The sequence below is a fragment of the Candidatus Margulisiibacteriota bacterium genome (genome assembly GCA_041658645.1).
GTDB lineage: Bacteria > Margulisbacteria > WOR-1 > O2-12-FULL-45-9 > XYB2-FULL-48-7 > JBAZZV01.
The window spans coordinates 1-53,191 of record JBAZZV010000010.1; the positions used below are offsets into that span (position 1 = coordinate 1).

76 protein-coding genes and 1 pseudogene (1 of these 77 cut by a window edge) are annotated in these 53,191 nt (G+C 51.7%); 18 read left to right on the plus strand and 59 right to left on the minus strand.

Annotated elements, in window-relative coordinates; all coding sequences use genetic code 11:
- The coding region (locus WC903_07735) for a hypothetical protein (protein ID MFA5893831.1) at window positions 1-668 on the minus strand (668 nt) is incomplete at its 3' end.
- A 14-nt stretch (window positions 669-682) separates the two neighbouring features.
- Window positions 683-1,396 carry a hypothetical protein gene (locus WC903_07740; protein MFA5893832.1) on the minus strand — a complete coding sequence of 238 codons (714 nt, stop codon included), beginning with the start codon at window positions 1,394-1,396 and terminating at the stop codon, window positions 683-685.
- 76 nt (window positions 1,397-1,472) lie between these two features.
- On the opposite strand from WC903_07740, the gene WC903_07745 reads away from it, so the two are divergent.
- Entirely contained in the window at window positions 1,473-2,810 is a 1,338-nt protein-coding gene (locus tag WC903_07745) for a DUF1015 domain-containing protein (protein ID MFA5893833.1), read from the plus strand.
- Window positions 2,807-3,367, plus strand: a complete 561-nt coding sequence (locus WC903_07750; protein ID MFA5893834.1) for a Maf family protein — start codon at window positions 2,807-2,809, stop codon at window positions 3,365-3,367. The genes WC903_07745 and WC903_07750 overlap by 4 nt, the downstream gene beginning before the upstream one ends.
- A 306-nt stretch (window positions 3,368-3,673) precedes the next feature.
- Here the strand turns inward: WC903_07750 and WC903_07755 are convergent, their stop codons facing one another.
- The 17 genes and pseudogenes from WC903_07755 to WC903_07835 all read right to left on the minus strand — a co-directional run bounded on the left by WC903_07755 (window position 3,674) and on the right by WC903_07835 (window position 12,695).
- A complete protein-coding gene (locus WC903_07755) occupies window positions 3,674-4,180 on the minus strand; it encodes an ORF6N domain-containing protein (protein ID MFA5893835.1) in 507 nt (168 codons plus the stop codon).
- Between the two features lie 74 nt (window positions 4,181-4,254).
- A pseudogene (locus WC903_07760) lies at window positions 4,255-4,434 on the minus strand (ORF6N domain-containing protein).
- Between the two features lie 232 nt (window positions 4,435-4,666).
- On the minus strand, window positions 4,667-4,792 hold the full coding sequence (locus WC903_07765; protein MFA5893836.1) for a hypothetical protein: 126 nt from the start codon (window positions 4,790-4,792) through the stop codon (window positions 4,667-4,669).
- 72 nt (window positions 4,793-4,864) lie between these two features.
- Window positions 4,865-5,110 (minus strand): DUF3276 family protein, encoded by a 246-nt coding sequence (locus WC903_07770; protein ID MFA5893837.1) that lies wholly within the window; start codon window positions 5,108-5,110, stop codon window positions 4,865-4,867.
- Window positions 5,111-5,145: 35 nt separating this feature from the next.
- Window positions 5,146-5,277, minus strand: coding sequence for a hypothetical protein (locus WC903_07775; protein MFA5893838.1), 132 nt, complete (start codon window positions 5,275-5,277; stop codon window positions 5,146-5,148).
- On the minus strand, window positions 5,270-6,811 hold the full coding sequence (locus tag WC903_07780) for a YifB family Mg chelatase-like AAA ATPase (protein MFA5893839.1): 1,542 nt from the start codon (window positions 6,809-6,811) through the stop codon (window positions 5,270-5,272). Before WC903_07780 ends, WC903_07775 begins: the two co-directional genes overlap by 8 nt.
- Window positions 6,812-6,837: 26 nt before the next feature.
- The gene (locus tag WC903_07785; GenBank protein ID MFA5893840.1) at window positions 6,838-7,200 is read right to left on the minus strand and encodes a YraN family protein; all 363 of its coding nucleotides are present in this window, start codon (window positions 7,198-7,200) and stop codon (window positions 6,838-6,840) included.
- Between the two features lie 217 nt (window positions 7,201-7,417).
- Window positions 7,418-7,690, minus strand: a complete 273-nt coding sequence (locus WC903_07790; GenBank protein ID MFA5893841.1) for an HU family DNA-binding protein — start codon at window positions 7,688-7,690, stop codon at window positions 7,418-7,420.
- Window positions 7,691-7,759: 69 nt separating this feature from the next.
- Window positions 7,760-8,365 carry a ribonuclease HII gene (locus WC903_07795; GenBank protein MFA5893842.1) on the minus strand — a complete coding sequence of 202 codons (606 nt, stop codon included), beginning with the start codon at window positions 8,363-8,365 and terminating at the stop codon, window positions 7,760-7,762.
- A 14-nt stretch (window positions 8,366-8,379) separates the two neighbouring features.
- Window positions 8,380-8,901, minus strand: a complete 522-nt coding sequence (gene lepB / locus WC903_07800; GenBank protein MFA5893843.1) for a signal peptidase I — start codon at window positions 8,899-8,901, stop codon at window positions 8,380-8,382.
- On the minus strand, window positions 8,888-9,259 hold the full coding sequence (gene rplS / locus WC903_07805) for a 50S ribosomal protein L19 (GenBank protein MFA5893844.1): 372 nt from the start codon (window positions 9,257-9,259) through the stop codon (window positions 8,888-8,890). Before rplS ends, lepB begins: the two co-directional genes overlap by 14 nt.
- A 42-nt stretch (window positions 9,260-9,301) precedes the next feature.
- Complete coding sequence (locus WC903_07810) at window positions 9,302-9,856, minus strand: RNA methyltransferase (protein MFA5893845.1); 555 nt, start codon at window positions 9,854-9,856, stop codon at window positions 9,302-9,304.
- A gap of 1 nt (window position 9,857) precedes the next feature.
- Window positions 9,858-10,580 carry a tRNA (guanosine(37)-N1)-methyltransferase TrmD gene (gene trmD / locus WC903_07815; protein ID MFA5893846.1) on the minus strand — a complete coding sequence of 241 codons (723 nt, stop codon included), beginning with the start codon at window positions 10,578-10,580 and terminating at the stop codon, window positions 9,858-9,860.
- A gap of 31 nt (window positions 10,581-10,611) precedes the next feature.
- Window positions 10,612-11,034 carry a YlqD family protein gene (locus tag WC903_07820; GenBank protein ID MFA5893847.1) on the minus strand — a complete coding sequence of 141 codons (423 nt, stop codon included), beginning with the start codon at window positions 11,032-11,034 and terminating at the stop codon, window positions 10,612-10,614.
- Between the two features lie 17 nt (window positions 11,035-11,051).
- Window positions 11,052-11,291, minus strand: coding sequence for a KH domain-containing protein (locus WC903_07825; protein ID MFA5893848.1), 240 nt, complete (start codon window positions 11,289-11,291; stop codon window positions 11,052-11,054).
- 12 nt (window positions 11,292-11,303) lie between these two features.
- On the minus strand, window positions 11,304-11,639 hold the full coding sequence (gene rpsP / locus WC903_07830) for a 30S ribosomal protein S16 (protein MFA5893849.1): 336 nt from the start codon (window positions 11,637-11,639) through the stop codon (window positions 11,304-11,306).
- Between the two features lie 12 nt (window positions 11,640-11,651).
- Window positions 11,652-12,695, minus strand: a complete 1,044-nt coding sequence (locus WC903_07835) for a chorismate synthase (protein MFA5893850.1) — start codon at window positions 12,693-12,695, stop codon at window positions 11,652-11,654.
- Between the two features lie 81 nt (window positions 12,696-12,776).
- On the opposite strand from WC903_07835, the gene WC903_07840 reads away from it, so the two are divergent.
- From WC903_07840 to ilvN, 5 genes are read left to right on the plus strand one after another with little or no spacing between them, the layout of a single operon-like run.
- Complete coding sequence (locus WC903_07840; protein MFA5893851.1) at window positions 12,777-13,106, plus strand: hypothetical protein; 330 nt, start codon at window positions 12,777-12,779, stop codon at window positions 13,104-13,106.
- A 4-nt stretch (window positions 13,107-13,110) separates the two neighbouring features.
- Window positions 13,111-13,347, plus strand: a complete 237-nt coding sequence (locus WC903_07845; protein MFA5893852.1) for a hypothetical protein — start codon at window positions 13,111-13,113, stop codon at window positions 13,345-13,347.
- Entirely contained in the window at window positions 13,337-14,989 is a 1,653-nt protein-coding gene (gene ilvD, locus WC903_07850) for a dihydroxy-acid dehydratase (GenBank protein ID MFA5893853.1), read from the plus strand. The genes WC903_07845 and ilvD overlap by 11 nt, the downstream gene beginning before the upstream one ends.
- Before the next feature lie 20 nt (window positions 14,990-15,009).
- On the plus strand, window positions 15,010-16,686 hold the full coding sequence (gene ilvB, locus WC903_07855; GenBank protein ID MFA5893854.1) for a biosynthetic-type acetolactate synthase large subunit: 1,677 nt from the start codon (window positions 15,010-15,012) through the stop codon (window positions 16,684-16,686).
- Window position 16,687: 1 nt separating this feature from the next.
- Entirely contained in the window at window positions 16,688-17,170 is a 483-nt protein-coding gene (ilvN, locus tag WC903_07860; protein MFA5893855.1) for an acetolactate synthase small subunit, read from the plus strand.
- Window positions 17,171-17,175: 5 nt separating this feature from the next.
- On the opposite strand, the gene WC903_07865 is transcribed toward ilvN, so the two are convergent.
- Both WC903_07865 and WC903_07870 read right to left on the minus strand, forming a co-directional pair.
- A complete protein-coding gene (locus tag WC903_07865) occupies window positions 17,176-18,246 on the minus strand; it encodes a hypothetical protein (GenBank protein MFA5893856.1) in 1,071 nt (356 codons plus the stop codon).
- Between the two features lie 26 nt (window positions 18,247-18,272).
- Window positions 18,273-18,611, minus strand: a complete 339-nt coding sequence (locus WC903_07870; GenBank protein MFA5893857.1) for a hypothetical protein — start codon at window positions 18,609-18,611, stop codon at window positions 18,273-18,275.
- A 194-nt stretch (window positions 18,612-18,805) separates the two neighbouring features.
- On the opposite strand from WC903_07870, the gene ilvC reads away from it, so the two are divergent.
- Genes ilvC through WC903_07915 form a run of 9 tightly spaced genes read left to right on the plus strand, consistent with a single transcriptional unit; the run spans window position 18,806 to window position 25,489 of the window.
- Window positions 18,806-19,798, plus strand: a complete 993-nt coding sequence (gene ilvC / locus WC903_07875) for a ketol-acid reductoisomerase (protein ID MFA5893858.1) — start codon at window positions 18,806-18,808, stop codon at window positions 19,796-19,798.
- 28 nt (window positions 19,799-19,826) lie between these two features.
- Window positions 19,827-20,429 (plus strand): peptidylprolyl isomerase, encoded by a 603-nt coding sequence (locus WC903_07880; protein MFA5893859.1) that lies wholly within the window; start codon window positions 19,827-19,829, stop codon window positions 20,427-20,429.
- Complete coding sequence (locus WC903_07885; GenBank protein MFA5893860.1) at window positions 20,426-21,046, plus strand: DedA family protein; 621 nt, start codon at window positions 20,426-20,428, stop codon at window positions 21,044-21,046. The genes WC903_07880 and WC903_07885 overlap by 4 nt, the downstream gene beginning before the upstream one ends.
- Window positions 21,043-22,182: a 1-deoxy-D-xylulose-5-phosphate reductoisomerase gene (locus tag WC903_07890; GenBank protein ID MFA5893861.1), complete on the plus strand. Its 1,140-nt coding sequence runs from the start codon at window positions 21,043-21,045 to the stop codon at window positions 22,180-22,182. Before WC903_07885 ends, WC903_07890 begins: the two co-directional genes overlap by 4 nt.
- Before the next feature lie 13 nt (window positions 22,183-22,195).
- Entirely contained in the window at window positions 22,196-23,935 is a 1,740-nt protein-coding gene (gene thrS, locus WC903_07895; GenBank protein MFA5893862.1) for a threonine--tRNA ligase, read from the plus strand.
- A gap of 20 nt (window positions 23,936-23,955) precedes the next feature.
- Entirely contained in the window at window positions 23,956-24,447 is a 492-nt protein-coding gene (infC, locus tag WC903_07900; GenBank protein ID MFA5893863.1) for a translation initiation factor IF-3, read from the plus strand.
- A 4-nt stretch (window positions 24,448-24,451) separates the two neighbouring features.
- Complete coding sequence (rpmI, locus tag WC903_07905) at window positions 24,452-24,649, plus strand: 50S ribosomal protein L35 (GenBank protein MFA5893864.1); 198 nt, start codon at window positions 24,452-24,454, stop codon at window positions 24,647-24,649.
- A gap of 1 nt (window position 24,650) precedes the next feature.
- On the plus strand, window positions 24,651-25,001 hold the full coding sequence (gene rplT / locus WC903_07910; protein MFA5893865.1) for a 50S ribosomal protein L20: 351 nt from the start codon (window positions 24,651-24,653) through the stop codon (window positions 24,999-25,001).
- Window positions 24,998-25,489 carry a bifunctional nuclease family protein gene (locus tag WC903_07915; protein ID MFA5893866.1) on the plus strand — a complete coding sequence of 164 codons (492 nt, stop codon included), beginning with the start codon at window positions 24,998-25,000 and terminating at the stop codon, window positions 25,487-25,489. Before rplT ends, WC903_07915 begins: the two co-directional genes overlap by 4 nt.
- Here WC903_07915 and WC903_07920 read toward each other — a convergent pair.
- From WC903_07920 to gvpA, 36 genes are all read right to left on the minus strand, one after another.
- Window positions 25,486-25,845, minus strand: coding sequence for an EamA family transporter (locus WC903_07920; GenBank protein MFA5893867.1), 360 nt, complete (start codon window positions 25,843-25,845; stop codon window positions 25,486-25,488). The two genes, WC903_07915 and WC903_07920, sit on opposite strands and share 4 nt — an antisense overlap.
- On the minus strand, window positions 25,845-26,228 hold the full coding sequence (locus tag WC903_07925; protein MFA5893868.1) for a hypothetical protein: 384 nt from the start codon (window positions 26,226-26,228) through the stop codon (window positions 25,845-25,847). The genes WC903_07920 and WC903_07925 overlap by 1 nt, the downstream gene beginning before the upstream one ends.
- On the minus strand, window positions 26,225-26,635 hold the full coding sequence (locus WC903_07930; protein MFA5893869.1) for a prepilin-type N-terminal cleavage/methylation domain-containing protein: 411 nt from the start codon (window positions 26,633-26,635) through the stop codon (window positions 26,225-26,227). The genes WC903_07925 and WC903_07930 overlap by 4 nt, the downstream gene beginning before the upstream one ends.
- Window positions 26,632-26,910: a type II secretion system protein gene (locus WC903_07935; protein MFA5893870.1), complete on the minus strand. Its 279-nt coding sequence runs from the start codon at window positions 26,908-26,910 to the stop codon at window positions 26,632-26,634. Before WC903_07935 ends, WC903_07930 begins: the two co-directional genes overlap by 4 nt.
- Window positions 26,903-27,214: a prepilin-type N-terminal cleavage/methylation domain-containing protein gene (locus WC903_07940; GenBank protein MFA5893871.1), complete on the minus strand. Its 312-nt coding sequence runs from the start codon at window positions 27,212-27,214 to the stop codon at window positions 26,903-26,905. Before WC903_07940 ends, WC903_07935 begins: the two co-directional genes overlap by 8 nt.
- Before the next feature lie 33 nt (window positions 27,215-27,247).
- Complete coding sequence (gene panC / locus WC903_07945; protein MFA5893872.1) at window positions 27,248-28,093, minus strand: pantoate--beta-alanine ligase; 846 nt, start codon at window positions 28,091-28,093, stop codon at window positions 27,248-27,250.
- 95 nt (window positions 28,094-28,188) lie between these two features.
- Window positions 28,189-30,387: a type I DNA topoisomerase gene (gene topA / locus WC903_07950; GenBank protein MFA5893873.1), complete on the minus strand. Its 2,199-nt coding sequence runs from the start codon at window positions 30,385-30,387 to the stop codon at window positions 28,189-28,191.
- 120 nt (window positions 30,388-30,507) lie between these two features.
- Window positions 30,508-32,133 carry a DNA mismatch repair endonuclease MutL gene (gene mutL, locus WC903_07955; GenBank protein MFA5893874.1) on the minus strand — a complete coding sequence of 542 codons (1,626 nt, stop codon included), beginning with the start codon at window positions 32,131-32,133 and terminating at the stop codon, window positions 30,508-30,510.
- Between the two features lie 81 nt (window positions 32,134-32,214).
- Window positions 32,215-32,988, minus strand: a complete 774-nt coding sequence (locus WC903_07960) for a hypothetical protein (GenBank protein ID MFA5893875.1) — start codon at window positions 32,986-32,988, stop codon at window positions 32,215-32,217.
- Window positions 32,989-32,991: 3 nt separating this feature from the next.
- Window positions 32,992-33,477, minus strand: a complete 486-nt coding sequence (locus tag WC903_07965; GenBank protein MFA5893876.1) for a hypothetical protein — start codon at window positions 33,475-33,477, stop codon at window positions 32,992-32,994.
- 86 nt (window positions 33,478-33,563) lie between these two features.
- A complete protein-coding gene (locus WC903_07970) occupies window positions 33,564-34,229 on the minus strand; it encodes a hypothetical protein (GenBank protein ID MFA5893877.1) in 666 nt (221 codons plus the stop codon).
- Window positions 34,230-34,274: 45 nt separating this feature from the next.
- Window positions 34,275-34,454, minus strand: coding sequence for a hypothetical protein (locus WC903_07975; GenBank protein MFA5893878.1), 180 nt, complete (start codon window positions 34,452-34,454; stop codon window positions 34,275-34,277).
- A gap of 14 nt (window positions 34,455-34,468) precedes the next feature.
- Complete coding sequence (locus WC903_07980) at window positions 34,469-35,161, minus strand: hypothetical protein (GenBank protein ID MFA5893879.1); 693 nt, start codon at window positions 35,159-35,161, stop codon at window positions 34,469-34,471.
- Window positions 35,124-35,297, minus strand: coding sequence for a hypothetical protein (locus WC903_07985; GenBank protein MFA5893880.1), 174 nt, complete (start codon window positions 35,295-35,297; stop codon window positions 35,124-35,126). Before WC903_07985 ends, WC903_07980 begins: the two co-directional genes overlap by 38 nt.
- Complete coding sequence (locus WC903_07990; protein MFA5893881.1) at window positions 35,294-35,617, minus strand: hypothetical protein; 324 nt, start codon at window positions 35,615-35,617, stop codon at window positions 35,294-35,296. Before WC903_07990 ends, WC903_07985 begins: the two co-directional genes overlap by 4 nt.
- Before the next feature lie 17 nt (window positions 35,618-35,634).
- Window positions 35,635-35,925, minus strand: coding sequence for a gas vesicle protein (locus WC903_07995; protein ID MFA5893882.1), 291 nt, complete (start codon window positions 35,923-35,925; stop codon window positions 35,635-35,637).
- Between the two features lie 25 nt (window positions 35,926-35,950).
- Window positions 35,951-36,211, minus strand: coding sequence for a hypothetical protein (locus tag WC903_08000; GenBank protein ID MFA5893883.1), 261 nt, complete (start codon window positions 36,209-36,211; stop codon window positions 35,951-35,953).
- Window positions 36,212-36,221: 10 nt separating this feature from the next.
- On the minus strand, window positions 36,222-36,533 hold the full coding sequence (locus WC903_08005) for a gas vesicle protein K (GenBank protein MFA5893884.1): 312 nt from the start codon (window positions 36,531-36,533) through the stop codon (window positions 36,222-36,224).
- A gap of 46 nt (window positions 36,534-36,579) precedes the next feature.
- Window positions 36,580-36,783, minus strand: coding sequence for a gas vesicle protein (locus WC903_08010; GenBank protein ID MFA5893885.1), 204 nt, complete (start codon window positions 36,781-36,783; stop codon window positions 36,580-36,582).
- Window positions 36,780-37,562: a GvpL/GvpF family gas vesicle protein gene (locus WC903_08015; protein MFA5893886.1), complete on the minus strand. Its 783-nt coding sequence runs from the start codon at window positions 37,560-37,562 to the stop codon at window positions 36,780-36,782. Before WC903_08015 ends, WC903_08010 begins: the two co-directional genes overlap by 4 nt.
- A 21-nt stretch (window positions 37,563-37,583) precedes the next feature.
- Window positions 37,584-37,838, minus strand: coding sequence for a hypothetical protein (locus tag WC903_08020; protein ID MFA5893887.1), 255 nt, complete (start codon window positions 37,836-37,838; stop codon window positions 37,584-37,586).
- Between the two features lie 16 nt (window positions 37,839-37,854).
- Window positions 37,855-38,049 (minus strand): zinc ribbon domain-containing protein, encoded by a 195-nt coding sequence (locus WC903_08025; GenBank protein MFA5893888.1) that lies wholly within the window; start codon window positions 38,047-38,049, stop codon window positions 37,855-37,857.
- A gap of 171 nt (window positions 38,050-38,220) precedes the next feature.
- Window positions 38,221-38,466, minus strand: coding sequence for a gas vesicle protein GvpG (locus WC903_08030; protein MFA5893889.1), 246 nt, complete (start codon window positions 38,464-38,466; stop codon window positions 38,221-38,223).
- A 100-nt stretch (window positions 38,467-38,566) separates the two neighbouring features.
- Window positions 38,567-39,301 (minus strand): GvpL/GvpF family gas vesicle protein, encoded by a 735-nt coding sequence (locus WC903_08035; protein MFA5893890.1) that lies wholly within the window; start codon window positions 39,299-39,301, stop codon window positions 38,567-38,569.
- A complete protein-coding gene (locus WC903_08040; protein MFA5893891.1) occupies window positions 39,298-40,407 on the minus strand; it encodes a hypothetical protein in 1,110 nt (369 codons plus the stop codon). The genes WC903_08035 and WC903_08040 overlap by 4 nt, the downstream gene beginning before the upstream one ends.
- A 3-nt stretch (window positions 40,408-40,410) precedes the next feature.
- Entirely contained in the window at window positions 40,411-40,932 is a 522-nt protein-coding gene (locus WC903_08045) for a hypothetical protein (protein ID MFA5893892.1), read from the minus strand.
- Between the two features lie 41 nt (window positions 40,933-40,973).
- A complete protein-coding gene (locus WC903_08050) occupies window positions 40,974-41,966 on the minus strand; it encodes a GvpL/GvpF family gas vesicle protein (GenBank protein ID MFA5893893.1) in 993 nt (330 codons plus the stop codon).
- Window positions 41,966-44,143, minus strand: coding sequence for a CDC48 family AAA ATPase (locus WC903_08055; protein ID MFA5893894.1), 2,178 nt, complete (start codon window positions 44,141-44,143; stop codon window positions 41,966-41,968). The genes WC903_08050 and WC903_08055 overlap by 1 nt, the downstream gene beginning before the upstream one ends.
- A 73-nt stretch (window positions 44,144-44,216) precedes the next feature.
- Complete coding sequence (hsp20, locus tag WC903_08060) at window positions 44,217-44,744, minus strand: archaeal heat shock protein Hsp20 (protein MFA5893895.1); 528 nt, start codon at window positions 44,742-44,744, stop codon at window positions 44,217-44,219.
- Window positions 44,745-44,746: 2 nt separating this feature from the next.
- Window positions 44,747-45,496 (minus strand): GvpL/GvpF family gas vesicle protein, encoded by a 750-nt coding sequence (locus tag WC903_08065; protein MFA5893896.1) that lies wholly within the window; start codon window positions 45,494-45,496, stop codon window positions 44,747-44,749.
- Complete coding sequence (locus tag WC903_08070) at window positions 45,489-45,866, minus strand: hypothetical protein (protein ID MFA5893897.1); 378 nt, start codon at window positions 45,864-45,866, stop codon at window positions 45,489-45,491. The genes WC903_08065 and WC903_08070 overlap by 8 nt, the downstream gene beginning before the upstream one ends.
- 1 nt (window position 45,867) lies before the next feature.
- The gene (locus WC903_08075) at window positions 45,868-46,221 is read right to left on the minus strand and encodes a hypothetical protein (GenBank protein MFA5893898.1); all 354 of its coding nucleotides are present in this window, start codon (window positions 46,219-46,221) and stop codon (window positions 45,868-45,870) included.
- Window positions 46,218-47,150, minus strand: a complete 933-nt coding sequence (gene gvpN / locus WC903_08080; protein MFA5893899.1) for a gas vesicle protein GvpN — start codon at window positions 47,148-47,150, stop codon at window positions 46,218-46,220. Before gvpN ends, WC903_08075 begins: the two co-directional genes overlap by 4 nt.
- Window positions 47,151-47,572: 422 nt before the next feature.
- On the minus strand, window positions 47,573-48,229 hold the full coding sequence (locus tag WC903_08085; GenBank protein ID MFA5893900.1) for a hypothetical protein: 657 nt from the start codon (window positions 48,227-48,229) through the stop codon (window positions 47,573-47,575).
- A 55-nt stretch (window positions 48,230-48,284) separates the two neighbouring features.
- On the minus strand, window positions 48,285-49,040 hold the full coding sequence (locus WC903_08090; protein MFA5893901.1) for a hypothetical protein: 756 nt from the start codon (window positions 49,038-49,040) through the stop codon (window positions 48,285-48,287).
- Window positions 49,041-49,134: 94 nt separating this feature from the next.
- Window positions 49,135-49,344 carry a gas vesicle structural protein GvpA gene (gene gvpA, locus WC903_08095; protein ID MFA5893902.1) on the minus strand — a complete coding sequence of 70 codons (210 nt, stop codon included), beginning with the start codon at window positions 49,342-49,344 and terminating at the stop codon, window positions 49,135-49,137.
- A gap of 607 nt (window positions 49,345-49,951) precedes the next feature.
- On the opposite strand from gvpA, the gene WC903_08100 reads away from it, so the two are divergent.
- On the plus strand, window positions 49,952-50,368 hold the full coding sequence (locus tag WC903_08100) for a helix-turn-helix transcriptional regulator (protein MFA5893903.1): 417 nt from the start codon (window positions 49,952-49,954) through the stop codon (window positions 50,366-50,368).
- Window positions 50,365-51,618 carry a 23S rRNA (uracil(1939)-C(5))-methyltransferase RlmD gene (rlmD, locus tag WC903_08105; GenBank protein MFA5893904.1) on the plus strand — a complete coding sequence of 418 codons (1,254 nt, stop codon included), beginning with the start codon at window positions 50,365-50,367 and terminating at the stop codon, window positions 51,616-51,618. Before WC903_08100 ends, rlmD begins: the two co-directional genes overlap by 4 nt.
- Here the strand turns inward: rlmD and aroA are convergent.
- Entirely contained in the window at window positions 51,598-52,860 is a 1,263-nt protein-coding gene (gene aroA / locus WC903_08110) for a 3-phosphoshikimate 1-carboxyvinyltransferase (GenBank protein MFA5893905.1), read from the minus strand. The two genes, rlmD and aroA, sit on opposite strands and share 21 nt — an antisense overlap.
- A protein-coding gene (locus WC903_08115; GenBank protein MFA5893906.1) for a prephenate dehydrogenase/arogenate dehydrogenase family protein crosses the window boundary here: on the minus strand, window positions 52,847-53,191 show its 3' end. 513 nt of this gene lie beyond the right edge of the window; 345 of the gene's 858 nt are visible here — the last part of the coding sequence; the start codon falls outside the window, past its right edge; it ends in the stop codon at window positions 52,847-52,849. Before WC903_08115 ends, aroA begins: the two co-directional genes overlap by 14 nt.

Below are 53,191 nucleotides of genomic sequence, written 5' to 3' on the forward strand. Positions count from 1 at the left end.
GCCGCCGCGTAACTTGCGCAATTGTCGTGGATCAGTTTGTTAACCTGGGTCGCGGCTTGGGCGATGTTCGCCGCGGAAAGCGCGTCCCAATTGATCTGGGAGAGAGCGATCTGGCCGCGGAGATTCTCCGGCAGGGCGCTGTTGATCCGCTCCAGTATCCCCTTGATATTGATCTTAAACGACTTATCCTGGGCATAGGCCACCCCGGCCGCGATCGGTCTTTGGCTTTTTTCCAAGGCTTGCTGAAAAGGGACCAGCAAATTGCCGTTCAACAGTCCCAGCACATGGTTCAATTTTACCAAGTCACCGTCATTTTTCTTTGACTTTTCATCGGTCAGACTTTTGATCACTTTTTGCAGGATCCGCTCGATCGGCAGAGCTTCTGCCGCTACTCCGGTTTCCTTAACCAATTCCTTGGTCACTTGGCCCCATACTTCCCAGGCATGGTTATTTAAGCTGCCGGGCTGTCCCGGTTGGCCTAAAATGCTCCTGACCTGCGCGCTAAGATCAACAAAGGTCGATAAAGTAGCAAGCGCCCAGGACATTTCCCCCAGCGTCGCGATCTGGTTGCTGGTCGTGGTGGCTGATTCCGGTAAAGTGGCGCCGGCCGGTACGGCCCGCAGCTTGACCCCACTGGCGCTACATATTGTATTTACATCCATAGTCATGATCTTTTGCCTCCTTAAGGTATTGGAATAACCACAGTAGGTGCCGCGGTGGCTGGCGGCTTGCTGGTCCCGCTAGCTTTAGTCCACGGCTGCTGCTTGCCCGTCCCTGTTGGGCTGGTTGGCGTAGGTTTGGTTGAGCTAGCTTCCGGTTTAGCGGATGTTTCCGGCGCGGCGGAAGTTTCCGGCTTGGCGCTGGCGTCTGCCTGGGGAACCGGAGCCTGGGTCGACGCTGGAACCGGGATGGGGGTCATGGTGATCGGGCAAATAGTGATCGGGGTCGGGGTCGGAATAAATATTTCCGTACCAGAGGCGGCCCAAGCGAATAACCGATGGTCAACCCCCTTGGGGGTCGTGCTGTTGACCGAGAGGATCCAGCCAATATCTCCCTTGAGATGCTTTTCATTCGCCGCCCGCAAGGCCTGGGCGGTCGTCGTAATAGCCTCCGCACTCGGCGCCGCTTCTCCGCAATACTCGATCGAGACCTGACGGGCAGCCAGCTCCCAGCTCTCCTCCGCCGCGTCATTGAGGTAAAAATGGACCCCTGGCTGCTGGGTCGGCCGTTGGGCCGAGGCTGAAGTACAATCGAGCGGGGACGGCACCGGGGTGAAAATAAAGCCGGCGATCTCGTCCCAGACGGAATCAGCGCTCTTCGCCGGCCGGCCGCTAGCCGCCGCACTGACTATAGACTTAACCGTATTATAGAGCGAACTTATCCCTGTTATTGACATAACGATCAAATGGTTATCGGCCCCTCAGCCGGGAAATTTCACTTTTTTTATCATTTGTGCTACAATCACTATAATCATGGTCAGGATCTTCCCTTTTCGGGGCATTTTCTACAATACAAAAAAGATCAAGCACCTCTCCAAAGTCACCTCCCCCCCCTATGACATCATCAGCCCGGAACAGCAGGGCGAGCTGTATAAGCTAAGCGATTTCAATTTTGTCCGGATGATCCTGGGGAAGGAATTCAGCGGCGACGGGCCGTATAACAACCGCTATGTCCGGGCGGCCGCCTTCCTCGACGGCTGGCTCCGCCACAAGATCATGCTCCAGGATGACGAGCCGGCCTTTTACCTTTATGAGCAGATCTTCAGTTGCCAGGGGAAAAAATACGTCCGGATCGGCTTTTTCGGTATCCTCCGCCTGGAGGACAGCGGCCGCGCCAAGGTCCATCCCCACGAGGAAACCTACCCCAAAGCCAAGCTCGACCGCCTCAATCTAATGAGAGCGACCCATGCCAATCTCGACTCGGTCTTCTCGTTCTACTCCGATCCGAAAGAGAAGATCATCAAGACCCTCAAACCCTTTATGAAGCGCAAGCCGCTACTCGAGGTCCGGGACCGCGACAATGTCGTCCACCGGGTCTGGCGGGTGGATAAAAAGGCCGCGATCAGCCGGATCATGCTGGAGATGAAAGACAAGCCGGCTTTCATCGCCGACGGCCATCATCGTTTCGAGGCGGCGATCCGCTACAAGAACGAGCTGAAGCTCCGCAACACCAAGTTCTCCGAAGACGAGTCTTATAACCATGTTTTAATGTATTTCACCCCGATCGAAGGGAAAGGTTTGGCGGTCCTGCCGATCCACCGGGTGATCAGCAATGTCGCCTATTTCGACTCGCTCCACTTTGAGCAAGATTTGGCTAGTTATTACGATGTTGTCCCCTACCCGGCCGGCAAAAAGAGCTCCGAAGCTGTGCGGAAAAAGCTGATGAAAGACCTGGCCAAGGCGGGTGAGACCAAACACGCGTTCGGCCTCTATCTGGGGAACTACCGCTACTTCCTGCTGACCTTGCGGGACGAGGCAAGCATTGACGAGATGGTCGCCGAGGAAAAGCCAAAGGCCTGGAAGCATCTGGACGTGACCATCCTCCACTACACCATCTTTGAGCGGCTGCTCAATATCGCTAACGAGACCGAGGACAAGGTCACCTACTTCAAGAACGACCTCGACGCGATCAAGGCGGCCGATGAGCCCGGGGCCAACTTCGCTATTCTCCTCAACGGGACGAAGGTCGAGGAGATCATTGCCGTGGCCGGCGAGCTGGAGAAAATGCCGCACAAGTCGACCTATTTTTACCCCAAGCTCCTCTCCGGCCTGATCGTTAACCGCTTAGAGCACGGCGAAAAAGTGAAGTGATCATTCTCGCCTCCGCCTCACCCCGCCGCCGCCAATTACTTCGCCGGCTGGTCAAACATTTCCGGGTCATCCCCAGCCGGGTCGATGAAGGGAAAATAACCGCGGCCAATCCTCCCCGCCTGGCCGAAAAGACCGCCCGCGCCAAGTGCGCCGAAGTGGCCGACCGTTACCCCACCGCAGTCGTCATCGGAGCAGATACGATCGTCGTCCTTGGCCAGACTATTCTGGGCAAACCAGGGAGCCAGAAAGAGGCCAGCTCCATGCTCACCCGGCTCTCCGGCCGGACCCACCTTGTCATTACCGGTCTGGCGGTCTACGACCCCTCAAGCGGCAAGATCAATTCAACGCGAGAGATCACTTATGTGAAGATGAAAAAGGTTGGTAAAACCGAAATAATGGCCTATGTCAAAAGCGGCCGGCCGCTGGATAAAGCGGGTGGTTATGGTATCCAGGAGATCGAGAAAATCTTCATCGAAAGAATAAAAGGCGATTATGACAATGTGGTCGGGCTACCCCTGCTGACCCTCCAGAAACTCCTCAAGCCAATATTGAAATAACTGTCCCGACGACATTAGTATATCAAATATGTCCCGACGGTCATAATGGTCGAATAATAATGGAATCGTCGGGATCCCGGTTCGGCGAAGCCGACATCGGGATAATGTCGGGATCCCGATTTCCGCCGCAGGCGGAACATCGGGAAATTTTCCGCTGAAACCTGCCGATATATATATGTAGGGAGCCATACCTATCACCGACTGTCGAGACAAGTAAACCGGAGAGCCTGTTCTCCGGTTTTTTGTTGGGCTTTTCGACGCCCACCCCATCTTGCGTCAATTGGAACACGGCGATAAAGTTAAGACTTAATCAACCATAAATCCAATCCGTTTTTTTGATCTTTCAGTAGGAATTATTAGCGCTCTGATTGCATCAAAAACAATCTTGAATTGTTTGTCATATTTTCCTTCCAGCTCCTCGATCTTTCTTAAAACATCTTTATGAGAAGACACCAATTCGCGCAACTTCACAAATGTATTAATTATTAAGATGTTAACTTGTATTGCCCTCTTACTATTTAGAACGGAAGAAAGCATCGCCACGCCCTGCTCCGTAAAGACATAAGGCAGTCTATAAGAATATTTCAACTCTTTGAGGTGGTCACAAATTGTGACCACCTCCGCTTTTTCCTTTTTGCTTAATTGGAACATAAATCCCTCCGGGAAACGATCTTGATTCCGTTTAACGGCTTGATTTAAGACCTTAGTTTCAACCTGGTAAAGTTCAGCCAAATCTCTGTCAATCATCACTTTTCGCCCTCTTATTAAGTAGATCGCCTTTTCAATCCTTTCCGCTGGAATAATATTTGCCATGAATTCTCCCTCCACAATGTAAATTAGCGCCCTCATCCTTTATTCGCGAAGGAGCTAAAGCAATTGAAAACACGCGGTAAGTAGCGACGACCTCTCCAACTTGAGGTCACAAATTGTGATCTCAAGATTTCTGCTTCTTGAGCGCTCAATTTGAACATAAAATCGATTGGGAACCGCTCCAGATTTCTTTTTACTGTTTGAGTTAATACTCTAGTTTTTACTCCATATAACTCGGCAAGGTCATTATCTAACATTACTTTTTACTTTCTAATTAAATATATTGCTTTTTCAATCCTCTCCGTTGGGATAATACTTACCATCAATTCACTCTCCTCATATTAAAGTAGCGCCCGCCTCAACTTGAGGTTCCAAATTGGGCCCTCAAGTTATCACTTACTGGAACCTGCGACTGAACGTCGCGGCTCCAATTATATTCTTTTTATGCGAGGAAACCGCGAAGTTTATTCGCAGGTTTCCGAGCAATAGTTAGTAGCAATAACACAGTCTCGCCAGGCTGACCAAAGCCAGATATTTCCGCCCCCAGCAGGAACGCTTGTCCGACACCATCCGTTTCAATCTTCTGATGCTTTTATCTTTTTCTCTATCCGTCATCTCGTTCACCACCTTTCATTGTAAACACCGGGGGACTCCCTGATTTGACCCAGGGAGCCCCCGGCGCAGCCATTACGCCACTACCAGCGCGGCTTCCTGCAGGACATTAAGCAGTTCGCCCAGTTTGTTCTGAAAAACCATGATGCTGGACTTCTCAAACTTGTTATCCGCGACCAGCCGGCTCTCGGTCAGCATTATATAGCGGGTATCGTTCTTGGCCGCCCGGACCGACACAAAATAGGTCCGGCGCCCGGCTTTTACCATCCGTTTGAACAACTCTTTGCTTCCGATCGACTCCGTCTTCGTTTCTGTTTCCATCTCTCTCACCTCCTTCTTTCTTAATCCGTCTTCCGTCAGTTAACCTTTTCGTAACTGATGATCCGCTCCTTCAACCAATTCCAGCGCAACCAAGCTTGCAGCTCGTCCGACTTCATAAAGATCTCGCGCACACAGTTAAACGGCAGATGATACACCACTCTATACATTCCCCTCACCTCCCCAACGGTCCAATGTCCTGTATTGTGTCGCCTCGGCAATATGCCGCGCCTGGATAGTGTCCGTCCCTTCCAGGTCGGCGATCGTGCGGGAAACTTTAAGTATCCGGTCGTAAGCCCGGCCGCTCAAGCGAAGATGGAGAATAGCTGATTTAAGGAGATTTTCGGCTTCGGGATCGAGTTGGCAAAACGCTTTCATCTGCTTCGGGGTCATCCGGGCATTGCAATGAACTTCCGTCCCTTTGAAGCGCGCTTGCTGGGTCAGCCTTGCCTGACTGACCCGCTCCCGGACCAGCTTAGAACTCTCCCCTTCCGGCTGGGCCGCCAGTTCCTCTTGCTTCAAGCGGGGAACTTCAATGTGCAGATCGATCCTGTCCAGAAGAGGCCCGGAGAGTTTCCCCCAATAATTTTTGACCCGGTACGGCGGACAGACGCACTTTTTCACCGGGTCGAGATAATTGCCGCAGGGACAAGGGTTCATCGCCGCCACCAGCATGAACTGGGCAGGGTAAGTTATGGTCGAATGGGCCCGGGAGATGGTCACCTGGCCATCCTCGAGCGGTTGGCGCAAAACCTCCAGCACCTCGCGCTCAAACTCCGGGAATTCATCCAGGAAAAGGACGCCTAAATGAGCCAGCGAGACCTCACCCGGCCGGGGGATCCGCCCGCCCCCGATCACCCCAATATCGGAGGTGGTGTGGTGGGGAGAACGAAAGGGCCGGGTAGTTATCAAAGCGTGCTTGCCGTCAAGCAGGCCGGTCACGGAATAGAGCTTGGTCACCTCGAGGGCTTCGGAGATCGAGAGTGGCGGCAGGATGGTCGGCAGGCGGCGCGCCAGCATCGTTTTACCGGAACCGGGGGAGCCGACCAGGAGCACGTTGTGTCCACCGGCCGCCGCCACTTCCAACGCCCGCTTCACGTGCCCCTGGCCTTTGACATCGGCAAAATCGAGGTCATATTCCGGCTCCGGCGGAAAGAGGGCGGCAATATCCACCTGGTGCGGAACGATCGTCTTCAGACCACTAATATGGTCGACTGCTTCCCGTAAGTTCGCGACCGGCAAGACGGCCAAGCCTTCGACCAGCGCCGCTTCGTCCGCGTTCTCCCGGGCGACCATGACCTGTTTCTTCCCCTCTTGCTTTAACGACAGGCAGATCGGCAGGAGGCCGTTGATCCCACGGACCGAGCCATCAAGCGATAATTCGCCGAGGACGACCGTTCCGTTCAGTTGCGTCGTCTTGACCTGTTCGGAAACAGCCAGCATGCCGAGGGCGATCGGCAGGTCGTAGAGCGGCCCCTCTTTTTTGGTATCGGCCGGAGCGAGGTTGATCGTAAAGTAACCGCCGGGGAATTCAAAACCGGAGTTCTCGATCGCCGCCCGGACCCGGTCGCGTGATTCACGGACCGAGGCGTCCGGCAAGCCGACGATCGATTGTCCCGGCAAACCTTTTTGCGCGTCGACCTCGACTTCAATTAAATAAGCTTCTAACCCAAGGAGCGCCGCGGAATCAATTTTAACTAACACCCATTCCCTCCCCACAACCCGACCATTTAATTAATGGCAAAGGCATTTTTGTACAACTCGATCGCCCTAGAGCCGTCCGGCTGGCGGTAGATCGTGATCACGTCAAAGCGGCAATTCGTGCCGACAATGCGCTTTCTATATATGAAGGTGCGAGCGGCGTGGATGATGCTGCGGCGCTTGTTCCGGTTGACCGCGCTAAGCGGGGCCCCATAACTGCGGGCGGAATAGTTTTTGACTTCAACAAAAACGAGGTCGTCACCTTCGCGGGCAATGAGGTCGATCTCACCTTGCTGGGAACGGAAGTTCCTTTCAACGATCTCATAACCTTGCTGGCTTAAATAGCGTTCCGCTATCTCTTCTCCCGCTAACCCCTGCCGATAACTTTCCATCCCCATGACGGTAGGGATTAAGCAAACTTATTACCAGCTACAGCCCGAATTCTCTAATTTAGGCCCTAATGCTCTAATATTTATTGATCTATTAGGATATTCGTACCCACATATTCGAGCATTCGAGTGGTATAGTCCGACGAAAAATCGCCGGTGGCGAAAAAAAACAGCCCCCTGTCTTCCGCCGGACTTTCAGGAAAACAGGAGGCTGCGGGGACTAATTGATCTGGTCAAAAAGGCGCTGGCCGGTCGAGAACTTGATGACATTGCGGGCCGGGATGGTCAGCTCCTTACCGGTCTGGGGATTGCGCCCCGGGCGGGCTTTCCGTTTCAGTTTCCGCCAGGAGCCGAAACCGACCAGGCGGACCTCCTGCCCCTTTTTCAGGGACGATTCGATCGAATTGAAAGTGGAATCAAGGATCGCCATGATCTTGGTCTTCGACATCTTGGTCTGCTTGGCGACCTGGTTGCAGAGTTCTTGTTTGTTCACGTCGTTCACCTCCCCCGGATAATTATTTATGGCGATTATAGCAACGCGTCGAGTTGAATGTCAAGCCAGTCAAGGGAGAGCGGAGAGCGGGTAAAATGAGCGCCGGTGGATCGGACAGGGGCCGCAGCGCGCCAGGGCGAGCAAATGCCTCCGGGTGCCGTAACCCTTGTGCCGGTCAAAACCATATTCCGGATAACGTAAATGATATTCTGCCATCAGCCGGTCGCGCGTCACTTTAGCCATGACCGAAGCGGCGGCGATCGAGGTGCTCCGGCCGTCCCCCCCGTTGATCCCCATCTGCGGCAGGGAGAGCGCGACCCGGTAGCGGCCGCCATCGAGCAACAGATACTCCGGCTTGATCTTGAGCTTAAGGACTGCCAGCTCCATCACCAACAGGTTGGCGCGGCCGATATTAATTTTATCGATCTGGCGATGGCCGACTGCGGCCAGACCGATCGCGATCGCTTGGCGTTTGATCTCCACGAATAATCTTTCGCGCTGTAGAGGGGTCAGTTTTTTAGAATCATCCAGGCCGGGGAGGCGGCAACTAAGCGGCAGAATGACTGCGGCCGCGACGATCGGTCCGGCCAGTGGCCCGCGGCCGGCTTCGTCCACGCCGGCGATCAATTTAAACCCCTGGCGCTGGAGCCTTTTTTCGAAAACTAACGAGGGCATCGGCCCTTATTATACTAGATGAGGCCAGACTTGGACAGCGGCCAAATGCGGAGAAAAGCGGGGCCGATCAGGTTCTTTTTCGGGAGGAAACCCCAGTAACGGCTGTCAGCCGAGGCGGGGCGGTTGTCACCCATGACGAAATACGAGTCGGACGGGATGGTGACCGGACCGAAATTAGCGTAATCCTGGTTCATGGTGTGCGTTTCGACCAACGGTTGGCCGTTGATATTGATCACGCCATCCTTGATCACCAGCGTCTCCCCCGGCAAACCGATCAGCCGCTTGATCAGGTCCTTTTTCTGCAGGCTGGTATCGGACACGCCGCGGAAAACAACGGTCTCCAGGCGCTGGGGGGCGCGGAAATGATAAATGACCTTGTTGACCACGATCCGGTCATTGATGTCGAGGGTCGGCTCCATTGAACCGGAGGGAATCCAGAAAACTTGGAGAAAAAACGCCCGGATGACCAAAGCGAGGGCTAGGGCGACAACGATCGTCTCAGTCCAGTCTAATAACCAGTGCTTAAACCGCAACATCAGTTGGAGCCTGTTGTCCGGCTTCTTCAATGCGAGTAGCGCGGCTGCCGATCCTCTTCCTCATATAATAAAGCTTGGCGCGGCGAACCTTGCCGCTTTTCAAAATTTCGACACGTTCAATTTTCGGCGAATAGAGTGGGAAAGTTCTCTCTACCCCTACCCCCTGGACCAGCTTGCGGACGGTAAAATTGACGCGGACACCGGCCCCGCCTCGTTTGATGACGATCCCCTCAAAGCCCTGGACCCGCTCTTTGCTCCCCTCAATGATCTTGGAGAAGACCTTAACTGTGTCTCCAGGCTTAAAAGCCGGTAACTTGCGTTTCATCTGTGACTGTTCGATATCTTCAATAACGCCCATAACAAAAGCTCCTTAAATAAAACTGGTGGTAAATCGACAGGTCTAACTGCCCAATAACCTATCGAGTATTATAGCACAAGCCGAGCGGACTGACAAATGGTTATACTCGCCCGGACCACAAATGGGGGGCAATACGTGGTCAACTTTGGTAAATACTTCTTCCGCCAAGCCCCAGCCAGTGCCAAAAAGCAAAAGGTATGGATTATTTGATGTTTTGATCTCCGAACTCAGTCCTCCGAACTCAATACTCCCTCTTGGTTTGGCCGAGGTGGCGATGATCTTCGGCCGCCGCCCTTCGGCGGCCGCGATCTCCTCGATCACTTCTTCCAGGTCAGCTTTGATCGAGATCAGCCGGAACGCCTCCACCCGGGTCCAGTTAAATTCCAGGCTCGTTTCGTCCATCCAAAATTCAAAGATCCGCTGGGCGAACGCCCTTTGGGCCGGCATAGGATTGACCACATAATACTTTTTTACCCCAAAAGTTACCGACGAACGGGCGATGTCGTGCAGGTCAAAGCCGGTCACACAGGTCGTGACTATGTCGCCATTTTTGTTATAGACCGGGTGATGTAATAAGGCCAGATAGACGGCCGCCATGTTAGTTTCTCTGGACGATCTCGGCCAGCATGAGCCGGTCTTGATCGCTCAACTCTCCCCTGGCCAGCAGGTCCGGCCGGCGTTCCAACGTCCGTTTCAACGATTCCTTACGGCGCCACTTTTCGATCTCCGCATGATGGCCGGAGAGCAGGACTTCGGGGACTTTTTTCCCCTCGAACTCTTCGGGTTTGGTATAGCTCGGATAGTCGAGCAAACCATCGTGGAATGAATCACGCTGGACCGATTCTTCTTCTTTGACCACCCCGGGGAGATAGCGGGCGACCGCGTCGGTCAAAACCAGGGCGGGCAGTTCCCCGCCGGTCAAGACATAATCACCGATCGAAAGCTCTTCGTCCACCAACCCCCGGACCCGCTCGTCAACCCCTTCATAATGCCCGCAGAGGAGGACCAGGTGTTCCGCTTTGGCCAGCTCTTTGATCTTAGCCTGGGTTAGGGTCTGGCCAGTTGGGCAAAGCAAGATGACCCTGGTCCCTGGTCCCTGGACCCTGGCCACTGCTTTCGCGATCGGCTCAACTTTCATGACCATCCCCGGCCCGCCCCCATAGGGCGAATCATCGGCGGTCTTGTGTTTGTCTGAAGTAAAATCGCGCAGGTCGACCAGGTTAACGGTCAAGAGCCCTTTATCCCGGGCTTTTTTCAGCAGGCTGGCATCAAGCGCCCCCCGGAGCATCTCCGGGAAGAGGGTGAGGATATCGATTAGCACAACTTCAAACGTCCAACTTCAAAGAACGCGGTTAGAGGCCGCGGATCTCTTGGATGATCCCGTCTTTGACCACGATCTCGGCGCCGCCCACCTTTTTATAAAGGTTGTCGCCGACGGCCACATTGACCGGGCCCTCCAGCGGGCCCTGGACGAACTCGGAGCCGATTTGGAGGCGTTTAGACTCTTCCGTCTTCATCATTAAGTCGGAGCGGGAAGCCGCCTGGCGGTTTTTCTCTTCGTCGAACTGGTGCTTGAAAGCGGCCGCCTTCTGCATCAACCCTTTCTTTTTGAGGTCTTCCAGATAAGTCTTACCCTGCATCTCCATCTGGTTCAGCTGGCCATCGAGGTTGGCGATCGCTCGCTCCAACTCCTTGCTCAAGTTTTCCTTGAACGCCTCGGTCACGATCGCTTTCACCATAACTATTCTTTTTAATTCGAGTGATTTTTCTGCCATTTTATTACCTCCTAGGGTTATCTATCTTCGGTCAATATCTCGACCGATATTTTCTTTTGTTGTTTGGCGGCGGCGGCTTTGATGATGTTGCGGATGGAATTGATGATCCGGCCTTCCCGGCCGATCACTTTACCAGCATCTTCCGGCGCGGTCTTGATCTCGATGATAGTGGCCAGTTCGCCCTGGGCCTCATTGACGCTCACGGCTTCGGGTTTATCGACCAGTGTTTTGACGATGTATTCGACCAGCTCTCTCATGGCAGCTTCTCCTTAACTCGCCGGCACGGCCGCCGGGGGAGTGTTCTCGACCGGGGCCGGTTCACCCTTCTTTTTTCGTTTGGGGAGCGCCGCCAGGTCCATCGGCGGCAGGATCCCGGCTTTACCGAAGAGGATGCGGACTTTATCGGTCGGCATGGCCCCTTTCTTGATCCAGGCGAGGGCTTGCTCCTTATCCACCTTGAATACGGTCGGCTCGCTCAACGGCTGATATTGCCCCAGGATCTCGATCACCCGGCTGCTCGGCGTGGCCGATTCATCCTGGACCACAACCCGATAGAACGGGCGGTTCTTCGTGCCGACTCTTTGTAATTTGATCTTGGCTGCCATAACCAGGGAATATTATATCACAGCGAGGCGTTTTTGGTAAGAGGTAATTTTCTCGCTTAATTCAGCGACCGTATCCGAGCCGAATTTCTCCAGCAGGGCGCTAGCGATCTCCAGGGCGACCACCGCCTCGCCGATGACCGCGGCCGCCTCGACCGCGCAGACGTCAGCCCGCTCGATATGGGCCGGGGAAGGTTTTTTGGAAGCCAGGTCGACCGATTGGAGCGGTTTGCCCAAGGTAGCGATCGGTTTCATCGCCGCCCGGATGACGATCGGTTCACCGTTCGACATGCCACCCTCCAAGCCGCCGGCCTGATTGGTCTTATGATAAAACCCCCTACCCTTATCATAGAAGATCTCATCATGGGCCCGGGACCCGGGGAGACCAGCCAGGGCAAAACCAGTCCCGATCTCGACCCCCTTGACCGCCGGGATCGCCATGACGGCCCGGGCCAGGTTGCCGTCCAGCCGCCTGTCCCAGTGGACATAACTCCCCAAACCGGCCGGCACCCCGCTCACCGTCACCTCAAAAAGGCCGCCAAGCGAGTCGCCGACCGCTTTGGCCTGGTCGATCATTTTTTCCCATTCGGCTTGTTTTGTCGCGCCGCCGATCGCCATGACCCGGCTGGTAACCTTGATCCGCACCTCGGCCAGGAGTTTCCTGGCGATCGCCCCCACCGCCACCCGAACAGCTGTTTCCCGGGCGGAAGCGCGCTCGAGTATATTGCGGATATCTTTCTGTTCGTATTTTAAGGCGCCGGGGAGATCGGCATGGCCGGGGCGAAGCTGGGTGATCGCTTGTTCGAACAGTTCAGTGCTTTTATTAGGTATAAGGATGGCAATGGGACTCCCGATGGTTTTCCCCTGACGGACACCGGAAAGTATCTCCGCCCGGTCGGTCTCGAGCTTCATCCTGGCACCCCGGCCATAACCTTGCTGGCGCCGGGCCAGATCGGGATCGAGGTCGGCCGCGCTAAGCGCCAGATGGGCCGGACACCCTTCCAGGATGGCCACTAAGGCTTTGCCGTGCGATTCTCCCGCGGTCAAAAAACGCAACATTGTGGGGGAATTATAACACGGGGAAAGGGCACAGGCAAACCAAAAGCTTTTACCAATATCTCGTGCTATAATAAATATTGTATGACGCGGCTGGCTAATTATATCGAGAAGGTCGACTTGCCGGACAAAACCTTTGTCGGCACGATCGCTTTCCGGAGCGAAGAGCTGACCCTCCCCGACGGGAGTAAAATGGCCCTCGGCATAGACGACAGCCATTGGATCCTGGTCTACCAGGAAAAACCAGGGTCAGCTTTCCAGGTCTACGAATGTGACTGGCCGGAGAGGAAGATCGTCGTAGACAAAAAGAGCGGCGGCGAACACGATCTGGCCCGTTTTAAAAAGCTGGTCCAGTACTTTTTCGCTCATTCGCAGGTCGAGGATCTGGTCACAATCCTGCCGCCACAAGGATAAACATATGAAAGAAATACACGGTCTCGGCGCTTTCGGCATCGCCCCTTTTATGAGCGATGACCTGCTCAAGCAGGCTAAATATGCCAACATCAAGAGCCGGGCCGGCAAGATGGCTTATTTAGCCGCCCTGGGCGAGAGGGCCCCTAAGCCCGAGATCAGAGCGGGGGTCCATGAGGCGGGCGGCGCGCTCAAGTGGATCGCCGACCAACTGTCAAAGGAGGAAAAGTCAGATGAGGAGTGATGCGTTAAAGAAGAAAGCCCCGATCCGGGCCTTGCTCCATGCGACTGGGGTTTCTAGTGAAGAGATGGGCAAGCCGTTCATTGGCCTCGCTTCAAGTTTTACCGACCTCGTCCCCGGCCATGTCGATATGCGCTCTCTCGAGCGGGTGATCGAGAAAGGGATCCACGCCGGCGGCGGAGTCTCCTTCACTTTTGGCCTGCCGGCGATCTGCGACGGCATCGCCATGGGACACAAAGGAATGTACTATTCCCTCCCTTCGCGCGAGTTGATCGCTGACACGATCGAGTCGGTCACCGAAGCGCACCAGCTCGACGGGCTGGTCCTCCTGACCGCTTGCGACAAGATCACTCCCGGAATGCTGATGGCCGCGGCCCGCTTGAACGTTCCGACGATCATCGTCACCGCCGGGCCGATGCTGGCCGGTTGTTATAAAATGACCCGGCTCGACCTGGTCCACGACACGTTTGAGGCGGAAGCGGCTTACAAACAGGGGAAGATCAGTAAAAAAGAACTCGATAATCTCGTGCTGAACGCCTGCCCGGGGGCCGGCTCCTGCTCCGGCATGTTCACCGCCAACACCATGGCCTGCGCGACCGAAGCGATGGGCATGTCACTCCCCTACTGCGGCACTTCGCTCGCCGTCTCCTCCAAGAAAAAGATGATCGCTTACGAAAGCGGCAAGAAGGTCGTCTGGCTGGTCAAGAAAAACATCACGCCAAGAAAGATCATGAACCTGAAAGCTTTTATGAATGCCATCCGGCTCGACATGGCGCTCGGCGGCTCGACCAACGCGGTCCTCCATTTGACCGCTATCGCCCATGAAGCGGGGATCGCTCTGCCGCTCGACCTGTTCGACCAGATCAGCCGGGCGACGCCGCATATTGCCAGCATCCGGCCCGGCGGCAACCACTTTATGGAAGATCTGGAGAACGCCGGCGGGGTGCCGGGAGCGCTCCACACGCTCGGCAAGTTGATCGTCAACAATCCGACCGTTTCCGGTTTGACGATCAAGCAGATCGCCGCCGCCGGCGAGGTCTTTGACCGCGAAATAATCCGCCCCCTCTCGAACCCCTACCACAAACAGGGGAGCTTGGCCATCCTGACGGGGAATCTCGCGCCACAAGGCGGGGTCGTCAAACAGACCGCTGTCTCTGCCAAAATGATGAAACATAGCGGCCCGGCCAAGGTCTTTGACTCCGAAGATGCCGCCCAAAAAGCGATCCTCGCCGGCAAGGTTAAACATGGTGACGTGGTAGTCATCAGATACGAAGGGCCAAAAGGCGGCCCGGGGATGCGGGAGATGCTCTACCCGACTTCGACCATCGCCGGGATGGGATTGGCGGAATCGGTCGCGCTGATAACTGACGGGAGATTCTCCGGCGGCACCCGCGGACCATGCATCGGTCACGTCTCGCCCGAAGCAGCCGAAGGCGGTCCGATCGCGATAATTAAAAATGGGGATATCATCGACATCGATATCCCGAACAGGAAACTGCATGTCCGGTTGAGTACGAGCGAGATCGAAGCGCGGTTGGCTCACTGGAAAGCGCCCAAACCGAGATTCACTACCGGCTGGCTGGCGCGGTACCAGCAAATGGTCACTTCGGCCAGCACGGGCGCGGTTTTGAAATCTGGCCTATAATCTGTTAAAATTTATATAATATGCAATTGACTGGCGCGCAAGCATTGCTTGAATCGTTAAAAAATGAAGGGGTCGATATTATTTTCGGCTACCCCGGCGGGGTGGTCCTTCCCCTTTATGACGCTATGTATTCCTTCAAGGATATTAAGCATATCCTGGTCCGCCACGAACAAGGGGCCGCCCACGCGGCCGACGGTTACGCCCGGGCAACCGGCAAAGTCGGCGTTTGCCTGGCGACTTCAGGTCCCGGGGCGACGAATTTAGTCACCGGCATCGCCAACGCCCACATGGATTCGATCCCGATGGTGGCGATCACCGGCCAGGTAGCGACCTCGCTCCTCGGCCGCGATTCCTTCCAGGAAGCCGACGTGACCGGTATCACCATGCCGATCTCCAAGCATAACTACCTGATCAAAAAGACCGAAGACCTGCCGCGGATCATTAAAGAAGCGTTCCATATCGCCCGGAGCGGCCGGCCGGGCCCGGTCGTGGTCGATATTCCAAAAGACGTTTTTGTCAATAAGATCGATTATAAATATCCGGATAAGGTCGATATTCCGAGCTACAAGCCGCGGACCGAGGGCCATCCGAAACAGATCGCCCTGGCGGTCAAGGCGATCCAGGCGGCCAGACAGCCGATCATTTACGCCGGCGGCGGCGTGATCGCGGCGGACGCGGCCAAAGAGTTGAAAGAATTAGCCGAAAAGTGCAATCTGCCGGTGACTACTACCCTGATGGGCCTCGGCGGCTTTCCGGAAACGCATGAACTCTCCATGGGGATGCTCGGGATGCACGGCACCGCTTACGCCAATTACGCCGTGACCGAATGTGATCTTTTAATCGGCATCGGCGCCCGCTTTGACGACCGGGTGACCGGCCACATCGAGAAATTCGCTCCTAAAGCCCGGATCATCCACATCGACATCGATCCGGCCGAGATCGGCAAGAATGTCCGGGTCGACATCCCGATCGTCGGCGACGTCAAGCGGGTCCTGCGCGCCCTGCTCGACAAAGTCGGGCCGAAGGAAAAGCACGCGCCGTGGGTCGAGACGATCGCCGAGTGGAAAAAGAAATATCCCCTCGCCTACAAGATGGACGACGTGATCAAGCCGCAGTATGTGATCGAACAGACCCACGAACTGACCAGGGACCGCGACACGATCATCGTGACCGAGGTCGGCCAGCACCAGATGTGGGCGGCCATGTTCTATAAGTACACCAAGCCGCGGAGTTGGATCTCGTCCGGCGGGCTCGGGACGATGGGTTTTGGCCTCCCCGCCGCCAACGGCGCCCAGTTCGGCCGCCCCGACGCCCTGGTCATCGACTTTGCCGGCGACGGTTCGATCCAGATGAATATCCAGGAGCTGACGACTGCGGTCAACAACCGGCTGCCGATCAAAATATTCGTGCTCAACAACAGCTTCCTTGGCATGGTGCGGCAATGGCAGGAGCTGATCTATGACCGGCACTATTCGCACACCAATCTCTGCAACAATCCGGACCTGGTCAAGATCGCGGAAGCCTACGGCGCGGTCGGGATGAGAGTGACCAAACCGTCCGAAGTCCGCGGGGCGATCGAAAAGGCCTTGGCCATCAACGACCGCCCTGTCCTGGTCGACTTTGTGGTCGCCAAAGAAGAGAACGTCTTCCCGTTCGTGCCGCCAGGCCAGGCGATCAACGAAATGATCATTGACTAATATGAAACACACAATTAGCGTCATAGTAGAAAATAAGCCGGGGGTCCTCTCGCGGGTCAGCGGGCTGTTCAGCCGGCGGGGTTTTAACATTGAATCCCTGGCCGTCGGGATGACGGAAGTTCCGACGATGTCGCGGATGACAATCGTTGTCGAAGGGGACGAAAAAGACCTGGAGCAGATCACCAAGCAGCTTTATAAGTTGATCGACACCTTGAAGGTGTTCGATCTGCCAGCGGATAAGTCGATCCAGAGTGAGTTGGTGCTGGCTAAAGTCGCCGCGAACGAAAAAACGCGGCCGGAGATCACCCAGATCTGCGAAATTTTCCGGGCCAAGATAGTCGATGTGGCGGAAACGTCGCTGACGCTCGAGTTGACCGGCGAAGAGAGCAAGGTGGAAGGGGCGATCAAGCTCCTCTCAAAATTCGGCATCAAGGAACTGGTCAGGACCGGCAAGATCGCGCTCCAACGCGGCAGCGCCGAGTAGTCGAGTTAGATTAATTCTCCGTTCATCATTACCATTCTTGAAGAACCATCTGCATTTATAAAAGTGATGGTCGGATGCCACATCAAGCAGTCGCGATGGGTCCCTGATGTATTGGCACCTCCGAACTTTTTATTTCCTCCAGCTGCCTTGTGGGCGGTTCCCTTTATTTTTTCGTCAAACAGCATTTCACCGGTTTGAGGGAAATCAGCGACGCCGATCCCCAATTCTCCGATCACGGCGGCCTGCGGGTCGTCTTCCTTAAAGAAGGCATTTCGCAATCTTAACAGGAATTCGTCCGCCGATCGTGACGAGGATAAATAATCTATGCTGGAGATGCGGCCTCTAGAATAACCAAAGCGGATAGGGAATGCCGGGATGCCAAAGTCTCCGATCGTTCCATCTACTATGGCTACTCCTTCCGCGGAATCTTCAAGCGGAGCCCAATAGGCTTCACCCGGAGGCCAATTCCCAAAATCTCCGGGTTTATCGATCGTCAGTTCGCAATGAAGCGGCCGGTTGCCAATGCCCAGGAGCAGAGAGGTTCCAAGCTGGGTCGTGATCCTGGCTTCTCGCGCGCCGGCAAACGCGTCGCTTATTTTTTTCATTCTTTCCGCCATGATACCGTAATCCACATCCCACAGAAGCGCTTCTTCAGTTATTCCCGGCGAATGCATTACGCGGCTTTGTTTTCCTATTGAAACTAGACTGTCTGGGACATCCGGGCAAAGTTCTTTTGATCCAATTTGATGGCCAAGCAGCTGGACCCTGAACGGTGTTTCCGGTTTCCCTTCGCTGGTCACTCCTCCGGTAAACGCATTGACGAACACATAAGGCCCGCCTTCCGACACGCTGGCTAAAAGCCTTTCAATCCCTCCGTTTTCAAACCGTCTTTCTCCTATATTATGAGCTCTGACACTATTGCCCAATTCTCCCGCCGCCGCCACAAAAGCGCTTCCAACGCCAGCCCTGGGAATATCATGGACAACAAAAACTTGTTCACCTTTTTGTATTTTTAAAGTATGCTGTAATATCCCTCTCGCACTCGCGGTCAATCGGCTCATTGTGCCAACGCTCATAATCTTTCCTCCATTTTAAATTTAATTCAGGCTCCAACCTTATTAGTATCAGCCGGCAGCCCCATCTCCCCGCTTAAAAGCTTTTTTTGCAGATCTACGATCTTCCATTCGATAAATTCGTGAAGATCGTGCGGTTTAACCTTTGGGAACACCTGTTCCAGTATTTCCAGAGGTACTTTTATCCCAAGTTCGTCTTTTAAACGTTTAACCGCCGTCCGATCCAGCACCGCCGAGGTTCCCAGTTCGCTTTCTTTCTGGCCCATGCTCCAGTTATCTTCATAAAGCTTGGCGGCAACCCCCTGCTTTAGGCCGATCCCCTTCAGTTTATCGAGTTCGATCACTACCCGGGCAACATTCGGGCGCACTCTTATTGATAATCCCCTCTCAATGAGCCTGTCTGTCCTTACTGGCGGAAATCTCTTAACTCCTTCCATGTTTATTTTCCTCCTGTTTAATCGGCCTTGGCACTTTTGCTTCCAGTTTTTTATCGTGCTACAATATTCTCGTAGATTGGTCTGGAAAATTTCACTTAGATTGAAAATTGAGGAGGGCAATTAAAATGGCAAAAGTTTATTACGACAAGGACGCGGATCTCGGGTTATTGAAGGATAAGACGGTGGCGATCATCGGTTACGGGAACCAGGGAACGGCCCAGTCACAAAATTTACGGGATAGCGGCGTCAAAGTCATTATTGCCGAAGTCGAAGGGACGCCGAATTGGAAAGCGGCCCAGGAAGCCGGTTTTGAGGTCATGGACGCCAAATCGGCCGCCAAGGCGGGCGACATCATCCAGGTCCTGATCCCGGATGAGGTCCAGGGGGGAGTTTACAAGGAAGCGCTCAAGAAAGCGCTGAAAAAAGGGAAGACCTTGATGTTCTCCCACGGTTTTAATATCCACTTCCGGGCGATCAAGCCCCCCAAGGATGTCGATGTCATCATGGTCGCCCCCAAAGGTCCCGGCGCCATGGTCCGCAACACCTACGTTGACGGCGCCGGCGTCCCCTGCCTCATCGCCGTTTACCAGGACGCTTCCGGTAAAGCGAAAGAAACCGCCCTCGCCTACGCGAAAGGGATCGGCGGCACCCGTGCCGGCGTTTTCGAAACGACCTTCAAAGAAGAGGTCGAGACCGACCTCTTCGGCGAACAGACCGTCCTCTGCGGCGGCTGCACCGCGCTGATCAAAGCCGGGTTCGAGACGCTGGTCGAAGCCGGTTATCAGCCGGAAATGGCCTACTTTGAATGCTGCCACGAGCTGAAACTGATCGTCGACCTGATCTACAAGCAGGGGCTGCTCGGCATGCGCAAAGCGGTCAGCAACACCGCCGAATACGGCGATCTGACCGTCGGGCCCAAGATCATCGACGAGAAGGTCAAGAAGCGGATGAAGAAAGCGCTCGACCGGATCCAGAACGGCGCCTTCGCCCGCGAGTTCATCAAGGAGAACAAGGAAGGGTGCAAAAACTTTAACGCCCTGCGCGAAAAAGACAAGAACCACCAGATCGAGAAGGTCGGCGGCGAGCTCCGCGGCATGATGCACTGGCTTAAGAAATGACGAATGACTAATGACGAATGACTAATTTATGAATAACACACGTTGGGCCGTAGCCATATTATTGATCGGGGCGCTGCTGGTTGGATCGGCGGCGGAAGGGAAAAAGAAAATGAATAAACAGTATGCTGTCCTGGAAACATCACTGGGGAAGATAGTTTGCGAGCTGTTGCCGAAAGAAGCCCCGGCTACCGTCAAGAACTTTATCGGACTGGCCAAAGGGGAACGCGGTTGGCTCGACCCAAAGACCCAGGAGATAGAGAAAAAGCCGTTGTACAACGGGACGATTTTCCACCGGGTCATTCCCGATTTCATGGTCCAGGGAGGAGACCCGCTCGGCAACGGAACGGGCGGACCGGGCTATAAGTTTGACGACGAGGCACCGCAAACCACCACTTTCGACAAGCCGGGCCGGCTGGCCATGGCCAACTCCGGACCGAACACCAACGGGAGCCAGTTTTTCATCACCATCGCCCCGACCCCCTGGCTCGACGGCAAGCACACCATTTTCGGCCTGGTGGTCAAAGGACAGGATATCGCGGATAAGATCGCCACTGCCCCGCGTGACGAACGCGACCGGCCAAAGACGGAGATCGTTCTAAAGAAGGTCACTATCCTGGATAAGCTCCCTTGATCGCCCAGCTGATCGACCTGATCGTCGTCTTCGTCACCGGAACGATCTCGGCGGTCGGTTATCTCGGCGTCCTGGTCCTGATGACGCTCGAGTCGGCCTGCATCCCGATCCCCTCGGAGATCATCATGCCCTTCTCCGGTTTTCTCGCTTCGACCGGCAAACTTTCTATTTGGGGGATAACCCTGGCCGGAGCGTTCGGCAACCTGATCGGCGCCGTGATCACTTACGCCATCGGCTACTACGGTGGCCGGCCGTTCGTCCTCAAATACGGCAAGTATTTCTTTATCCGGGAACACGAGCTGCATAAAGCGGAAAAGTTTTTCGCCAAGTATGGCGATTTCTCCGTTTTCCTCTCGCGCAACCTGCCGGTCATCCGGACCTTTATCTCCCTGCCGGCCGGCGTGGCCGAGATGCCATTCATCAAGTTTTCCGTCTACTCTTTCCTCGGGTCAATTCCCTGGTGCTTTGCCTTGACCTATCTCGGCTTTTTGCTGGGCAGCAACTGGCTGGTCATTCGCCAGTACGGGCATTACCTCGACATCCTGGCCGGGATCGCGATCGCCAGCCTGGTGGCAAAAATAGTTTGGGACTATTACCATAACGGGGAAGAAAAATGAAAAAAGCGCTCGCTATCCTGGGTTCCACCGGCTCGATCGGCAAGCAGGCCCTTGAGGTCGTCTCGATCTTCCCCAGTTCGCTGAAAGTCTCCGCCCTCGCCGCCAAGGATGAGGTCGACCTGATCGTCGAACAGATCAAGAAGTTCCAACCGCGGATCGTCTCCGTCCAGAACGAAGAAGTCAAAGCCAAAGTCGAAGCCAAGCTCGCAGGCGTAAAAGTCGAGCTCTATACTGGGACCGAGGGTTTGCAGAAAGTCGCCACCTGCGCCGAAGCGAAGATGGTCCTCGTCGCTATCCCCGGCTCGCTCGCTTTGACCGCCGTACTCGAAGCGGTAAAACTCAAGAAAGATATCGCCCTGGCCACCAAAGAAGTCCTGGTTGCCGCCGGTGAGACATTCATGAACGAAGTTAAAGCGGCCGGCATTAAAGTCTTCCCAATCGATTCCGAACATTCGGCGATCGCCCAATGCCTCCGCGGCGAGGACAAAAAGACGGTCAAGAAATTGATCCTGACCGCTTCGGGTGGGCCGTTCCTGAAAACCCCGGCCGAGAAGTTCGCCCAGCTGACCGCCAAGGAGGCGCTCCAGCACCCAACCTGGAAGATGGGGCCAAAGATTACGATCGATTCGGCAACCTTGATGAACAAAGGTTTCGAAGTGATCGAAGCGCATTATCTCTTTGGCCTTGATTACACCCAGATCGAGGTCGTCATCCACCCCGAGAGCATCATCCACTCGCTGGTCGAGTTTAGCGACGGCTCGGTCAAGGCCCAGCTTGGCGCCCCCGACATGCGGATCCCGATCCAATACGCTTTATTAGAGGAGACTCGCCAGGCAAACCACTGGGGCCGCCTCGACCTGACCAAGAGCAACCACCTGACCTTCGCCAAACCGGATAAAGTGAAGTTCCCCTGCCTTGAATACGCCTATGAAGCCGGAAAAAAAGGGGGAACCCTCCCCGCCGTCCTCAACGCAGCAAACGAAGAAGCGGTCAGCCAGTTCCTGAAGGGTAAATTCACCTTCGACCAGATCCCGGTCAAAATCAAACAGGTGATGGATGGACACCAAAACAAAGAAAAACCTTCCCTCGAAGATCTGCTTGAAGCCGATAAAATTGCCCGCTCCCAGCTGCTGTGATATACTTGTTTTCATGACGAAAGAGATCGATCTGGAAGTGCTCCGCCACTCCACCTCCCACGTGATGGCCCATGCCGTCCAGGAGATCTTTCCGAGCGTTAAGCTGGGGATCGGCCCGGCTATCGAAAACGGCTTTTATTACGATTTTGACCTCCCGACCCAGATCACCCCGGAAGACCTGACCAAGATCGAAGCCAAGATGCGGGAGATCATCAAGAAAGAGCATAAATTTGAACGGCAGGAGATGGACAGGGCCAAGGCGATCGAGCTGTTCGAGGCGCGGGGCGAGAAGTACAAAGTCGACCTCCTCAACGAGATCCCCGATAACAAGGTCACCTTGTATAAGAGCGGCGATTTCCTCGACCTCTGCCGCGGCCCGCATATTGAACATACGGGACATATTAAAGCGTTTAAATTGCTCTCAATCGCCGGCGCTTACTGGCACGGGATCGAGACCAATCCGATGATGCAGCGGATCTACGGGACCGTCTTCCCGACGCAAAAAGAGCTTGATGATTATCTGAAGCAGATCGAAGAAGCCAAAAAGCGCGACCATCGCAAGCTCGGCCGGGAGCTAGACCTCTTCTCGATCCATGAGGAAGCGGGCGCCGGTCTTGTCTACTGGCACCCCAAAGGGACGGTCCTGCGCGGTTTGATCGAGGATTTCCTGAAAAAGGAAAATAAAAAGCGTGGCTACGAGTTCGTCACTATTCCGCACATTGGCAAAATCGACCTTTGGAACACTTCGGGCCATACGAACTACTATCGAGAAAACATGTACTTCATGCAGATCGACGAGCAGGATTACGTCCTCAAGCCGATGAACTGCCCGGGCCATATTTTGATCTTCAAACGCAAAACCCGCAGTTACCGCGACCTGCCGATCCGCTATTTTGAGCTCGGCACGGTCTACCGCTACGAGAAATCGGGGGTTCTGCATGGCCTCCTCCGGGTCCGCGGCTTTACCCAGGACGACGCCCACATTTTCTGCCGCGAAGACCAGTTGGAGGAGGAGATACTCTCTATCCTCGATTTCATCAACTATGTCATGAAGGTCTTTGGCTTTGCCTTCAGCGTCAACCTCTCGACCCGGCCGGAAAGCTTTGCCGGGACCAAGGAGAGCTGGGAGCGGGCGACCGCCATCCTCGAAAAATCGCTCCAGGACCAGGGGATCCCGTTTGAGATCGACCCGGGCGCCGGCACTTTCTACGGCCCGAAGATCGACGTCAAATTAAAAGATTCGCTCGGCCGCGAATGGCAGGGGCCGACCGTCCAGGTCGATTTTAACCTGCCGCAGCGCTTCAACCTGGCCTATGTCGGGGACGATGGGAAAGAACATACCCCGGTCATGATCCATCGGGCGATCCTGGGAAGCCTGGAACGCTTTATCGGCGCCTTGATCGAACATTACGCCGGCGCCTTCCCCACCTGGCTCGCCCCGACCCAGGCGCTGATCCTGCCGATCGCCGACCGCCATATCCCCTACGCGGAAAAGGTCAGGGACTCCCTTCTGGCGGCCGATGTCCGGGTAGAGGTTGATTCCCGCCGCGAAACCATCGGCGCCAAGATCCGCGACGCCCAGATGCAAAAGGTCCCCTACATGCTGGTCGTCGGCGACAAGGAAGCGGAAGCCGGGACCGTCTCGATCCGCCTTAGGAACGCCGCGACCTCGGCCACCAAGAGCCTCAGCGATTTTCTCTTTGACCTGAAGAGAGAAATAAGCTATAATAGTGGTGAGAATGACGGGAGTTAGTTCGTATTAGGGATTATCTAATAAACGAGCGGATCTGGGCAAAAGAGGTCCGGCTCATCGCCAATGACGGCAAGCAGCTGGGCGTGGTAGCGACCACTGAAGCGCTCCGGCTGGCCCGCGAACAAGGGATCGACCTGGTCCTGATCGCGCCGGCCTCCAAGCCGCCCGTCGCGCGTCTGGCCGATTACGGCCGGCTCCGCTACGAGCTCTCCAAAAAGGAGAAAGAATCGCGCAAGGCGTCAAAGACCGGGACCATCAAGGAAGTTAAACTTTCCTCCAAGATCGCCCAGCACGATTTTGATGTCCGCGTCAATAAAGCCAAAGAGCTGCTGGAAAAAGGGTTCAAGGTTAAGATCAATATCATGTTCCGCGGTCGGGAGATGGCCCATACCGACCTGGGTCGCAAGGTATTGGACCGCCTGGTCGAGGCGGTAGCTTCGGTCGGCAAGGCCGAGGCCCCTCCTAAGATGGAAGGTCGCAACCTTAATCTGATGCTCGGACCAAAGAAGTAAAAATATGCCAAAAATAAAAACCAGAAAAGCCGCCGCCAAACGTTTCGTCATTAAAAAATCGGGCAAGATCATGCGCCGGCATGCCGGCCGGCGCCACCTGCTGGAGTGCAAATCGGCTACCCAGCGCCGCCGCCTGAAGAAAAACGCCGTCCTATCACCAGCGGACGTTCGCCGCGTCCACGATATGCTACCGGGAGGATAACATGGTCAGAGTAAAAAGAGGATTCACCGCCCGCCGCCGCAAAAAGAAGCTTTTTGCCAAGACGAAAGGCTTCCGGATCACCCTCCGGACACAGCTGCGGCGCGCCAAACAGGCGGTCATTAAGGCCGGTGTCCACGCCACCCGCCATCGCCGCGACAAGAAAGGGACGATGCGCCGCCTCTGGACCACCCGGATCAACGCCGGCGCCCGCGCCCTGGGGATCAAATACAGCCTGCTGATCAACGCGCTGAAAAAGGCCGCCATCAAGCTGGACCGCAAGAGCCTGGCCGATCTCGCGCTTAACCATCCGGCCGATTTCGCGAAGATCGTCGCTCACGTCACGAAATCATGATCGAGATGCAGCTCGGTGGGCTCGGTTTTGACCCCCGCAATCTCTCCCCGCTGGTCCTCCTCCGCGACCAGGAAGAGCTGAATTTCCTCCCCATCTGGATCGGGGTATTTGAAGCCGCGGCCATCGCCATGGAACTGCAAGGGGTCCAGCCCCCCCGCCCCATGACCCATGACCTGCTAAAAGATGCCATCGAAAAGCTCGGTGGCAAGACCAAGCGGGTCCTGATCAACGACATGAAGGAAGGGACCTTTTTCGCCGCGGTCGAGGTCGAGACTAAAGAAGGAAAACTGCTGACCCTGGACGCCCGCCCGTCGGATGCCATCGCCCTGGCCGTCCGCAGTCAGGCGCCGATCATGGTCGCCGAAGGGGTCATGATGCAGGCCAAGCTGGTCAATTCGGAAAAAGATGCCGAGGAAACAAAGAAGTTCAAAGATTTTATCGCGGACCTCCGCCCCGAAGACTTCACCAAGTATTACAAGAAAGATTAACTTCTCGAGATCAGGAGCACCCCGACGACGATCGTCACGATCCCGGCCCAGCGGATCAAGCTGACCTGCTCTTTAAAGAAGATCAGTGAGAGGATCGCCACCAGGACGTAACCCAAACTGACCATCGGGTAGACCAGGCTTAGCGGCAGCCGCGACAGGACGACCAGCCAGAAAAGCGAAGAGAGGCCAAAACAGGCAAAACCGAAAAAGACCCACGGATTGAGGATCATCGGGACGATCTTAAAAAGAAGCTGGCTGGCCGGGAATGTCCCGAACGCCATCATTCCCTTCTTCATCAGCATCTGGCCGGCGATCGCCAGCAGGACCGAGACGATCATGATCAGATAATTCATCATTATGGTAACTCCTTCTTTAATATGACTACGGCTCGAGCGCTCCGGCCGACCGCGTAAACAACTTTGAGATCTTTTTCCCGCACGACCTTGAATGAACCTTCCCCTAAAGACTGGCCATAACCAACCGCCGAGTTTTTCAACCAATTGTGCTCGCCGGCCGGCCAATGTGGTTGGTCAGTATACCAGGCGGGATTTTTGACCAATTCCACCCCAGCCGAAGCTAAACCTGCCTCGGCCAACCACTCCGCTTGTTCCCGCCGATAGAAAAGGACCGCCGCGACATGGTTATTATAGACCATTTTCCCGAGAAAAACAGCCAGCAGGAGCAATGCTCCGGCAACCAGAATAGCGACCAGCAGAGCGGCCCCTGACCTCCTCTTCATCTGACCCCGACCGTAAATTCGGCCTTGTTCAGTGCGATCCTAATCAAACCAGGTTCCGGATAACTGAAAGTAAGCCGCCCAATCTCCCCTTCTGAAGTTAAATAAGCGCTCCAACTGCCGGCCCGCCGCCTGACTTTACCATCGACCAAGCGATAATTGACATTTTCACTCCCCACTTGAAGGAACACTTCCTGCGAAGTCGACCCACAGAGAACCGCCGAGGCGGAGCGAATATCGATCGTCACTCTTTCGGCCAGGTTAGTTTCGATCTGGGCGAGGGCGTTCTTTCTCACAACCAGTCGCCAACTCCTTACCCCTGTTCCCAAAGCGCCAAAAATGACCGTAAAGATCAGCGCAGTTAGGCTGAGGGCGATGATCGCTTCAACCAGCGTGAAGCCCCTCTTCATAAATACTTGCTCCTTAAGGTGTATAAAATCAGCGGCGGCCGACCTTTTTGCCACTCCTGCTCCAATCTAACTACAACCAGCTCGGGAGCGATTGACGGCTGATGGCTGATAACTTCCATTTGACTGCGCAGGAAGAGGGTCGCCTGGCGCAGTTTGCCGGCGCGGGCCAATTCGACCTGCGCCGATTTGACCAGCCAGGTGAACGCGACAAAAACAGCGAGGAAGAGCCCCATGGCGGCCAGCACCTCGACTAAAGTAAACCCCCGCCTATTCAACGCGGACCCTCCCGGCCGAGGAGAGGATCACTTTGCGGCTCCGCCCGATCAATTCGGTCCCGCTCCCGCCTGGCGGGGGGAAACCACTGGCCGCGAAACGGAAACGCCCGCTGGCTTGGGTTTGGCCAACAGTTAGAGCGGTCGCTTGAGTAGTGCGCAGATCGGAGGCCAAATGTTCTGCCAGACCGTTCAGGCGGAGGTTTTCTTTTAATTTGGTAAAAGCGGGTAAAGTAAACGAAAGGAGCAGGCCACACAGCCCGATCACGACCAATAGCTCGACCAAAGTGAACCCCCTCCGCCCCATCCCCTACCTCCTACTGACAACTAACGACTAATATCACGCTTCAACGATCAGATTATCGATCAACCTGGTCTTGCCAACATAAGCCGCCACGGCGAGTAACATCCGGCCACGGACCCCCTTGGCATCTTCGAGCGTTTCCGGATCGGCCGCGACCAGATAATCAAGGCGGACCGACGGTTCGCTCCCAATCAAGGAACGAAGCCGGTACATGATCTTATTTAAATCTCGCTCTCCCGCGCCGATCTCGCTCTGGGCCAGGCGGAGCGCTTTATACAGAATGGCCGCCGACTTCCTCTCCCGGGGATTAAGATAAGCGTTGCGCGAGCTGAGCGCCAGCCCGTCGAACTCCCGGACCGTCGGCAGAGCGACCACCGTAACCGGCAGGTTAAGATCACGCACCAGTTGTTTGACGATTAACTGCTGCTGGTAATCTTTTTCGCCGAAAAAAGCGGCATCGGGGCAAACAATGTTAAATAACTTGGTGACGACCGTGGTCACGCCGCGAAAATGGTTCGGGCGGGTCCGGCCGCACAGTTTCTTGGCCAGCTTCTCTACTTCCACGAAGGTCTTAAACCCCTCCGGGAACATCGCTCTGGCTTCGGGGGTGAAAAGGACATCGATCTCAAAACTTTTCAGCAGCTTCTTATCGTGGCGGAGGTTACGCGGGTAACTGGCAAAGTCTTCGCTCGGGCTGAATTGGAGCGGATTAACAAAGACGCTGGCGACCACGACCTCGCAACGTTTTTTCGCGGCGGCGATAAGAGAAAGATGTCCCTCGTGGAACGCGCCCATAGTCGGGACAAAACCGACTTTCTTGCCGTGACTTTTGGCTTTGAGGGAAAAAAGACGCATCTCGCCCGGCTCTTTGATCTCGCGCATTTTACCTGATCAGCCAGTGATGGGCGACCAGCCAGATAGCAATGGCGATCGCCAGGGCGGTAGCCTTCAAAGTGAGGTTGATAGTAAATAGTCTTTTAAGCATCGGCCGGCTCCGGCGGTTTCACGGCCGGCGTTTCCCCGGGTTGCGGCCGCTGCCAGGTGGCGAAATCGCATTTGGGATAATTGCTGCAACTGTAGAAGAGCTTTCCCCGCTTGGTCCGTTTCTCGACCAGCTCGCCGCCGCATTTTTGGCACTTGACGCCGATCTTCTTGAGGAGCGGCTTGATGCTCTTACATTCGGGATAACCGGTACAGGCGAGGAACTCGCCGAAACGGCCGCGCTTGATCGTCATCGGCTTGCCGCACTTAGCGCAAACTTCCTTGAGGGCCGCCGCCTTGGCTTCTTCTTCCGGCAGGTTCTTGGTAAATTTGCATTTGGGATAGGTCGAGCAGGCAATGAACTTGCCGTAGCGCCCTTCGCGGATGACCAGCTTGTTGCCGCAATCCGGGCAGAGCTCATCGGTCATGATCTCCGTCTTGACCTTCTCCATTTTCACTTCGGCCTCGGCCAGCGCCGCGGAGAACGGCTTATAAAACTCATGGAGGGCGCCGACCCACTGGACTTTACCTTCGGCGACCGCGTCGAGCTGGTCTTCCATCTGGGCGGTGAACTTGATGTCAAGGATCTGGGGAAAATGCTTGACCAGCAAACCATTGGTCGTGATGCCGATCTCGGTCGGCTTGAGCGCCTTCCCTTCCTTGATGACGTAGCCCCGGTCCTGGATCGTGGAGATGATCGGGGCATAGGTCGACGGGCGGCCGATGCCGCGCAGTTCCAGCTCTTTGACCAGCGAAGCTTCAGTGTAGCGCGGCGGCGGCTCGGTAAAATGCTGCAGCGGGAGGAGTTCTTGCAGTTGCAGGGCCGCGCCGGCGGCCAGGTCGGGCAGACTGGCGCTCTGCTCGTCTTCCGGAGAAGCCTCATCCCGGCTCTCTTCGTACAATTTAAGGAAACCTTCAAACCGGATGACCGAACCAGTCGCCCGGAGGAGGTATTCGCCCGCCGCGGCGGGCAGGCCGGCGGAGATGTCGACCGAGGTCTGGTCAAAAACGGCCGCTTCCATCTGGCAGGCGACAAAGCGCTTCCAGATCAGCTCGTAGAGCTTGAGTTCATCGGGGTCCAGGCTCTCCTTCAACTTTTCCGGGGTCCGGGCGATTGCGGTCGGACGGATCGCTTCATGGGCGTCCTGGGCCTGTTTCTTTTTTTTGTACCTGATCGGCGCCGCCGGAAGGAACTTCTTGCCAAAAGCCTCCCCGATGTAGCGCCGGACCTCGGTCTCGGCTTCCGCCGCAATGCGGACCGAGTCAGTGCGCATATAGGAGATCAAACCGACCCGGTCCTCGCCTTTAACTTCTTTGCCTTCATAGAGTTTCTGGGCCAGGACCATCGTCTTTTTAGCCGAGAAGCCGAGCTTGCGGGCGGCGTCTTGCTGCAGCGTGCTGGTAATGAACGGCGGCGAGGGGTTCCGCTTATGTTCTTTTTTCCTGACCTCTTTGACCGCGTAGTCGGCCTTCCCCAGTTCGGCGACGATCGCCTTGGCCTCCGCCTCGCCGGGAATGATCTTCCCTTTGTCTTTAGGGCTGACCCCCAGTGCTTTCTCCCCCTTAGCGATCAGCTTGGCGGAAAATTCCAGTTTCTTATCATCGGCCAGGCGGGCGGTAATGTCCCAGTATTCCTGGGCTTTGAACTTGCCGACCTCGGCTTCCCGTTCGCAGATCAGGCGGACGGCGACCGATTGGACCCGGCCGGCCGACAGCCCTTTACGGACTTTCTTCCAGAGGAGGGGACTTAATTTATAACCGACCAGGCGGTCGAGGATCCGCCGCGCCTGCTGGGCGTTGACCCGATCGAGGTCGATCTCGCGGGGATGCTTGACGGCCGAGGTAACGGCTTCTTTGGTGATCTCGTTAAACTCGATCCGCTTGATCTTTTTGTCCATATCAAGCAGGACCTGCAAATGCCAGGCGATCGCTTCCCCTTCACGGTCAGGATCGGGGGCGAGGAAAACCATTTTAGCTTTGGCCGCGGCCGCCTTGAGATCTTTTACGATCTTCTCTTTACCTTTGATGATCTGGTAATTCGGCTCAAAATCCTTGTCGACCTTGACGCCGAGCGATTTGGCCGGCAGGTCGCGGACATGCCCCCCCGAAGCGACCACGGAGAAATCCTTACCGAGGAACTTCTCCAGGGTACGCCCCTTAGCGGGTGACTCAACAATAACTAAATTCTTAGCCAAATTACAAGACCTCCGAAAAGCCATATTAACAGAGGGAGGCAGACTATGTCAAATAATAAGCAATTTTATTGCCAGGTTTAGCCAAGTACAAATAGAGGTAAAAACGGCGAAAATTCGCCGTCAGCGCCCAAAGCGCTTCGCCAGCTCTTCGGACGAGATCCGGACCATGGTCGGCCGGCCATGAGGACAGGTCAGCGGATTGGCTGTAGCCAGCAGATCTCGGATCAATTGGACCATTTCCTGGGGAGTTAACTTATCCCCGGCTTTGATCGCGCTATGACAGGCGACCAACTTGCGGACGGTCTCTTGCCGGACCTCGATCTGGGGGCTTTTCCCGGCCACGGCCAGATCGGCAACTATATCCTGTAACAACAGTTGCGGAGCGGCTTGACCGGAGAGGGCCGGCACGCTCCGGAGGAGAAAACTGTTCCCCCCGAACTCCTCGATCTCAAAACCGAGAGTATTTAAGTAGGCCAAGTTCTCTTTCAGAACGACAGCCTCCGGCGCAGGGAACTCCACCGTCTCCGGCATCAACAACGACTGACGACTAACCGCTAACGATTGAAGGCTAAGCCGGTCGTAGAGTATCCTCTCGTGCGCGGCATGCTGGTCGATCAGGGTCAATTCGCCCTCGCCGGTCGCTACTATGTACATATTGTTGATCTGACCAAGCGGGAAGAGCGGCAGGTCGTGACTGGGTATGGCCGCAGTGCTGGGAAACGAACTATTGTCCATCGGAAAAAGAACGTCGGCCATCGCCGGCTGCCAAGCACTATCTGATCTGCCGGTCTCGTAATACCCCCCAGCTGGTTGGCTGATAGCCTGGTCCCCCAGGGCTTTTTTAACCGCCTCCCTTACCCCATCCATCACCAACTGATTGCGGACGAACTTCACTTCCCGTTTAGCCGGGTGGATATTGACATCGACCTGCTGCGGGTCGATCGCGAGGAAAATGACCGCTACCGGATAACGGCCGTGCGGGATCAGGGTCCGGTAAGCCTCTTCCAGCGCTCGGTTGAGGAGGAAATTCTTGATGAACCGCCCGTTGACGAAAAAGTCTTCATAATTCTTGTCGATCCGGGTCAGCGTCGGCCGGCTGACGAAACCGGTGACCTGGCCGCCCTTGAATTCGCCGCTGACCTCAACCAATCCTTTCAGGATCTCTGGGCCGTAGACCGAGAGGATCGCGTCGGCTAACTGGCCGGTCCCGCCGGTAGTGAGGAGCGGCTTGCCGTCGGAGCTGAAGCGGAAGGCGATCCCGGGATAAGCCAGGGCGTATTTGGCGGCGACCTGGCCGCAATGGCCGAGCTCGGTCGAGTTGGCTTTCAGGAATTTCCTCCGGGCCGGAGTGTTGTGGAAGAGGTCCTTGACCGTGACCGTCAACCCGCGGCCGGCCGGGTTCCGCTCAATCTTCGTTTTCGACACCGCCGCGATCGAAGGGAGCGCTTCTCCCCGGAAACCGAGAGTGTGGAGATTGAAAAGATCGTCGTACTCGGCCAGTTTGGAGGTCGCGTGGCGCTGCAGGGCTAGCTTGATCTCGGCTTCGGTCAAACCGCGGCCGTTATCGGCCACCCGGATCAATTTCTTCCCCGCTTCATCGACTTCGATAATGATCTGGCTCGCACCAGCATCGATCGCGTTCTCGACCAGCTCTTTAACGACCGAGGCGGGACGCTCGACCACTTCCCCCGCGGCGATCTTATTGATCAGGTCTTCCGGCAGGATCTTAATACTTTGATTCGCCATGTTTTAATTGTACCGCAGTTGAAAATGATGGTAAAGGGTTAGGCTGGTAGCCGCTGGCAGCCGGCGGACGGCGCCGTCTTTCTATTTATTACATATTTCATCTACACGTTTAGTAAACCCAAGGTAAGCAATCCTTGTCTTTCGACCTAGCTCAATAATTTCACCAGACAACTTTCCTGATTTCGCATCATATTCAGAAATAGCGACTACATCTAGGTAATTTACAAGCTTGGCAATAAAAGAGTTGAAAAGAGGAAGAGGATTAACCTCCTTAGTTTCCTCGAGTGGTATTTTATTCTGTCCAAGTTGCTGCCTGGCCCGGAATAAATTGTTACGAGCCTTGATAAAATAAATAAGCGCGGAAGCAGTCTCACTATCATCCAATAGCCTTGTCGCGCTCTCTATGTTTTTTGCGCTTTCAAGAAAAAGCGAATAGCTGCCTTCCAGCTCAACTTTGGCTTCTATCAATAATTTTTTCCTGTTCCCGACAAGCCTTCCTAAGTGTTTGGCCCTGCCATTCAATTGGTTGTATTTTAAGGCTAAAGCAACGTTATCCAGGGAAGACTTGTATTGGCTATTATTATAAGCAGTTACGGCGTAATGATAATAAATTCTACTTAATTTTAAGTTCGCGTTTTTAAGATATTTGGTTTCTTTTGTTTGCCGCAGAATAAATTGATATTTGTTTTTGGCCTCCTCATATTTTTGTTTTTCTAATAAACTATCGGCTTCCTTGCTGATTAAGGCCTGATCGCCACGGAAAGCCAAGAGAACAAACAAAACACTCAGCATAAAAAGCAAGATGCTTACTGGGCTTAATAATCCTCTGCCCATTTGTCCGCCTTTCCTTTTCATCTTTTATTGAGAATATTTTCCCAGGGCGACGCTTGAATCAATTAACTTTCTAGCCTGTTTTGACGAGAAGCAAACGGATCCCTTTCCGTTTTTACGGGTTTTCTTTCTCGGCTTCCCTTTTATAATTTTAGGAGGGTCGCTTTTTATTTTAAGAGAGGACATGGTGTTTAGGGCCCCTTTATATTTTTTTACATCCAGGGAATGATTTTTAGAATTTTCGCTGGTCAGAAACGAACAATGAGGATTCATGGTTGGCCAGTATCTATACCCTTTTACGGCAACAAATGCCGCAAGAAGAGCCAAAAGCCATCTCACGAGCATAAAATCAACTGTATCTTTGTTCATAGCAGGTCCCCTAGCTAAGATATTGGATAGGTCCGGTTTGGCCTGAAACCTGGGAGGCAAAACAAAAGGAGATAAAAGACAAACCACTGTAATTGCCAGAAAGAGCAGGGTTAAACTCTGGTATAATTTATCCGGTAATTTCATTATTATCTTGCCCGGGCCGTCCCGACGTTACGCCTGCCTGTCGGCAGACAGGTCGGGACAACCCAAGCCGAAAAAGCAACGAGGCTTTATTCCTCACCAAAAAACTTATCCAGAAAATTAGCCGCCCTGTCTTTTGCCCCAAGGCCAAAAGCAATGGCAAAGGCCAATCCCACGGCGCCAACTATTATGTTAACTGAAGTTGTAAGCCACTCCAGGGGAACCCCAAGTTGCCCCAAAGCCGCTAGGGCCGCAAAGATAATAATGGCAGACTGTACGACATTCGCTAAAACATTGGCGTTGGTAAGACCAATATTATTGGCAATAACCAGCATTACCGCAGAAAGTAAAAGCGCGACAAAGATGCCTACGCCTAAAACATAGGCGGCTGACAAAGCCGCCGGCAGATAGGCCAGGAGTCCTCCCAGCAAAGCTTTCGCCGAAGCTAATCCTAAGATACTGGCGACTGCGGTTACTGTCACGAAAATAGTTAGCCAATAAACTAACTCTCCCAAAAGTTCCGTTGGTCCCTTTTTAAGGCCGCCTTTGGTTAAGAACTCCGTAAAACCAATTTGTTTGCTTCCTTTGTTAAGTCGCAGGACTCCCAGGGCGGTGATTACCAACCACTGCGAACCTTTAGCGATCAGAAGACCGATAAGCAACAAGATCAACGCATATAACAAACTTAAAAGCAGCGGCCCTACAGTCAACAAGGTATCCCTAATTGGTCTTAAAAAAATTAATAATAAATCCATAGTTTCCCCCCATTTTTACGTCATTCGCCCCTCGTTTCCCAGGCCTCACCTCCTGTTCCTTGATTTCCATTGCCATAAAGCGGTTAAAACAGCCCATCCAAATTTAAATGGCCCAAAAAGATATACTCCCCGATCTTTTTCAAGCACTTCGTGCCTTCCCCCCTGAAACCGGGAAAAATATAACTCAAGATACTTTCCAAACCTTGATTCTTCTTTTTCCGCCATAATAAGCCTCCTAATTATCGCTCGATATTAGCACCGACATCTTCCATAATATAGTCGGCTAGTTTATCCCTCTCGGCCCTTTTGCTTCTAAAATAATATCCTTTCATATATTTCAGGACCCTAACTCGCTCCTTAAGTGCTATCACCTCAATATCGCCAGGCAACTTATCAACAACATTATGATGCGCTCCGATAAAGAGAATTCCGGTTTCATTCTCTTTTAGCGTTTCGCCTATTCTTTTAGCAACGTAATTATCTCTCTCTTCTAATGTTTTATTTTTACGGCAGACATATTTAAGATAAGCAATGGTTTTCCCGATAAAAGTCCTGGCTTTCGCCAATTCCTTAACCGATTTATATTCTTTCATTACGATACCTATATCTTCGGTCTTTACCAAAATTGCCCCTCCCTCAATCAGGTGATCAATAATTTCATAATTCTTACTGCCACGTTTGACCCCATCCGCTACAATCTTCATCCCCATCTCCCCGTCCGCCACCAACCCATCCTGATAAACCTTATAGCCCTTAGGCTGCAAATTCTCAAAGAACTTAAAAAGCGCCCCCCAAAATGAGGCGATAGTCTGTTGATGCGCCGCCCACCGCTCTCGGCCGCAGATCGCTATTCCTTTTTTCTCTGTCTCGGCGGCAATCGTTCCCAGATCTGCGCTACTGTGAATTATGGGAACATACAGGAGTTTTCTCATCTGCCTCGCTTTTTAGGGAAGTGCTGCCGCCTTCCTCTACTATCTTCCCTACCACATTAATAATGTTCCCGATCCCCTCAAAGACCTGATTTATTCCAAGACTGGAAATAAGGGTTTTTTCGTCTTCGGCCGTCATAATCTCACCTCGGGCATCAGCTTCTTTTTCTGCAATACTTGCTGACGAAGATCCAGCATGTATTTTTGCCTGGCTTCCCTTCTTCTGATTCTCTGCATCCTTAGATCATTCATAAGTCTTTTAAGCTCTGCTCGCCTTTTTTCTCGATCTTCGCGAAAACCTTCGAAGATTTCAGTAACTTTTGCCTGGCGCAGATCTCGATCTTCTTCCGCGATCTCTCTTGCCAAAACTGCCTCAGGCTCAATTAGTTTTATGCCCTGCCTCACCGGCACGCGGGCGGCAGGCCTGGTTTTTGTCTGTCTTTTTTTCTTCCTAGGCATTTTAAGATACCTCCTTTCTAGCCCATTACCTTGGCTTCCAATTTTTCTAACCGTTTTTGAAGCGTTTTATTTTCTTCTTCCAGCTTTTTAGCCTGCGAAGAAATAAAAGAATCCTGCTGCCACCAGTCAATCCCAATCTCCATCGCCTTTTCCACCGAACACACCAGAAGTCTAATCTTAATATTTAACAGGTCTACATCCGCGAGCGAGATCTTAATATCGCCGGCAATGACAATTCCCTTGTCCAGAACCCTTTCTAAGATATCCGCTAAATTCGTAGCATTGGTCGCGTGGGCCATTCCTTGCATAACCATAATTTTCTTCCCTCCTTTTTTACGCTATTTTACTAGCTTTAATTACCAGTTCTGCGGTTTTCTTGCGTAAATTAATTATATTTCTACAAATCTCGCAGACTGAACTGCCTTGATCATATTCCAGGCATTTAAGCAGAGGAGTGAGTTCATTTATTAAAAGCTGGGCTCTATTGCCTTTTACTTTAGGATCACGGGTCTCATTTAAACTCCGGGTTATTTCTCTTGTTTTGCGTTCCTTTTGTTGGAAAATTCCGCAGTTTACTTTTTCTTCTTCAGACATGTTCCCCCCTTCACATTAAATCTCCTAACGGCCCGAGATTCAGATTCAGCTCTTCGTCTTTTACATTAAATATTTCTTTTAACTCTGCCATTTTCTTATCAAGCTTTATAAAAGTTTCGCCCATTTTCTCGATTTGTTCATCAGTTAAAGAGCCACTTTCAACTCTTCGCGCCGCTTGTTTTTCCATGAGTTTCCTGATTAGCTCTATCAGGGTTAAGACCAGCTTTGCCAATCCCTGTTCTACCTGTTTAGGATCAATATTAATTCTCTCCGCGGATTTAAGCTTCACCGCGGAATCCTGCATCTCTGCCGGATCCTCCATTACTATCGTTAAAGAACTGGATCCATGCCCTGCACTATCCGGCATTTTAAGTTGACTCCTTCATGCGCGCAACTTCGTACTTTTCCATGGTTTCAACCGAAGAGACCAGAACCCGCAAGCCGATGTAAACCAGATCAATATCGGCCACCGAAATAACAATATCTCCCGCCACAACCGCTCCTTTGTGCAAGACCCGATCCAGCGCTTCAACCAGAGTTACTTCTTTCTTCTCATAATAAGGCCCGGTCATTTCCCCTCCAAACTAGCGAAGCTGTAAGCTGGCCATGGGCCGGATATCTCCAGTTCCAGGCCGGAAGCCGCATAGGTTTTCTGTAAATCCGACACTCTAGATTTAAACTCGGAGACTTTCTTTTTCGGAATTAAATAGGCGCCGTTTAAAATCGTCTCGGCCTCCTTTATAGTCAGCTCTTTGGGCTGTAGTTTATTCAAACAATTTTTATCCGCGAACTTCACCAGTTCTTCGTGAATAGCGGCGGCATCTTCGTTCATCTTTTTTTCGCTCTCTTCAAAAATCAAACTGGCTCTTTTCCTTTTTAAGAAATACGCCGCGCCTTCTGATTTATCTTTTATCGCCAAATCAATATCCTTGATATGCTGATTGCTGCGCGCAAGCTCTTCTTTTAATTTATTGGCATCACAATAAACTTTTACTCCCCATTCCTCTTTTCCATCAAGATTTAAAATAATCTCCAGGAAACCCTGGTAATTTTTCTCAAGCATAGCTTCAAGCGATTTGGCGGTTTTAAAGATGGTCCCGAATTTTATGGGAACAACTGCCGTCTTTTCTGCAAGGCGAGAAATTATATTATTATGATGCATAACTTTTTCTTCCAGCCATTTAGGATCTTTCTCAACCTTAAGTTTAAATGCCTCTTCTTGAAAATCATCAATAGTTGTTTTTTCAACCACCGCCGCTATATCTTTGTAAGAGATAGTCTGACTCCCCTCTCCCGCAAAATTTGATTGCGAAGCAGCGATTAGGCAAAATAAACAAAGTCCTTGCTCCATATTTTTTATTCCTTATTGGTTTTATTCATGCCGATCGTAAGAAGTAATAGTTAAATCTTTATCCAAAACCACATCGTATTGATGTTTTTCCATTATCTTCTTGCCGATGGCTTTCATAGATTCACTTTCTTCCACCACCTCAACCCTGGCCTCCCAACCGGTATCCACAACAGAGGTCTTGACCACAAAGGCATTGGGTTTCTTAAGCGTCTTCTTAAAGAAATTTTCAACCGTTTCGGTCGCGGCTACAACATCACCTTTTGTTTTTTCAGCCATTTTAATTCCCTCCTTTTTATTTTCCGCCTTTGGCGGAAACTTTGGTTCCACATTTTGGACAATACTTATAGTCGTAGCTAAACCTCCAGTGATGCCCGCATTCAGAGCATCTTATGGTAAGCGCCTCTCCGCAATTAGGACAATTATCATGGTCGCTATAAGTTGTGGTTTTACATTTTGGACATTTAAAGGGACCGGTTCCTTCCCCCATTCTTATTCACCTCCTCCAGCACTTTCTTTCTTCCCTTCAATCTTTTCCTTTTCGGCTTCCAACTTTTCGGTTAACTTTCTAGTTTTCCCAACAAATTTCCCTACTATTTCTGCAGGCGCCAAGGAAGGCTAACAAGACAATATCATGGAGGCTCAAAGGCAAAAATGTCATTTATTCTTCTTCTCCTTCTTTGTATTTTCGAATGGCTTCCAAGCGCTCCATTATTTTCGTTTCTCTCTTTTGATACTCATCTTCGGTAATCTCCCCCATATCTAAAAGGGTTTGGGCTTCTAATAACGCCTGTTGAGGCTTGGCTTCATCGGAAAGCTCCTCATCGACTTGGGTCTTTATCGCCTCAAAGATCCCCATAAATCCCTGGACCGGCAGCATTAATATATCATCGATTATAAATGCCATATCAAAAATCCCAATGTCAAATGGATGTCCGCCTTAGGCGGATTATTTAAATAATTTATTCCATCATTTGTCATTTTTAATTGGTCATTGGCCATTAATTTCAAAACATCAGCTCCACATTGGCGAAATTATAGGGCGCCAGCGGCCCGACATATTTCAAATTTATTCGATCCTTATGCTGTTCGTGGATTTTATTCACTAATTCGTCAAAATCTTTTTCTTTCTCCTTCTCCACCAAAAAGGCCGCATTCATTAGCCAGGGATCGCCATAGGTAGAATTCAACTTATAATCAACCGCCAATTTCTTAAATTTTCCCAGCAAGTCTTCAACTTCCTTTTCTTTTTTTATCTTTAAAAGTTCCTCAACTCTTCTTCCAATCTCCATTAAATTTGGATGGGGGGAACTTTTTAATTTTTTTATCTCCGGCGTTTCAGCAATTTCGGCAAAGATCGGTTCCAGAGCCGTCCACATGACCCGCAAGCCCAGTTCTACTTTACCCTTCATATTTTTAATCATATCCTTCAAGGTTGCTTCAAAGCGTTTTAATCCCTTTTCTACTACTTCCGCTTCACTCTTCGCAACAGTGCAAAAGCGCACCGGAAGCGCGGTAAATTCTTGCATAGCTTCCTCAACCACCAGTTCATGCGGCATCAAATTCTCCCGCAAGGCTTGATACCTCATCTTGGGCGAGCGACTTACGACTGCGCCCAGCCCATCAAAAGAAATGGCATAAACCCTGTCACTCCGGCCTCCGATACCCGGAGTCTTAAACTCTTTTCCCTCTTTAGGGTTATCTATAATGCAATAGACATATATACCCTCTTCGCCTGTCATTTTTCCTTTGCCTCATCGGACAGCGCCGCTACCAGAGCGCCTTTGGCTACCGTGCGCAAAGGCTGGGATGCCATCCGCACTGATTTTATGGCTAAGGGAAATTTAGATCGCTCCAAAATGCTTTTAAACCTGTCTGAAAATCCGGGAGGCAAAGAAGTTCCCCCTGATAAAATAATAGAAAGGGGTTTATCAAGGCGCGGCATCTTTTTGTTCTTTTCAAATTCCCTTTTTATGTTTTCAATAACATATTCAATGAGATGACTGTAATAGATAGATAAGGCGCTTTCTATTCTGGATAGGCCGGTTTCCTTGGATAGATCAAGACTGGTTTCTTTAATAGCAGAGATGCGGCTCGCAGTTTCATCGACACTCAAAGCTACCTGCTGATCAATCCAGTCCCCGGCCTTGGTAACGCTAAAGGCAACTATGGGAACGGAAAGGTAGGAAAGGCACATATTGACCATGCCGCCGCCAAAAGAAAGTCCGATCCCAGAAAAATCTTCATCGCCTAACTCCGCCAGAACTATGGCGTGCGCCTCATTGATTACTTTAGGGGTATAGCCAAGCCTGGCGATAAAACCATAGAGAATTTTCTCATGATAGATAACGTTGAAATCAGCATCAATTGGCTCACCGGGGACGGAATAGTAAACGATCTCGCCATCGCGGCGGGGTTTTCCTAAAACGCTTTTAATTAAAAGTTCTACCATGGGCAAAGCTTCTTTTTCCGAAGGGCTGACAATCCCTTTCTGGAGCGGTCGGCGGGTATCTTTGTGGAAAATATTGGCAAATTCCAGAGCTTCATCTCCCACTACGTACAGCTTGTTATCTTTGATAATATACTTAACCCGGGAATTATCCAGCATATTGCGGGTAAAATCCGTGTGTTCTACCTCAAAGAAGGCATCTCGCTGAGATCTAAAGATGATGGAATCGCCGTTTTTCTCCGCGAATTTTATAAAACAGGTCCCAATGTCTATCCCCTTACCATATTCTGCCTGCCTGCCTGCCCGTCCGGCAGGCACGGCTTTCTCGATTACCTTAACCATCTTTGCAACCTTCTTTTTAACTTTTCCGCCTTTGGCGAACTTTTTCCCCTTTACCATAACTTACCTCCCTTTTGCCTTTTTAAACGCTTCGACCGCGCCTCCGAGGTTAAACTTGTCTTTCTCATCAGTTGTAACCTTTTCAAGATTACTTTCCATCTTTACCTCCTCTAATTCTATCGGCGGAATGAAACTGGTTTTAATTTGAATTCTTTTCTCCTCATCTTCTGTCTCTCTTAGCCTTCTGACACCGGGACGATAAGACCCGCTTCTGACAATCCTCTCTTTAACCGGCAAGGCCCCTATTTCACGGGCAACTTCTTTGGCAACTCCTTTAGCGACTTCCTCCAGCATTGACTTATCTACGATAAACTTCCAACCCTCACCCGATAAAAGCTTTGCTCCTTTGGGAGCCAGAGCAAAATATTTGCCCTCATTTACCCTCAAATATCCTTGTCGAATAAGGGATTTACAAACCAGATCCGCATAACCAGGAGATATTCCTAATCTTTGGGTAATCAAACTTCTCCCGGCCTTACCCTTTTCTCCGACAACCTTTAATATCTCTTGTTCAGTTGTTCCCATCCTCACCCACCATTCGCTTCGCTCATAAGCCCGCCACCCCACTAGGTGGGGAGAGTAAGCTTTTTAACCGAAAATAAATCACAACCGTTGCTCGTATATTCATATAAAAGATCAAAAGCCTTTTTTAACTCCACAAATTGCTTGGCGGCCTCCGGATTATCTGGATTTTTGTCGGGGTGAAGCTTTCCGGCCATGGCACGGTAGGCCCGTTTAACCTCTTCCGGAGGGGGATCTTCTACTATTCCCAAAACTGCCTTGGCATAGAAAATTTCATCCGGAGTTAATTTCTTTATCTCAATAGTGGCAAAACTGTAAGGGGGCAGAGGGCCTACGCACTTAAAGTTTATTTTACCCTCATACTTTCTATCTAATTCCGCTAGTTCCTGTTCAAAGACCTCCTTTTTATCTTTATCAAGCAAAAAAGCTGTATTGAAAATCATCCTGTCATTTAAAGTAGCATGCTTACAAAAAGCGCCAGCTTGTCCGCCAGAGGCGGACAAAGCCGTGATTATCTCCTCGGCAATTCTATCTTTTTTTCTATCCAGGAAATCTTTAACCATTTTTCCAAGGATTATGCCACCCTGAATTCTTTCGCCGGGAGGCTTTTGAGTAACCTCGTCTTTGAAGCATTGAATCTCTGCTATTTCTCCTATCTCTTTTAAGACGCCATTCATCTCATTCCAAATGCCCACCAAATCCAATTCGATTTTCCCGCTTAAGGTTTCCATAATTTCTTTAAATAGTTTATAGCCCTTTTTCATTATTCTTTGAGTTTCGTTATCTCCGTCTATAAAAGTTCCAAATTTGAGAGGAACAACTGAATAATTCTGCATGACTTTTTCAATGATAGATTGATGTCTAAGCAGGTAATTTACTAGCTCATCTTTGCGCAGAGTCGCGAAAGGAATTGGTTTACTATCACTTACTACCAAAGAAATATCTTCATAAGGGATAGTAAAAATCTCCCCACCGATCCCCTGGATATCAAAGGTCTGCAGCTTATTGTCCGGGATGACACAATAGAGGTATTTCATCAACTCACCCCCGCTTCTCCTCTTCTCTTATAAAGAGAGGGGGATGGGGGATGAGTTTTTATTTCCTTGATCGCCTGACTAAAATAGGGCCTATCAATTTCAAACTTCGAATAATCCAGTTTCCTGCCCTTAGCTTTATCGATAAAATCTCTAATCGCTAACATAGATGCTCGCCGGCAAATAGCTTCGATGTCGGCGCCGGAAAGCTCCCCGGTCTTTTCAGCCAATTCGGAAAAATCAACCTCTTTAGCTAAAGGCTTATCTTTGGCATGGATTTTAAAAATCTCGACTCTGGTCTTCTTATCCGGCAAAGGCAGTTCAAACTTCAGATCAAACCGGCCTGAACGGAGCAAGGCGGAATCGACCATATCAAAACGATTGGTAGCGGCTAAAACAACCACTCCTTTAAGCTCTTCAATGCCATCCAGTTCAGTTAAAAACTGACTGATAACGCGCTGGGCAACTTGAGAATCTCCTCCCCCGGCTCCGCGAACAGGGACCACGCTTTCGATTTCATCAAAAAACAAAATAGTCGGCGCCGCTTGTTTGGCTTTTTTAAAGATCTCGCGGACAGCCCGCTCGGAATCACCCACATATTTAGACATAAGTTCAGGGCCTTTAACTGAAATAAAATTCACCCCGCTCTCTTTGGCTAAGGCCTTGGCCAAAAGAGTTTTCCCGGTGCCGGGAGCGCCATAAAGCAAAATCCCTTTAGAGGGCTTAGTCGCGGCTTTTTCAAACATTTGAGGATATTCCAGCGGCCACTGAATGGTTTCTTTTAGGTTTTCCTTGATCTCATCCAGCCCGCCGATATCCTCCCAACCCACCTCCGGGACCTCCACAAAGACTTCACGAATAGCCGAGGGCTCCACCTCTTTCATCGCCTCCATAAAATTATCCATGGTAACTTCAAGTTTCATAATTTTTTCATAAGGGATCTCCGCTACGGCAAAATCCAATTGAGGAAATAATATACGCAAGGAGGCCATAGCCGCTTCGCGGCAGAGCGCCTCAAGGTCGGCGCCCACAAAACCATGGGTGATAGCAGCTAATTTTTCCGAATTAACATCTTTGGCTAGCGGCATGCCCCGGGTATTGATGTTTAAAATTTCCAATCTGCCGTTTTTATCCGGGATAGGAATGCTTATTTCCCGGTCAAATCTGCCGGGACGACGCAGAGCCGGGTCAATGACATTGGGAATATTAGTCGCGGCGATCACAATTAGCTGACCCCGGGACGCCAGTCCATCCATCAGCGCTAATAGTTGCGCCACCACTCTTTTTTCAACCTGTTTTTCGCCGCCCATTTCTTCTCTTTTGGGAGCGATGGAATCAATTTCATCAATAAATAGTATCGCCGGAGCATGAGCCGCGGCATCTTCAAAGACTTCGCGTAGTCTGCCTTCTGATTCACCATAAAATTTCCCCATGATCTCCGGCCCGGAAATGCTGGTAAAATAAGCGTCAGTTTCACTGGCCACGGCGCGAGCAATCAGGGTTTTGCCGCAGCCGGGAGGCCCGTAAAGAAATACCCCTTTGGGAGCTTCAATTCCCAATCTCTCAAAAATTTGCGGATACTTAAGAGGGAGTTCGATCATTTCCCTGATTTTCCGTATTTCTTTATGTAAGCCGCCAACATCCTCATAAGTTACCCGATGCGGCCCAGCTTTAGACGCTCCTTCCGTTTTTAATTTAATTTGGGTGGTAGGAGCAATAACTACAATTCCCTCCGGAACTGCTTCTATTACTTTAAACTCCTGATATTTGGTCCCAAAAAGGAGTGCTCTGACTCGATTTCCCGCTATAAGAGGAATGCCTTCAAGTATCCGCCCCATATAGCGGGTATCCTGGGAAGCCATAAGGGTTAAGGGTTGAACGGTAATGCGGGTGGCAGGCTGACTTTTAGCCGGACTTACTTTTACTTTTTCATCCAGGCCCACTCCGGCATTATCTCTGATAATTCCGTCAATTTGTATGAGCCCCTTTCCCCGATCTTCGGCAAAACAGGGCATTACTTTTGCGGGAGTTGATTTCTTACCCTTTATCTCGATAATTTCTCCAACCTCTACCCCGATATCTTTCATATCATCAGGATCGATGCGGGCAATGGCCCGACCCACATCTTTAGAGAGGGATTCGGAGACCTTTAGGGTTAATGTTTCTTTTTTCTTTGCCATAATTCTTAAAATGTAGGGACAACCCTTGTGGTTGTCCGTTTTTTCGGACAGGGACAAGCCCTGTCCCTACAATTCATTTTTGTATCTTTATCTCCAAAACCCCATTCTTATAGGTTGACGCCATTGTTTCAGCTTTAACTTTTGAAGGGAGCAGAACTTCTTTGTGATACTTCCTGTCGCCTTTTGCGGCAGAAATATCCAGGATATCTTCTTTGAGATCAAGCTTGATATCAGTTTCTTCAATCCCCGGCATCTCCACCACCAGCAAGACGTGATCCTTCTCATCGAAAATATCGACCTCCGGTTCCCTTTCTTCTTCGACCACGGTTTTGCCTTCAGGGGTACGATGGATGTTGCCGAAGGAAGAGACTTTGGGCCCGCCTTTGGCCATGGTATTGATCGTGAAACCATACATCATTTTACCTTTCTTGCCGCCTAAACCCTCAATATCTATTGCCCCCGTTTTTTTAAGCTCTTCGCCCTTTTCCGCTAGTTTTCCTACAACATCAAGCAAACTTCCCAATCCCTCAAATATCCCACCCAGGTTAAATCCTGCTTCGACTTTTGGTTCCTCTTTTTTACCTTTTTTCTCTTTTGCCATTTTCACTCATCCTCCTTTATTACAACATTCACAAAATTATACGGCGGCAGGGGACCAACATATTTAAACTGCGCCCGTCCGCCTTTGGCGGAGTATTTTTTATCCAGCTCATCAACCAAAGTATCAAATTCCATTTCGCGAGCTTTATCGACTAAAAAAGCGGCGTTGAGAAACATATTTTCAGTCAAAAGTTTTCCTAAGGCGATATTATAGGCGCTGTGGCGCAAATGAGTGAGGATTTCTTCCCCCTCCTCTTCTTTTTTCTTTTCAAGCAACCTCTCAACCAACTTTCCAGCTTCAATTTGTTCCTCCAAGCCCGAAGCCCCTTTCTTCTTTTTTGCGCTAACTTCAGGGCTGTTGGCAATTTCTTTATAGATTACTTTCATGTCTTTCCAGAATGCCTTGAGCCCCAGCTCAACTTTACCGTCCATATCCCGCAAAAGACTTTTAAACTCACTATGTCTTTTCCCTAGAAGATTTCTTATCTCGTCGGCGCTTTCGGCAATACTGCAAAACCGAACCGGAAGCACGGTAAATTCCTGCATTACTTTTTCGATTGCCTTTTCATGGGCAATTAAATTATCCCGGCTCAAAGTATATTTTGTCATGGGGGTATTGCTGACCACGGCCGAAAGACCTTCGCAAGAAATAGTTGTCACCTCATCCCCTCGCCCGCCAATACCAATGGAACCAAAGTTACAAGGGAAGTTCGTTTCAATAATGCAGTAAATGTATTTTCCCTCTTTATCCAACAGTTACACTCCCTTTTCCATGACAGGCCAGACAGGGCAGGCCGCTTAAAGCTGATCCTCTGCCCCTACATTGCTTACATGTTTTAATTGGCTCTTTAATTGGAACTACTCCTTTCCCATGACAGACGACACAGGAGAAAAAGCTCCTGGGGTTTTTCATTCCCCGCCCCCCGCAATAAGCACAAACTACAACCGGCGGTTGTACGGTGATGGTTCCTTTTCCGCCGCACGCCGGACATTTAGCTTTTTGAGTAGTACCAACTAAGCCTTTCCCGCCGCAAAAAGCGCAGATAAAATCGCTTTTATGTAAAATCTGCCCTTTCCGTTTATCTAAACCTTTTTTCCAATCATAAGCAATCCACTCTTCCATACTAATATTGTAGGGCCATTCTTTGCCATTTAGGGACGCCTTGAGGGGCGCCTGTGGCCGGCAGACTTTTGCGCCTAGCCCTGCCGCCGGCGGTAAGTTGGCCCGCTTCGGCCGCCTGTAGTTTCCGGCTTTCCTTTTCTATGTCAGCTAAGCGCCGCTGAATTATTGTTTTGCGGCGTTCAACGATTGAACTTTCTTTCTCGAGTCGTTCTCTCTCTTTTCCCAGCATATATAAATCCAGGAAAGTCGAGTCTTGATTGCCTCGAGGAATAGAACGCCTGCCCGTAGAATGCAGCGTCCGCAGGCCATGAAGACCGGCGATGTTCACGGCCCCGTTTTTGCGCCGCTCTTTCATATTTTCACCCCCTCGTAATGCTTATTAATTAACTCATTAACAAGTTTCCTGACTTTAGCCTGATTGGTTCTGCTACCCACGCGGCTGGTCTCGGACGCCAGGATGTCAGTGCAAATTTCCCGGAAGATCCCTTTATCGGCATCGTGAGTTCCATTAAGCACCTTTAAACTCTTAGCAATCATGATGCAGCCGCGAATGGTGGGAGCAAACTCGCATTTTCCGGATCCCCGCAGAGCTCGCACAATCCCTACAATTTCCCCGGCTTTATCCTTAGATATTTTTGCTTTAGCGGCAGTAATATCTATCTCTGTTTCTTCATCATAATGATCCAGATCCATAGTAATCATGCGGTCGCGCAGGGCATCCTGACTGCGGTGTACCCCGGCGTATTCTTCAGGGTTGCTGGTAAAGATGGCGGTAAACTCCGGGTCGACCCGAAGATAGGACTCTCCTCCTCCTCGACCAACCGGCAAATCCATTATCTTTTCCTGCAAAATAGAAAGCAAGATATTATTAGCTTCCGGACGGGAGCGGGTAAACTCATCATATATTAATGTAAAGCCGTATTTACAGGCCACCGTTAAGCGGTTATCCACCCAGCGCTTAACCATATCTTCTTCCACTTTCAAAACACGCGAGATAAAGCGATCCACCACTTTTCGGATCCGGTAGCCGTATTCACCACCCACTAAATCAGAGGTTTTAAACTCTTCATCCCCATGAATAAGCACCACGGGCCGGCCGATTTTGCTGGCAATGTGCATCGCCAGGGTGGTTTTACCCGTCCCCGCACCCCCGCGAAAATGGATAGGAAACCCCGCTTTTATATAAACCATAGACCGATCAGCCAATTCTTTCACCTGTTTTGTCTCCACAAAATCGGGCATCGACTTTGGGTCCAAAACGGTAGTCATTTCATCGATGGACATTTTTTTACCTCCTTTTTTTTCGGACAGGGATAAACCCTGTCCCTACATGATAATGTAGGGACAACCCTTGTGGTTGTCCGTAAAATCTATTTCCCTACCAACCCAGTCCCCTGACACTCAAGACACGGAAGATCGCCTTTGCCTATATTGCGTCCGGTGCCCTTACAGGCAGAACACTTTTTATCACTGCGCTTACCTGGAATTACTCCCTTGCCCCGGCAGGCAATGCAGGTATTGCGGGTTTGGGGTTGGACCCCGCTTCCCCCGCAATATGCACAGTCTACATAGGGTTCTTCAACCGTAACCTGCCCGGCGTCACCGCAAACCTGGCAGTTAGCCAACTCCGAGAGAAGGTCAAAAGGATCTTTGCCCGTGCCTTTACAAAAGGCACATTTTATTTTCGGCATAACCTTGCCCTCCTTTTAGCTCTTTCTCGGTCTTCCTCTTTTACCTTTTTTCTTTGGCTTAGCGGATTCTTCTACTGTCTTAACTTCTATGCCCGCGGCAATGGGTTTGCCTTTTTCAATTTTTATAGCAACCCCATGCCTAGCTTTTTCCATCTGCTCCGCCATTTTCTGCCAGGCACCGCTTGCCGCTGTCATGTCATCCTTAACCTCAGCCAAATAACTACTTACTTCTTTATCTATTTCCATTATTCTCTTCTGAATTCCAGATAACATGGCCTTGAAATCTTTCAACCTATTCGTTTCTCCAGTCTTCAATGCTTCTTCAAGAGCTTCAGCCATTTCCTTATGCTCCTTCTGAAGTTCTTTAAGCATTCTCTTTACATTGCTGACTAAATCTTCAGCAAATTTGGCTAGATCCTTTGCCTGTGCGGTAGCCATCTTCCTGTGGTCGCCAGCAAAACCCTTTAATAGGCCACTGGTTGTATCCACCAAATCACCCACAAAGGAACTTAAATCTTTCCTTTGCTCCGCACCCATTTTCACCCGATCCCGGTTAAAGCCCTTAAGGGTATCATGGGTATCTGAAAAAATATTCCCTAAAACACTTATTCTGGCATCATAATCGCCTACAATTTTATCCGCTAAACTTTTCATCTCTTGTGCAATTGACATTTCCCTTACCTCCTCTTATTTGACATAAACTTTCGAATCCCTGTCTGCCGGCAGGCTATTTTGTGGCAGTCATCACCCCCTTTCCTCCTACGCCCTTCCACCTTCGCTCTTCGAGCTCCGGCGGACAAGCCGGGCTTCGGAGGACACGCTTTTTCGCCATGGTTAAAGATAAACTGCGCCAGGACCCGGCTGCGGCTATCCTTTCTTCCTGAAAGCCCTTGAGCATGGCTTTAAAGTCTCTTATTCTTATGGTTTCGCCTTTACTTAAAAGCCCCCTTATTCCTTTCGCCAACTCCTCATTTTCTTTACGATATTCGGCAACTTGGGCCTGGAAACCCTTAAGCATTTTTGTTACTTGATCCTGCCGCGCCAGCTGCTGCTTTTTAATTTCAGAGAACTTGGCCTTAAACTCGTCCAGCCGAATTTGCTCACCGGCGACTAATTGTTTATTGAAATCCGCAAATCCTTCCTTTAATGTCCCGGCAACCGCCTTTTGCTCCGCCAGATAATCTTCCAAAAGTTTCTTTACCTCTTTTTCCCGATTGCTTTGCTCTTCCAAAATCCCCCGCATCATTTGATCAAAATCCTTATGCCGCAGGGAGTCGGTTTTGGCCAATTTCTCACGGAGTTCTTTGCTTAACGATTCTCTTTCTTCCCGGGTTTCAAGCAGGGCTTTTTGAAAACCATCCAGCATTTGGTGGGTATCAGAAAAAATGCATTCTATCGAAGCGATGCGGTCTTCATAAGAAGAAATAACATCACAAGCAAGGAACTGCATCTTTTCCGCGACATTTGATACGCCGTCAACCATTTCTACCTCCGATTATTTTAAGAAAGATTCCTGGTGCAGAATGCCTTATTCCGGGATTCCTCAGCAAGAATCGTTCCCATAAGTTTCAAGAAACTTACGCTGCTGCGGTTGCCGTGAGGCCTACTGCTTCAGCATATTTCAAGAATGTCTCAACACCGGCGACCACAACTCTGGCTTCAATCGCCAGAAGCTCGATCCCGACTAAGGATATCCTTACCCACGCGTCAATCACGATGCCCTTATCGAGAATGCGATCGATGACTTCTACCAAGCTGGAACTTCCAATTGCTTTTTCAACTGCCATGTTTTTTCACCTCCTTTTGTTTATAATATAATGTAGGGCAAGGGCTTATCCCTTGCCGAACTCCCTTAATCAATAATCATCATAAATTTGGGATTCTGTTTCTTTTATGGCTGTTTTTAACAGGCCAAGAATGCCTAAAAGTTTCCGCAACCACTTAAACATTCTCATTTTCCAATTTCCGGGTTGATTTTATAGTCATAAATAAAGAAAAAACCAAGGCTGTATAAAGGCATACCTTAGCTTTTCCGAAAAATTAAGTTTGGTGAAGCTCGCGGAAATCCGCGAATTTTTATTTTCCGTGTGTGTGTGTGTGTGGGGGGGGGGGGGGGGGGGGGGGGGGGGGGGGGCAGACTATTTAATCTATCACTCATCATTATGATGAGATCACTCATCGGTAATTGTGTGTTCATTTTTTTACTTCTCTTTCCTTCCGAGCTTCCACCTCCGCACTCTAAGCGGACAGGTCGAAGAGCCAGGCAGTAATTTACATTACTACTAAGGAAGTATATGGCATTTAGCCCATTTGTCAAGTTGTTTTTGACCTATGGGCTATTCTTCTCTTATACCCAATTGGCTTAGACTGTAAGCCTGGAAGGAGGAATAATAAATGGCAATTTTAAACGGCCTTGGCAAAAAGATCAAAATGCTAAGAAACGCAAGGGGCTTGACCCAGGAAGATTTAGATGGGCTTACTGGGCTACATTATACATTTATTGCTAAAATTGAAGCCGGGAAGAAACAACCTAGTTTAAAAAGCCTGGCAAAAATAGCTAAAGCGTTAGGCATCTCCCTTTCGCGGCTTTTTGAAGAAAAACAAAAGGTTCCTATCAAACCCCCGCTAAATAAATTAATAAAGATTCTTGAAGATAGGGATCCAAAAGAAGTAAATCTTATTATCGAATTGGCAGAAACTATTTTTTCTAAAGCAGACAAGCTATTAAAACAAAAAGGGTCACGACAAAAGTCGGGGGGGGGGGGGGGGGGGGGGGGGGGGATCAGGTTAAGGTATAATGGAAAGGAATGAAGATACTGACACTCGACGAAAAAGGGCGGGGCGTTGGGCCGGAAGGGTTACATGTCTCCTTCGCTTACCCCGGCGATGAAGTCGAAGCTATCCTGATCAACCGCCGCAAGAAAACCGGCCGGCTGGTCAAGCTGATCGAAGGCTCCCCGAACCGCCAAACTCCCCCCTGTCCCTACTTTGGCCGTTGTGGCGGCTGCCCCTGGCAAGGGTTGAAATACAAAACGCAGTTGCAGTTCAAGGAAGCGCGGATCAAAACGCTTTTCGGTGACTGCCAACCGATCATCCCCTCGCCTGACGAGTACGGCTACCGCAACCGGATGGATTATGCTTTTGGTCCGGAGCATACCCTCGGGCTGAAGGACGACCGGGACAACATTATCGATCTCGACAGATGTCTTTTAGCTTCGGCCCGGAGCAACGAGCTGTTGGCGCGTCTGCGCCAATTCAGCGTCCGCCACGATCTAAAAGAGTACGACCGCGGACAGGGGCTCCTGCGCCACGTCGTCATCCGCGAAGGGCTAAACATCAAGAACGCCGTCCTGAACGTCATCACCTCCAACCTGGGTGAGTTCCCTCTGGAGACACTCTGGGAGGAATTAAAAGGGAATGTTGAGGGGATCACCTGGAGCGTTAATCTCTCGCCGGCCGATCGCTCCTACGGCGACCTCCAGGCGACGCTCGGCCAGGACTATTTATTGGAATCTTTACTCGACCTCAAGTTCAAGGTCCCGGTCCAATCGTTTTTCCAAACCAATACCCGCCAGGCGGAAAGGCTGCTACAAGTTATTAAAGATTTTGCCGGGTTGCAGGGAGGAGAAATGGTCTTCGACCTTTACGCGGGGACAGGAAGCATCGGTCTCTCGTTGGCCGACCGCGCCCGGGAAGTGATCGGTCTGGAAGAGAACGAAGCGGCGGTTGCGCTCTCCCGGGCCAACGCCGAGCTGAACGGCTTGAAGAACTTTACCTCCCTGGCCGGCCGGGTCGAAGCGGTCATCGCTTCACTCGGCAAAAAACCAGAGATCGTCATTCTTGATCCGCCCCGCCCCGGCTTACATAAGAAGGTGATCCAGGAGCTGGGGAAGATCGGGGCGCCGAAAATCGTCTATGCCTCTTGTAATCCGACCACCCAGCAAGTCGATGTTGCCGGATTAACGGCGTTCGGGTATCAGATCAAGCAAAGCCAACCCCTCGATATGTTTCCCCACACCCCGCACATCGAGAATGTTATCTTACTTGTTAAGAGAAGCTAAAATCTCTTCAAACCCGGGAAAAGAGGTTTCGATACAAGCGGTATCGGTCACGCGCGTCCTGCCCTCGGTAATCAGGCCGGCAATGGCGGCCGACATGGCAATGCGGTGGTCGCCGTAGCTTTCGATCTTGGCTCCGGTTAGTTTGGTCGGCCCCGTTATTTTCAGCCCGTCATCCAGTTCTTCGATCTTGGCTCCCATCTTGCGCAGCTCTGAGGCTATCGTCTTGATCCGGTCGCTCTCTTTGACCCGCAGCTCTTTCGCCCCGCGGATCTCGGTCGTCCCCACCGCCTGGGTGGCCGCCACGGCGATGATCGGGATCTCGTCGATCAGCCGCGGAATGATCTCCCCGTCAATTTTCACCGCTCTTAATTCCGAACTCCGAACTACCAGGTCGGCGCGCGGTTCGCCGGAGATGATCCGTTCGTTCTCGACCACCAGATCAGCCCCCATCCGGTGGAGAACGTCGATGATCCCGGTGCGGGTCGGATTGACCCCAACCTCCCGCAAAGTAATGACCGCCCCGGGAAGGATCAAGCCGGCGACGATAAAGAAGGCGGCCGAAGAGATATCCCCCGGCACGTCAACCTCGGCACCGTCAAACTCTTTCTGACCAGTGATTCGTGATTCGTGGTTCGTGATTCGTATAGTTGCGCCAAAGTGTTCCAGCATCCGCTCTGTATGGTCACGCGACTGGTTCTTTTCAAGAACTGATGTTTCGCCGCCCGCGAACAGGCCGGCCAGTAATACCGCGGATTTGACTTGCGCGGAGGCCACGGGAAGTTCGTAAGAGATCGGTTCGAGGTTGCCGCCAAAGATCTGGAGCGGAGCGTAGATCTCGCCGTCGCGCTCTACCCCGGCTATACTCGCGTTCATCAGCCGGAGCGGTTTGGCGATCCGCCCCATCGGCCGGCGCTGGATCGAGGCGTCGCCGGTTATTTTCGTAGTAAAGCTCTGGCCGGCCAGTATCCCGGAGATCAGCCTGATCGTCGTCCCGGAATTACCGACATCGAGGGCCTCTTTAGCCGGCCTTAAACCTTGCAGCCCCTTCCCCATAACTCGCAACTCGGACCCCGTAACATTAATGGCAACGCCTAGCTTCCGAAAGCAGTCAATGGTCGCTAAGCAATCAGCGCTGGCCAAGTAATTTCTGATAACAGTCTCACCCCGGGCCAGGGCGCCCAGCATGACCGCCCGGTGGGAGATCGATTTATCGCCGGGGAGGCGGAAGTCAGCTTTGACCATAAATAGCATCGCGGGCAGTTTTGGCTTTGAGCAGTTCTTCGCGGATCTTTTCGCCGTTGCCTTCTTTGACCGCTCTTTCCAGCTCGGCCAGCGCTTTTTTAAAAGCGCCGATCATTTTCAGAACAGCCTTTTTATTGGTAGTGAACATATCGACGCCAAGAATGGGATCGCCCGAAGCAATCCTGGTCGTGTCACGGAAGCCGGATGCCGCTGCTTTGGCCATCAACTCTTTTTCCGGCTCGCCGGCGATCGAATTCACCAGTGCCGCGGCAACGGCCAGCGGCAGGTGGCTTATTCCCGCAACAACGAGATCATGAGTTTTTGTGTCCAT

Excerpts from the sequence above, each read along its gene's own strand:
- WC903_07765 (MFA5893836.1), bottom strand. The coding sequence starts at position 4,792 with ATGACGGATAGAGAAAAAGATAAAAGCATCAGAAGATTGAAACGGATG.
- ilvN (MFA5893855.1), top strand. The coding sequence starts at position 16,688 with ATGAAACACACAATTAGCGTCATAGTAGAAAATAAGCCGGGGGTCCTC.
- WC903_07880 (MFA5893859.1), top strand. The coding sequence starts at position 19,827 with ATGAATAACACACGTTGGGCCGTAGCCATATTATTGATCGGGGCGCTG.
- gvpA (MFA5893902.1), bottom strand. The coding sequence starts at position 49,344 with ATGGCAGTTGAAAAAGCAATTGGAAGTTCCAGCTTGGTAGAAGTCATC.
- WC903_07940 (MFA5893871.1), bottom strand. The coding sequence starts at position 27,214 with ATGGGGCGGAGGGGGTTCACTTTGGTCGAGCTATTGGTCGTGATCGGG.
- WC903_08020 (MFA5893887.1), bottom strand. The coding sequence starts at position 37,838 with ATGGCTGAAAAAACAAAAGGTGATGTTGTAGCCGCGACCGAAACGGTT.
- ilvC (MFA5893858.1), top strand. The coding sequence starts at position 18,806 with ATGGCAAAAGTTTATTACGACAAGGACGCGGATCTCGGGTTATTGAAG.
- WC903_07930 (MFA5893869.1), bottom strand. The coding sequence starts at position 26,635 with ATGAAGAGGGGCTTCACGCTGGTTGAAGCGATCATCGCCCTCAGCCTA.
- WC903_08070 (MFA5893897.1), bottom strand. The coding sequence starts at position 45,866 with ATGGAAGAGTGGATTGCTTATGATTGGAAAAAAGGTTTAGATAAACGG.
- WC903_07825 (MFA5893848.1), bottom strand. The coding sequence starts at position 11,291 with ATGAGAGAGCTGGTCGAATACATCGTCAAAACACTGGTCGATAAACCC.
- WC903_08025 (MFA5893888.1), bottom strand. The coding sequence starts at position 38,049 with ATGGGGGAAGGAACCGGTCCCTTTAAATGTCCAAAATGTAAAACCACA.
- WC903_07785 (MFA5893840.1), bottom strand. The coding sequence starts at position 7,200 with ATGGAAAGTTATCGGCAGGGGTTAGCGGGAGAAGAGATAGCGGAACGC.
- WC903_08030 (MFA5893889.1), bottom strand. The coding sequence starts at position 38,466 with ATGGCATTTATAATCGATGATATATTAATGCTGCCGGTCCAGGGATTT.
- rpsP (MFA5893849.1), bottom strand. The coding sequence starts at position 11,639 with ATGGCAGCCAAGATCAAATTACAAAGAGTCGGCACGAAGAACCGCCCG.
- WC903_07810 (MFA5893845.1), bottom strand. The coding sequence starts at position 9,856 with ATGGCGGCCGTCTATCTGGCCTTATTACATCACCCGGTCTATAACAAA.
- rplS (MFA5893844.1), bottom strand. The coding sequence starts at position 9,259 with ATGGGCGTTATTGAAGATATCGAACAGTCACAGATGAAACGCAAGTTA.
- WC903_07835 (MFA5893850.1), bottom strand. The coding sequence starts at position 12,695 with ATGTTGCGTTTTTTGACCGCGGGAGAATCGCACGGCAAAGCCTTAGTG.
- ilvB (MFA5893854.1), top strand. The coding sequence starts at position 15,010 with ATGCAATTGACTGGCGCGCAAGCATTGCTTGAATCGTTAAAAAATGAA.
- WC903_07820 (MFA5893847.1), bottom strand. The coding sequence starts at position 11,034 with ATGGCAGAAAAATCACTCGAATTAAAAAGAATAGTTATGGTGAAAGCG.
- WC903_07740 (MFA5893832.1), bottom strand. The coding sequence starts at position 1,396 with ATGTCAATAACAGGGATAAGTTCGCTCTATAATACGGTTAAGTCTATA.
- WC903_08010 (MFA5893885.1), bottom strand. The coding sequence starts at position 36,783 with ATGACCGGGCCTTATTATGAGAAGAAAGAAGTAACTCTGGTTGAAGCG.
- mutL (MFA5893874.1), bottom strand. The coding sequence starts at position 32,133 with ATGGCGAATCAAAGTATTAAGATCCTGCCGGAAGACCTGATCAATAAG.
- WC903_08055 (MFA5893894.1), bottom strand. The coding sequence starts at position 44,143 with ATGGCAAAGAAAAAAGAAACATTAACCCTAAAGGTCTCCGAATCCCTC.
- WC903_07980 (MFA5893879.1), bottom strand. The coding sequence starts at position 35,161 with ATGAGAAAACTCCTGTATGTTCCCATAATTCACAGTAGCGCAGATCTG.
- WC903_08035 (MFA5893890.1), bottom strand. The coding sequence starts at position 39,301 with ATGACAGGCGAAGAGGGTATATATGTCTATTGCATTATAGATAACCCT.
- WC903_07775 (MFA5893838.1), bottom strand. The coding sequence starts at position 5,277 with ATGTATAGAGTGGTGTATCATCTGCCGTTTAACTGTGTGCGCGAGATC.
- gvpN (MFA5893899.1), bottom strand. The coding sequence starts at position 47,150 with ATGTCCATCGATGAAATGACTACCGTTTTGGACCCAAAGTCGATGCCC.
- WC903_08085 (MFA5893900.1), bottom strand. The coding sequence starts at position 48,229 with ATGTCAATTGCACAAGAGATGAAAAGTTTAGCGGATAAAATTGTAGGC.
- WC903_07975 (MFA5893878.1), bottom strand. The coding sequence starts at position 34,454 with ATGGCGGAAAAAGAAGAATCAAGGTTTGGAAAGTATCTTGAGTTATAT.
- rpmI (MFA5893864.1), top strand. The coding sequence starts at position 24,452 with ATGCCAAAAATAAAAACCAGAAAAGCCGCCGCCAAACGTTTCGTCATT.
- WC903_07915 (MFA5893866.1), top strand. The coding sequence starts at position 24,998 with ATGATCGAGATGCAGCTCGGTGGGCTCGGTTTTGACCCCCGCAATCTC.
- WC903_07865 (MFA5893856.1), bottom strand. The coding sequence starts at position 18,246 with ATGAGCGTTGGCACAATGAGCCGATTGACCGCGAGTGCGAGAGGGATA.
- WC903_08015 (MFA5893886.1), bottom strand. The coding sequence starts at position 37,562 with ATGGAGCAAGGACTTTGTTTATTTTGCCTAATCGCTGCTTCGCAATCA.
- WC903_08040 (MFA5893891.1), bottom strand. The coding sequence starts at position 40,407 with ATGGTAAAGGGGAAAAAGTTCGCCAAAGGCGGAAAAGTTAAAAAGAAG.
- WC903_07965 (MFA5893876.1), bottom strand. The coding sequence starts at position 33,477 with ATGAAATTACCGGATAAATTATACCAGAGTTTAACCCTGCTCTTTCTG.
- WC903_07845 (MFA5893852.1), top strand. The coding sequence starts at position 13,111 with ATGAAAGAAATACACGGTCTCGGCGCTTTCGGCATCGCCCCTTTTATG.
- aroA (MFA5893905.1), bottom strand. The coding sequence starts at position 52,860 with ATGGTCAAAGCTGACTTCCGCCTCCCCGGCGATAAATCGATCTCCCAC.
- WC903_07840 (MFA5893851.1), top strand. The coding sequence starts at position 12,777 with ATGACGCGGCTGGCTAATTATATCGAGAAGGTCGACTTGCCGGACAAA.
- WC903_07770 (MFA5893837.1), bottom strand. The coding sequence starts at position 5,110 with ATGGAAACAGAAACGAAGACGGAGTCGATCGGAAGCAAAGAGTTGTTC.
- WC903_08000 (MFA5893883.1), bottom strand. The coding sequence starts at position 36,211 with ATGTCTGAAGAAGAAAAAGTAAACTGCGGAATTTTCCAACAAAAGGAA.
- WC903_08005 (MFA5893884.1), bottom strand. The coding sequence starts at position 36,533 with ATGGAGGATCCGGCAGAGATGCAGGATTCCGCGGTGAAGCTTAAATCC.
- rplT (MFA5893865.1), top strand. The coding sequence starts at position 24,651 with ATGGTCAGAGTAAAAAGAGGATTCACCGCCCGCCGCCGCAAAAAGAAG.
- WC903_07970 (MFA5893877.1), bottom strand. The coding sequence starts at position 34,229 with ATGGATTTATTATTAATTTTTTTAAGACCAATTAGGGATACCTTGTTG.
- WC903_08075 (MFA5893898.1), bottom strand. The coding sequence starts at position 46,221 with ATGAAAGAGCGGCGCAAAAACGGGGCCGTGAACATCGCCGGTCTTCAT.
- WC903_07925 (MFA5893868.1), bottom strand. The coding sequence starts at position 26,228 with ATGAAGAGGAGGTCAGGGGCCGCTCTGCTGGTCGCTATTCTGGTTGCC.
- hsp20 (MFA5893895.1), bottom strand. The coding sequence starts at position 44,744 with ATGGCAAAAGAGAAAAAAGGTAAAAAAGAGGAACCAAAAGTCGAAGCA.
- panC (MFA5893872.1), bottom strand. The coding sequence starts at position 28,093 with ATGCGCGAGATCAAAGAGCCGGGCGAGATGCGTCTTTTTTCCCTCAAA.
- WC903_07995 (MFA5893882.1), bottom strand. The coding sequence starts at position 35,925 with ATGCAAGGAATGGCCCACGCGACCAATGCTACGAATTTAGCGGATATC.
- WC903_07920 (MFA5893867.1), bottom strand. The coding sequence starts at position 25,845 with ATGATGAATTATCTGATCATGATCGTCTCGGTCCTGCTGGCGATCGCC.
- WC903_07755 (MFA5893835.1), bottom strand. The coding sequence starts at position 4,180 with ATGGCAAATATTATTCCAGCGGAAAGGATTGAAAAGGCGATCTACTTA.
- thrS (MFA5893862.1), top strand. The coding sequence starts at position 22,196 with ATGACGAAAGAGATCGATCTGGAAGTGCTCCGCCACTCCACCTCCCAC.
- WC903_07795 (MFA5893842.1), bottom strand. The coding sequence starts at position 8,365 with ATGCCCTCGTTAGTTTTCGAAAAAAGGCTCCAGCGCCAGGGGTTTAAA.
- WC903_08045 (MFA5893892.1), bottom strand. The coding sequence starts at position 40,932 with ATGGGAACAACTGAACAAGAGATATTAAAGGTTGTCGGAGAAAAGGGT.
- lepB (MFA5893843.1), bottom strand. The coding sequence starts at position 8,901 with ATGTTGCGGTTTAAGCACTGGTTATTAGACTGGACTGAGACGATCGTT.
- rlmD (MFA5893904.1), top strand. The coding sequence starts at position 50,365 with ATGAAGATACTGACACTCGACGAAAAAGGGCGGGGCGTTGGGCCGGAA.
- WC903_07990 (MFA5893881.1), bottom strand. The coding sequence starts at position 35,617 with ATGCCTAGGAAGAAAAAAAGACAGACAAAAACCAGGCCTGCCGCCCGC.
- WC903_08090 (MFA5893901.1), bottom strand. The coding sequence starts at position 49,040 with ATGGTTGACGGCGTATCAAATGTCGCGGAAAAGATGCAGTTCCTTGCT.
- WC903_07960 (MFA5893875.1), bottom strand. The coding sequence starts at position 32,988 with ATGAAAAGGAAAGGCGGACAAATGGGCAGAGGATTATTAAGCCCAGTA.
- WC903_07985 (MFA5893880.1), bottom strand. The coding sequence starts at position 35,297 with ATGACGGCCGAAGACGAAAAAACCCTTATTTCCAGTCTTGGAATAAAT.
- WC903_08100 (MFA5893903.1), top strand. The coding sequence starts at position 49,952 with ATGGCAATTTTAAACGGCCTTGGCAAAAAGATCAAAATGCTAAGAAAC.
- WC903_07890 (MFA5893861.1), top strand. The coding sequence starts at position 21,043 with ATGAAAAAAGCGCTCGCTATCCTGGGTTCCACCGGCTCGATCGGCAAG.
- WC903_08050 (MFA5893893.1), bottom strand. The coding sequence starts at position 41,966 with ATGAAATACCTCTATTGTGTCATCCCGGACAATAAGCTGCAGACCTTT.
- WC903_07745 (MFA5893833.1), top strand. The coding sequence starts at position 1,473 with ATGGTCAGGATCTTCCCTTTTCGGGGCATTTTCTACAATACAAAAAAG.
- ilvD (MFA5893853.1), top strand. The coding sequence starts at position 13,337 with ATGAGGAGTGATGCGTTAAAGAAGAAAGCCCCGATCCGGGCCTTGCTC.